Annotated in this window: 40 protein-coding genes; 21 read left to right on the top strand and 19 right to left on the bottom strand. The window is 63.7% G+C overall.

Annotated features, from left to right (window positions below):
• Positions 1-35: 35 nt before the first annotated feature.
• A complete protein-coding gene (locus tag N5D48_RS12155) occupies positions 36-1,325 on the bottom strand; it encodes an MFS transporter (protein ID WP_279884425.1) in 1,290 nt (429 codons plus the stop codon).
• A gap of 364 nt (positions 1,326-1,689) precedes the next feature.
• On the opposite strand from N5D48_RS12155, the gene N5D48_RS12160 reads away from it, so the two are divergent.
• Positions 1,690-2,088 (top strand): acyl-CoA thioesterase, encoded by a 399-nt coding sequence (locus N5D48_RS12160; RefSeq protein ID WP_003253317.1) that lies wholly within the window; start codon positions 1,690-1,692, stop codon positions 2,086-2,088.
• A gap of 73 nt (positions 2,089-2,161) precedes the next feature.
• On the top strand, positions 2,162-3,058 hold the full coding sequence (locus N5D48_RS12165; RefSeq protein ID WP_279884427.1) for a D-hexose-6-phosphate mutarotase: 897 nt from the start codon (positions 2,162-2,164) through the stop codon (positions 3,056-3,058).
• Positions 3,059-3,188: 130 nt separating this feature from the next.
• Here N5D48_RS12165 and N5D48_RS12170 read toward each other — a convergent pair whose 3' ends face one another.
• The 5 genes from N5D48_RS12170 to N5D48_RS12190 all read right to left on the bottom strand — a co-directional run bounded on the left by N5D48_RS12170 (position 3,189) and on the right by N5D48_RS12190 (position 6,800).
• Positions 3,189-3,722, bottom strand: a complete 534-nt coding sequence (locus N5D48_RS12170; protein ID WP_279884429.1) for a DUF3299 domain-containing protein — start codon at positions 3,720-3,722, stop codon at positions 3,189-3,191.
• 50 nt (positions 3,723-3,772) lie between these two features.
• Complete coding sequence (locus N5D48_RS12175; protein ID WP_050707557.1) at positions 3,773-4,018, bottom strand: GlsB/YeaQ/YmgE family stress response membrane protein; 246 nt, start codon at positions 4,016-4,018, stop codon at positions 3,773-3,775.
• Positions 4,019-4,114: 96 nt separating this feature from the next.
• Positions 4,115-5,197 (bottom strand): 5-(carboxyamino)imidazole ribonucleotide synthase, encoded by a 1,083-nt coding sequence (locus tag N5D48_RS12180; RefSeq protein WP_279884431.1) that lies wholly within the window; start codon positions 5,195-5,197, stop codon positions 4,115-4,117.
• A gap of 10 nt (positions 5,198-5,207) precedes the next feature.
• On the bottom strand, positions 5,208-5,699 hold the full coding sequence (gene purE / locus N5D48_RS12185) for a 5-(carboxyamino)imidazole ribonucleotide mutase (protein WP_050707559.1): 492 nt from the start codon (positions 5,697-5,699) through the stop codon (positions 5,208-5,210).
• Positions 5,700-5,870: 171 nt separating this feature from the next.
• Positions 5,871-6,800, bottom strand: a complete 930-nt coding sequence (locus N5D48_RS12190; protein ID WP_279884432.1) for a LysR substrate-binding domain-containing protein — start codon at positions 6,798-6,800, stop codon at positions 5,871-5,873.
• Positions 6,801-6,981: 181 nt separating this feature from the next.
• Between N5D48_RS12190 and aspA the strand changes: the two genes are divergently transcribed.
• The 4 genes from aspA to N5D48_RS12210 all read left to right on the top strand — a co-directional run bounded on the left by aspA (position 6,982) and on the right by N5D48_RS12210 (position 11,909).
• Positions 6,982-8,406, top strand: coding sequence for an aspartate ammonia-lyase (gene aspA, locus N5D48_RS12195; RefSeq protein WP_240064215.1), 1,425 nt, complete (start codon positions 6,982-6,984; stop codon positions 8,404-8,406).
• A 180-nt stretch (positions 8,407-8,586) separates the two neighbouring features.
• Entirely contained in the window at positions 8,587-9,579 is a 993-nt protein-coding gene (locus N5D48_RS12200) for an AraC family transcriptional regulator (RefSeq protein WP_279884434.1), read from the top strand.
• 183 nt (positions 9,580-9,762) lie between these two features.
• Positions 9,763-10,803: a histone deacetylase family protein gene (locus tag N5D48_RS12205; protein WP_279884436.1), complete on the top strand. Its 1,041-nt coding sequence runs from the start codon at positions 9,763-9,765 to the stop codon at positions 10,801-10,803.
• Between the two features lie 2 nt (positions 10,804-10,805).
• Positions 10,806-11,909 (top strand): extracellular solute-binding protein, encoded by a 1,104-nt coding sequence (locus N5D48_RS12210; protein ID WP_279884439.1) that lies wholly within the window; start codon positions 10,806-10,808, stop codon positions 11,907-11,909.
• A gap of 81 nt (positions 11,910-11,990) precedes the next feature.
• On the opposite strand, the gene N5D48_RS12215 is transcribed toward N5D48_RS12210, so the two are convergent.
• On the bottom strand, positions 11,991-13,529 hold the full coding sequence (locus tag N5D48_RS12215) for a PLP-dependent aminotransferase family protein (protein ID WP_279884441.1): 1,539 nt from the start codon (positions 13,527-13,529) through the stop codon (positions 11,991-11,993).
• A gap of 90 nt (positions 13,530-13,619) precedes the next feature.
• Here N5D48_RS12215 and N5D48_RS12220 point away from each other — a divergent pair, with 90 nt between their 5' ends.
• From N5D48_RS12220 to N5D48_RS12230, 3 genes are read left to right on the top strand one after another with little or no spacing between them, the layout of a single operon-like run.
• Positions 13,620-14,249 (top strand): FMN-binding negative transcriptional regulator, encoded by a 630-nt coding sequence (locus tag N5D48_RS12220; RefSeq protein ID WP_279884442.1) that lies wholly within the window; start codon positions 13,620-13,622, stop codon positions 14,247-14,249.
• Positions 14,250-14,261: 12 nt separating this feature from the next.
• The gene (locus N5D48_RS12225; RefSeq protein ID WP_279884444.1) at positions 14,262-14,708 is read left to right on the top strand and encodes a GNAT family N-acetyltransferase; all 447 of its coding nucleotides are present in this window, start codon (positions 14,262-14,264) and stop codon (positions 14,706-14,708) included.
• A gap of 7 nt (positions 14,709-14,715) precedes the next feature.
• Positions 14,716-15,387, top strand: coding sequence for a GNAT family protein (locus N5D48_RS12230; RefSeq protein ID WP_279884446.1), 672 nt, complete (start codon positions 14,716-14,718; stop codon positions 15,385-15,387).
• 116 nt (positions 15,388-15,503) lie between these two features.
• Here N5D48_RS12230 and oadA read toward each other — a convergent pair whose 3' ends face one another.
• Positions 15,504-17,312, bottom strand: a complete 1,809-nt coding sequence (gene oadA, locus N5D48_RS12235) for a sodium-extruding oxaloacetate decarboxylase subunit alpha (protein WP_279884448.1) — start codon at positions 17,310-17,312, stop codon at positions 15,504-15,506.
• A gap of 98 nt (positions 17,313-17,410) precedes the next feature.
• Positions 17,411-18,826 (bottom strand): acetyl-CoA carboxylase biotin carboxylase subunit, encoded by a 1,416-nt coding sequence (locus N5D48_RS12240; protein WP_279884450.1) that lies wholly within the window; start codon positions 18,824-18,826, stop codon positions 17,411-17,413.
• Between the two features lie 204 nt (positions 18,827-19,030).
• On the opposite strand from N5D48_RS12240, the gene N5D48_RS12245 reads away from it, so the two are divergent.
• A complete protein-coding gene (locus N5D48_RS12245) occupies positions 19,031-19,978 on the top strand; it encodes a LysR family transcriptional regulator (RefSeq protein ID WP_279884496.1) in 948 nt (315 codons plus the stop codon).
• On the opposite strand, the gene N5D48_RS12250 is transcribed toward N5D48_RS12245, so the two are convergent.
• Positions 19,920-20,138: a hypothetical protein gene (locus N5D48_RS12250; RefSeq protein ID WP_050707572.1), complete on the bottom strand. Its 219-nt coding sequence runs from the start codon at positions 20,136-20,138 to the stop codon at positions 19,920-19,922. The genes N5D48_RS12245 and N5D48_RS12250 overlap by 59 nt on opposite strands.
• Positions 20,139-20,337: 199 nt before the next feature.
• Positions 20,338-21,204: a transcriptional regulator HexR gene (hexR, locus tag N5D48_RS12255; protein WP_023630201.1), complete on the bottom strand. Its 867-nt coding sequence runs from the start codon at positions 21,202-21,204 to the stop codon at positions 20,338-20,340.
• 103 nt (positions 21,205-21,307) lie between these two features.
• Between hexR and zwf the strand changes: the two genes are divergently transcribed.
• Both zwf and N5D48_RS12265 read left to right on the top strand, forming a co-directional pair.
• A complete protein-coding gene (gene zwf, locus N5D48_RS12260) occupies positions 21,308-22,750 on the top strand; it encodes a glucose-6-phosphate dehydrogenase (RefSeq protein ID WP_279884455.1) in 1,443 nt (480 codons plus the stop codon).
• 93 nt (positions 22,751-22,843) lie between these two features.
• Positions 22,844-23,161, top strand: a complete 318-nt coding sequence (locus N5D48_RS12265) for a hypothetical protein (RefSeq protein ID WP_279884457.1) — start codon at positions 22,844-22,846, stop codon at positions 23,159-23,161.
• Between the two features lie 21 nt (positions 23,162-23,182).
• On the opposite strand, the gene N5D48_RS12270 is transcribed toward N5D48_RS12265, so the two are convergent.
• Positions 23,183-26,059 carry an EAL domain-containing protein gene (locus N5D48_RS12270; RefSeq protein WP_279884459.1) on the bottom strand — a complete coding sequence of 959 codons (2,877 nt, stop codon included), beginning with the start codon at positions 26,057-26,059 and terminating at the stop codon, positions 23,183-23,185.
• A 239-nt stretch (positions 26,060-26,298) separates the two neighbouring features.
• Between N5D48_RS12270 and uvrD the strand changes: the two genes are divergently transcribed.
• The 3 genes from uvrD to N5D48_RS12285 all read left to right on the top strand — a co-directional run bounded on the left by uvrD (position 26,299) and on the right by N5D48_RS12285 (position 30,084).
• Positions 26,299-28,482 (top strand): DNA helicase II, encoded by a 2,184-nt coding sequence (uvrD, locus tag N5D48_RS12275; RefSeq protein ID WP_279884461.1) that lies wholly within the window; start codon positions 26,299-26,301, stop codon positions 28,480-28,482.
• A gap of 232 nt (positions 28,483-28,714) precedes the next feature.
• Positions 28,715-29,563 carry a TIM44-like domain-containing protein gene (locus tag N5D48_RS12280; protein ID WP_279884463.1) on the top strand — a complete coding sequence of 283 codons (849 nt, stop codon included), beginning with the start codon at positions 28,715-28,717 and terminating at the stop codon, positions 29,561-29,563.
• A 113-nt stretch (positions 29,564-29,676) separates the two neighbouring features.
• Positions 29,677-30,084 (top strand): SMI1/KNR4 family protein, encoded by a 408-nt coding sequence (locus N5D48_RS12285; protein ID WP_279884465.1) that lies wholly within the window; start codon positions 29,677-29,679, stop codon positions 30,082-30,084.
• 143 nt (positions 30,085-30,227) lie between these two features.
• Here N5D48_RS12285 and N5D48_RS12290 read toward each other — a convergent pair whose 3' ends face one another.
• Complete coding sequence (locus N5D48_RS12290; protein ID WP_279884466.1) at positions 30,228-31,982, bottom strand: cation:proton antiporter; 1,755 nt, start codon at positions 31,980-31,982, stop codon at positions 30,228-30,230.
• 324 nt (positions 31,983-32,306) lie between these two features.
• Here N5D48_RS12290 and N5D48_RS12295 point away from each other — a divergent pair, with 324 nt between their 5' ends.
• Positions 32,307-32,792 carry an acyl-CoA thioesterase gene (locus tag N5D48_RS12295; RefSeq protein WP_279884469.1) on the top strand — a complete coding sequence of 162 codons (486 nt, stop codon included), beginning with the start codon at positions 32,307-32,309 and terminating at the stop codon, positions 32,790-32,792.
• Here the strand turns inward: N5D48_RS12295 and pdxY are convergent.
• A complete protein-coding gene (gene pdxY / locus N5D48_RS12300; RefSeq protein WP_279884472.1) occupies positions 32,789-33,661 on the bottom strand; it encodes a pyridoxal kinase PdxY in 873 nt (290 codons plus the stop codon). The genes N5D48_RS12295 and pdxY overlap by 4 nt on opposite strands.
• A gap of 120 nt (positions 33,662-33,781) precedes the next feature.
• On the opposite strand from pdxY, the gene N5D48_RS12305 reads away from it, so the two are divergent.
• Entirely contained in the window at positions 33,782-34,174 is a 393-nt protein-coding gene (locus N5D48_RS12305; RefSeq protein WP_279808233.1) for a DUF3301 domain-containing protein, read from the top strand.
• On the opposite strand, the gene N5D48_RS12310 is transcribed toward N5D48_RS12305, so the two are convergent.
• The 3 genes from N5D48_RS12310 to zigA all read right to left on the bottom strand — a co-directional run bounded on the left by N5D48_RS12310 (position 34,175) and on the right by zigA (position 37,036).
• Positions 34,175-35,149: a CobW family GTP-binding protein gene (locus N5D48_RS12310; protein WP_279884475.1), complete on the bottom strand. Its 975-nt coding sequence runs from the start codon at positions 35,147-35,149 to the stop codon at positions 34,175-34,177. It abuts the gene before it with no gap.
• A 64-nt stretch (positions 35,150-35,213) separates the two neighbouring features.
• Positions 35,214-35,831, bottom strand: a complete 618-nt coding sequence (locus tag N5D48_RS12315) for a DUF1826 domain-containing protein (protein ID WP_279884478.1) — start codon at positions 35,829-35,831, stop codon at positions 35,214-35,216.
• On the bottom strand, positions 35,828-37,036 hold the full coding sequence (gene zigA / locus N5D48_RS12320; RefSeq protein WP_279884480.1) for a zinc metallochaperone GTPase ZigA: 1,209 nt from the start codon (positions 37,034-37,036) through the stop codon (positions 35,828-35,830). Before zigA ends, N5D48_RS12315 begins: the two co-directional genes overlap by 4 nt.
• Before the next feature lie 110 nt (positions 37,037-37,146).
• Here zigA and N5D48_RS12325 point away from each other — a divergent pair, with 110 nt between their 5' ends.
• Entirely contained in the window at positions 37,147-37,524 is a 378-nt protein-coding gene (locus tag N5D48_RS12325) for a glutamine synthetase (protein WP_279884483.1), read from the top strand.
• 22 nt (positions 37,525-37,546) lie between these two features.
• The gene (folE2, locus tag N5D48_RS12330) at positions 37,547-38,428 is read left to right on the top strand and encodes a GTP cyclohydrolase FolE2 (RefSeq protein ID WP_279884485.1); all 882 of its coding nucleotides are present in this window, start codon (positions 37,547-37,549) and stop codon (positions 38,426-38,428) included.
• 21 nt (positions 38,429-38,449) lie between these two features.
• Here folE2 and N5D48_RS12335 read toward each other — a convergent pair whose 3' ends face one another.
• Positions 38,450-38,977: a DUF3617 domain-containing protein gene (locus tag N5D48_RS12335; RefSeq protein WP_279884487.1), complete on the bottom strand. Its 528-nt coding sequence runs from the start codon at positions 38,975-38,977 to the stop codon at positions 38,450-38,452.
• Positions 38,978-39,106: 129 nt separating this feature from the next.
• Between N5D48_RS12335 and cls the strand changes: the two genes are divergently transcribed.
• Positions 39,107-40,546, top strand: a complete 1,440-nt coding sequence (gene cls, locus N5D48_RS12340; protein ID WP_279884489.1) for a cardiolipin synthase — start codon at positions 39,107-39,109, stop codon at positions 40,544-40,546.
• A gap of 44 nt (positions 40,547-40,590) precedes the next feature.
• Here cls and cfaB read toward each other — a convergent pair whose 3' ends face one another.
• On the bottom strand, positions 40,591-41,775 hold the full coding sequence (gene cfaB / locus N5D48_RS12345; RefSeq protein WP_279884491.1) for a C17 cyclopropane fatty acid synthase CfaB: 1,185 nt from the start codon (positions 41,773-41,775) through the stop codon (positions 40,591-40,593).
• A gap of 213 nt (positions 41,776-41,988) precedes the next feature.
• Between cfaB and lpdA the strand changes: the two genes are divergently transcribed.
• Entirely contained in the window at positions 41,989-43,389 is a 1,401-nt protein-coding gene (lpdA, locus tag N5D48_RS12350) for a dihydrolipoyl dehydrogenase (protein WP_279884494.1), read from the top strand.
• Positions 43,390-43,413 lie beyond the last annotated feature (24 nt).

A 43,413-nucleotide genomic window follows, 5' to 3' on the forward strand; every position in this document is an offset into this window, starting at 1 on the left:
AGCCCTTTCGCGACACAAGGCCGCTCCTACATGGATCAGCGCTTGTTGACGAGCAGATAGGTACCGACCAGCAGACCAACGGCGCACAGGCACGCCACGTAATAGGCCGGCGCCATCGGGCTGAACTTGAGCAGCGCGGTGACCACCATCGGCGTCAGGCCGCCAAAGATCGCGTAGGCCAGGTTGTAGGAGAACGACAGCCCGCTGAAACGCACCACCGGCGGGAACGCCTTGACCATCACGTAGGGCACGGCCCCGACGATGCCGACGCACAGGCCAGTCAGGGCGTACAGCGGGAACAGCAGGTCCGGCCGGGTCGGCAGGCTGTGGTAGAAGGCCCACGACGACGCCAGCAGCGCCAGGCTGCCAATGATGAACACCCGCCCGGCGCCGAAGCGATCGGCCAGGCTGCCGGCCCCGATGCACCCCAGGCTGAGCAGCACGATGGCCAGGCTATTGGCCTTGAGCGAGTCGGTGGGGCTGATGTGGTACAGGCTCTGCAACAGCGCCGGGGTCATCAGGATCACCACCACGATGCCCGCCGAGAGCAGCCAGGTCAGCAGCATCGACAGGATGATCGCGCCGCGATGGTCACGCAGCACCGCGCGCAGCGGCAGCTCTTCGGCCAGGGCCTTGCGCGCCTGCATCTCGGCGAACACCGGGGTTTCATGCAACCAGCGGCGCAGGTAGACCGCGAAGAAGCCGAACACGCCACCGAGCAGGAATGGAATACGCCAGGCGTAGTCCGCCACTTCGTCCGGGGTGTAGAGGGTATTGATCAGGGTCGCCACCAGCGAGCCGAGCAGGATGCCCGAGGTCAGGCCTGCGGTCAGGGTGCCGCAGGCATAGCCGGTGTTGCGCGCCGGCACATGCTCGGAGACGAACACCCAGGCGCCCGGTACCTCGCCGCCGATGGCCGCGCCCTGGATCACGCGCATCAGCAGCAGCAGGATCGGCGCCCACAGGCCGATCTGCGCATAGGTCGGCAGCAGGCCCATGATCAGGGTCGGCACGGCCATCATGAAGATGCTCAGGGTGAACATCTTCTTGCGCCCGAGCAGGTCGCCGAAGTGGGCCATGACGATGCCGCCCAGCGGGCGCGCGAGGTAGCCGGCGGCGAAGATGCCGAAGGTCTGCATCAGGCGCAGCCATTCGGGCATGTCGGCAGGGAAGAACAGCTTGCCCACCACCGTGGCGAAGAACACGAAGATGATGAAGTCGTAGAACTCCAGGGCGCCACCCAGGGCGGACAAGGAGAGGGTCTTGTAGTCACTGCGGGACAACGGCCGGGACGGCTGCTCGATACTGCTCTGCGCGGAGGTCATCGCTGTTCGTTCTCTTCTTGTAGGTATGCAGGCCGCTTGGCATGCGGCTTCTGGAATGGTCAGGCAGCGAAGATAGCAAATTGCCGAACCGCGCTCATAGCGGTACAAAATCCATACAGATATTCATCAATGCACGGTCGTCGCTGGCTGTGTGGGTATATATACTGCCCGCTCGTAGGAAAAGGTTGCTCCGCCCAGCGGATATTGTGCGAAAACGTCGGGTCGAATCGTCAGACTGTTTCGCAGAATTTCCCTTTGGCCGCCCCCGAAGCGAAATCAGCGTAGTATGCGCGTTGCTGAATCGTTTTTACGGCGTCCGTTACCGCGCCACCAACGAAGCGTCACGGGTCAGAGGCCCCACGGCATGATTGAGCTCGAACAAGAAGATCCTATCCCGCAAGGCGACCTGGCCCTGCAGATCACCGCGCTGCCGCGCGAAACCAATGGTTTTGGCGATATCTTCGGCGGCTGGCTGGTCGCCCAGATGGACCTGGCCGGCACCGCCATGGCCAGTCGCGTCGCCGGTGGCCGGGTGGCCACGGTGGCCATCGACCGCATGGCCTTCCTGGTCCCGGTGGCGGTGGGCGCGCAACTGTCCTTCTATACCCAGACCCTGGAAATCGGTCGCAGCTCGATCCAGATGATGGTCGAGGTGTGGAGCGACGACCCGCTGTCCAGCGAATGGCGCAAGGTCACCGAGGCGGTGTTCGTGTTCGTCGCCATCGATGGCAGCGGTCGTACCCGCTCGGTGCCTCGTCGCTGAGCCGAGCGAGCGGTAAACTCATTGCAGGTCACCGGGTCCAACGGCCTGACAGACAATCAATGAGACGAGCGCAATGGCTAACTTCACGGTCGAGACCGAGCTTCACGGCGAACTCAATTGCTGGCGCATCACCAGCGAGCATGCCGAACTATTGATCGCCCAGCAGGGCGCGCAGGTCCTCAGCTACCAGCGGATCGGCGAACCGCCGCTGCTGTGGCTGAGCGACCAGGCCATCTTCCGCCAGGGCAAGTCGGTGCGCGCCGGCGCACCGGTGTGCTGGCCCTGGTTCGGTATTTTCGAGCGCAACCCCGACTCGGTCAAAGGCATGTTCCACGGCGAACAGGCACCCGCTCACGGCCTGGTGCGCGGTCGCGACTGGCAGCTATTGGGCGTCGAGGAAAACGGCGCCAACCTGCTGATCGAGTTCGAACTCCCCGAAGCCCAGGGCGACCTGCCGGGCTGGCCTCATGAGGTCCAGCTCAAGCTGCGGGCGGAACTGGGCGACCAGCTGAAGCTGACCCTCACCAGCTACAACCTCGGCAATACCGATGTCACCCTGAGCCAGGCCCTGCACAGCTACTTCGCCGTGAGCGACGTACGTCAGGTGCAGGTGGAAGGCGTGGACGGGTTGGCCTATATCGAAACCCTGGCCAACTGGGCGCAGCGCCAGCAGCAGGGCAACCTGGGCTTCGCGGGCGAGACCGACCGCATCTACCTGAACGCCCCCGAGCGCCTGGCCATCGTCGACCCGCACTGGAACCGGCGTATCACCCTGCAGGCCGGCGGCTCACGCACCGCGGTGATCTGGAACCCCTGGACCGAGCGCGCTCGCGACCTGCCGGACATGGCCGACGATGGCTGGCAGCGCATGCTGTGCATCGAGACGGCGAATGTGTGGGATGACGTGGTGGTGCTCAAGCCGGGGGCGAGTCATGCGATGAGCGTGGCGATCGGTAGCGAAGTGCTCTGATCCGTAATTTTCAGCGTCAGTTCCGGCCCTTTCGCGGGGAAACCCGCTCCCACAGGCACTCCACTGTTCTCAAGGTCAGTGAAATACCTGTGGGAGCGGGTTTACCCGCGAAGAGGCCGGCGCAGGCAACTCAAAGATCGGCATCCTCCACCACCCTCACCTGCCCCGCCTCCAGCGCATACGCCGCATCCGCAAGATCATTGCTGACCGTCTCCACCTTCAGCGTGCCGGTCACCCACAACGGCGTGTAGATGTCGTCGATTTTCAAGCCTTTCGCATAGCGCACCAGCACCAGCTGGTTCGGCGGTGGCGGCGGCACGTGAATGCAGGCGCCCGGGTATGGCACCAGGAAGAACAGCGTGCTGTTGCCCTTGGCATCGCTCTCCAACGGCACGGGATATCCGCCCAGGCGGATCTGCTTGCCGTTCATCGCTGCCACGGTCTTGGTCGAGTACATCACCGCAGGCAAGCCCTTGCTCTGCTTCAGGCCACCCTTGGCAGTGAAGGTCCCTTGGGCTTCCGGGGAGTTGTGGTCGATCTCGGGCATCTGCTCGAGGGCTTTCTGATCCGACTTGGGCATCAGCTCAAGCCAGTCGGTCTCGGGCAGTTCGGCATGAGCCAGGGCGCTGGCCAGCAGCAGGGGAACGAGGAATAACGCACGCATGGGAATGCTCGGCAACTCGGGATTGAATTGCCGGGCATTCTAGCCTGTGTTCAGTTCTTCTTGATGAAGCCGTAGATCACCAGAAGGATGATGGCGCCCACCAGGGCTCCGAAGAAGCCCGCCGCCTGCCCGGCCTGGTAGATGCCCAGGGCCTGCCCGCCATAGGTGGCGGCCAGAGAGCCGGCAATGCCGAGGAGGATGGTCATGATCCAGCCCATGCTGTCGTCACCCGGTTTCAGGAAACGCGCCAGCAGGCCGACGATCAGGCCGATGAAGATGGTTCCAATGATGCCCATGGCAATCCCTCTGAGATGAAAGTGGAACAAGCCAAAGCCTAGACAGCGCTTTGGCTTGTCGCCATTTCAGAGCGATGGTGCCCCGCGAAAGTTCGCTCAGCCGGCGATCAACGCCTCTACTTCGGCGATCTTGGCCTGCAGCGTGGCCATGTCGGCGCAACGCAGGGTAGCGTGGCCAACCTTGCGCCCGACCTTGAACGCCTTGCCATAATGGTGCAGATGGCAGTCGTCGATGGCCACGACCTTGTCCACCGCTGGCACTTCGCCGATGAAGTTGAGCATGGCGCTCTCGCCGACCTTGGCGGTCGACCCCAGCGGCAGGCCGGCGACGGCGCGCAGGTGGTTCTCGAACTGGCTGCATTCGCTGCCTTCGATGGTCCAGTGCCCGGAGTTGTGCACGCGCGGCGCGATCTCGTTAGCCTTGAGGCCACCGTCGACTTCGAAGAACTCGAATGCCATCACGCCGACATAGTCCAGCTTCTGCAGTACGCGGCCGACGTAGTCTTCGGCCAGGGCCTGCAGCGGGTGGGCAACGCTTGCCACCGACAGGCGCAGAATGCCGCTGTCGTGGGTGTTGTGCACCAACGGGTAGAAGCGGGTTTCGCCATCACGGGCGCGCACGGCCACCAGCGACACTTCGCCGGTGAACGGCACGAAGCCCTCCAGCAGGCACGGCACACTGCCCAGTTCGGCGAAGGTGCCCACCACGTCCTCGGGCTTGCGCAGGACCTTCTGACCCTTGCCGTCATAGCCCAGGGTGCGGGTCTTGAGCACGGCCGGCAGGCCGATGCTGGCGACGGCGGCATCCAGGTCTTGCTGCGAAAGGATGTCGGCGAAAGCCGGGGTCGGAATCCCCAGGTCGCGGAACATGCTCTTCTCGAACAGCCGGTCGCGGGCAATGCGCAGGGCCTCGGCGCTCGGGTAGACCGGCACGAACTGCGAGAGGAAGGCAACGGTCTCGGCCGGCACGCTCTCGAACTCGAAGGTCACCAGGTCGACTTCGTCGGCCAGCTGGCGCAGGTGGTCCTGGTCGCCGTAGTCGGCGCGCAGGTGCTCGCCCAGCGGCGCGGCGCAGGCGTCCGGGGCCGGGTCGAGGAAGGCGAAGTTCATGCCCAGCGGAGTGCCTGCCAGGGCCAGCATGCGGCCCAGCTGGCCACCACCGATTACACCGATTTTCATAGGGTCAGCCTCAAGCCTGGCGCGGGTCTGGATTGTCCAGCACGGTGTCGGTCTGCTCGGTGCGGAACTGCTTGAGCGCCGCGTGGAACTGCGGGTACTTGGCCCCCAGGATGCTCGCCGACAGCAGCGCGGCGTTGATCGCGCCGGCCTTGCCGATGGCCAGGGTGGCAACCGGCACGCCGGCCGGCATCTGCACGATCGACAGCAGCGAATCGACGCCCGACAGCATCGACGACTGCACCGGCACGCCCAGCACCGGCAGGTGAGTCTTGGCGGCGCACATGCCCGGCAGGTGGGCGGCGCCGCCGGCACCGGCGATGATCACCTCGATGCCGCGGCCTTCGGCCTCCTCGGCGTACTGGAACAGCAGGTCCGGGGTACGGTGGGCGGAAACCACCTTCACCTCGTAGGGAATGCCGAGTTTTTCCAGCATATCGGCGGTGTGGCTAAGGGTGGACCAATCGGACTTGGAGCCCATGATCACGCCAACCAGTGCACTCATCGTCGAGCCTCTTCGCTTGTGCGCCCGCGGGCGCGTCAAAAAACAACAAGCCACGCGGGACGACCGGCGTGGCTTGTTTGCTGATCATGACCGGATCTATCCGGTCGAGGGGCCGCGCAGTATAACGTAACGCGAGGCGATCACGGCACCCCCGGCGACCAACTGTCGCCCTTATTTTTCGGGGGTTTGGCTGACTTTCGGGTCAACTGAACCGCCCTCCAGCTTGCGCCACAGCAACCGCACGTTGGCCTTGCGCACCAGGGCGCAGCGGTACAGGCGGATTTCCAGCGGCACATGCCACTGGCTGCCGCCACAGATCGCCAGTTCGCCGCGCTCCAGCTCGCCGCGCATCGACAGCCTCGGCACCCAGGCGATACCCATGCCTTCGAGCGCCATGCTCTTGAGACTGTCGGCCATCGCGGTTTCATAGACAGTGGTATAGCGCAGGTTGCGCTGGCGCAGCAGCAGGTTGACCGAACGGCCGAGGAAGGCGCCGGCGCTGTAGGCCAGCAGCGGCACGCTGCCCTCGCCCTCCAGGTCGAACAGCGGCTTGCCGTCCGGGCCCACGGCGCACACCGGAAGCATTTCGGTGGTGCCCATGTGCAGCGAGGGGAAGATCTCGGCGTCCATCTGCAAGGCGGCGTCCGGATCATAGAAGGCCAGCATCAGGTCACAGCCGCCCTCGCGCAATGCATGAACGGCATCACCGACGTTGGTGGCCACCAGGCGCGTGGCGATGTTCAAGCCATCGTTGCGCAACTGCGCCACCCAGCGCGGGAAAAAGCCCGATGCCAGGGAGTGCGCGGCCGACACCTGGATCACCTCGCCCTGCCCGCCCTCCAGGTGATGCAAATGGCGGAGAACTTCGCTCAACTGGTCGACAACGGTACGCGCGGTGACGAGAAACAGCTGGCCGGCCTCGGTCAGTTCGATGGGCGTGCGGGAACGATTCACCAGGGTCAGCCCCAGCGCCGCTTCCAGGCTGCGTATGCGTCGACTGAACGCCGGCTGGGTGACGAATCGGCGCTCGGCCGCTTGCGAAAAACTGCGGGTGGAGGCCAGGGCACTGAAGTCCTCCAGCCATTTGCTTTCGAGGTTCATCGACTACTCCGCAACGCGTGCACCAAAATGGAACACGCTCGATTGTCAATCGGCGTCACATCAAACCGTATGCCGTTTGCGCATAGGTTAGCGTGCAACAGCATTGGCCGCAAAATCCGGGCAGCCCTAGCATTGGCGCCATTCCGGCAGGTGCCGGGTCAAAATCGAGATGATATCCATCATGTCCTCCGCTGCATCGTTCCGCGTCGAAAAAGATCTGCTTGGTACCCTTGAAGTCCCTGCCGATGCCTACTACGGCATCCAGACCCTGCGCGCTGCCAACAACTTCCACCTCTCCGGTGTTCCGCTGTCGCACTACCCGAAACTGGTAGTCGGCCTGGCGATGGTCAAGCAGGCTGCTGCTGACGCCAACCGTGAGCTGGGGCACCTGAGCGATGCCAAGCACGCTGCCATCAGCGCAGCCTGCGCCCGCCTGATCAAGGGTGACTTCCACGACCAGTTCGTGGTGGACATGATCCAGGGCGGTGCCGGCACCTCCACCAACATGAACGCCAACGAAGTCATCGCCAACGTCGCGCTGGAGCACATGGGCCACCAGAAAGGTGAGTACCAGTACCTGCACCCGAACAACGACGTGAACATGGCGCAGTCGACCAACGACGCCTATCCGACCGCGATCCGTCTGGGTCTGCTGCTGGGCCACGACGCCCTGCTGGCCAGCCTCGACAGCCTGATCCAGGCCTTCGCCGCCAAGGGTAAAGAGTTCGACCACGTACTGAAGATGGGTCGCACCCAGCTGCAGGACGCCGTACCGATGACCCTGGGCCAGGAATTCCGCGCCTTCGCCACCACCATGACCGAAGACCTGCAGCGCCTGCGCTCGCTGGCCCCGGAACTGCTGACCGAAATCAACCTGGGCGGTACCGCCATCGGTACCGGCATCAACGCCGACCCAGGCTACCAGATGCTGGCCGTTCAGCGCCTGGCGATCATCAGCGGCCAGCCGCTGGTCCCGGCCGCCGACCTGATCGAAGCCACCTCCGACATGGGCGCCTTCGTGCTGTTCTCCGGCATGCTCAAGCGCACCGCGGTCAAGCTGTCGAAGATCTGCAACGACCTGCGCCTGCTGTCCAGCGGCCCACGCACCGGCATCAACGAGATCAACCTGCCGGCGCGTCAGCCAGGCAGCTCGATCATGCCAGGCAAGGTCAACCCGGTGATCCCGGAAGCCGTCAACCAGGTGGCCTTCGCCATCATGGGCAACGACCTGGCCCTGACCGTCGCCGCCGAAGGTGGCCAGCTGCAGCTGAACGTGATGGAGCCGCTGATCGCCTACAAGATCTTCGACTCGATCCGCCTGCTGCAACGCGCCATGGACATGCTGCGCGAGCACTGCATCGTCGGCATCACCGCCAACGAACAGCGCTGCCGTGAACTGGTCGAGCACTCGATCGGCCTGGTCACCGCCCTGAACCCGTACATCGGCTACGAAAACGCCACCCGTATCGCCCGCGTCGCCCTGGAAACCGGCCGCGGCGTGCTGGAACTGGTGCGCGAGGAGAAGCTGCTGGACGAAGCGATGCTCAACGACATCCTGCGTCCGGAAAACATGATCGCTCCCCGTCTGGTTCCGCTGAAAGCGTAATCCAGACCGCTGCAAACAGTCTCACCAGGTCGAGGGACTAGACACCTCTCAACCTTTCAAGGGCCCGAGCGCACGCTCCGGGCCCTTTTTTTATGCCTGCGCTTCAAGCCGTGTGCCATCCCTGTAGGAGCGGCATACAACTTGCTCGCTAAAGCTTCTCAGCCCAATGGGACGCCGAGCATGCTGCACAGCCACCTCACCACCCTCAACGCGGTTTCGCTGATCCTCCAGGTATTCCAGGAGGCCGGCGTCGACCCGCGGCAGCTGCTCGCCGGCAGCGGCATAGGCCCGGCGGACCTGGGCCACGCCGATGCGCGCATCACCACCCAGCAGGAGCTGCAGGTGTGCGCCAACGCCGTGGCCCGGCGCGAGGACATCGGCCTGGAACTGGGCCAACGGATGCATGTGTCGTGCTACGGCATGCTCGGTTACGCCTTGCTCTCCAGTGCCACTTTGGGTGACGCCCTGCGCCTGGCGCTGAGTTACCCGGCACTGCTGGGAACAGTCTTCCGTCTGCGCCTGGTGGATGACGGCCAGCGGGCCTGGCTCAGCGCCAGCGACCATTACGACGCCCCCGGCCTTGCCGCTTTCAACGCCGAGTTCTGCCTGGTGTCGCTGAAAGTGATCTGCGATGACCTGCTCGGCCGCCCGCTGCCGCTGCTGGCGGCGCGCTTCGAACACTCGCGCCCCGACTACCACGCGCTCTACGACGGTGCATTCCAGTGCCCGCTCGGCTTCGAGGCCGGCGACAACGCCTTTGCCTTCGAGCGCCGCTGGCTGGACATGCCGCTGCCGCTGGCCGACCCGGTTACCCACAAGGCCATGAGCGAACGCTGCCGACGCCTGAACCTGGAGTTCACCGGGCGTCAGGCCTGGCTCGGACGCATTCGCCAACTACTGATCCAGCAGCTGGATGCCGCTCCTGGGCTGGAGGGCCTGGCACGGCAGATGAACTGCTCGTCACGCACCTTGCGTCGGCACCTGCAAGCGCTGGGCAGCAGTTATCAACAGCTGCTCGACGAACTGCGCTTCGAGCGCGCCAAGCAGCTGCTGGCCGAGGACCAGATGCCGATCTACCGTATCGCCGAAACGTTGGGGTTCAGCGAGACCGCCAGTTTCAGGCATGCCTTCCAACGCTGGAGCGGCGTGGCGCCCAGTCATTTTCGCGGGTAAACCCGCTCCCACAGACCTCAAGATCAACGCCGGCCCTGTGGGAACGGGTTTACCCGCGAAGAGACCGGAACAAGCAGCCTAGCGTTTGGCCACATCGATCCCCTTTTGGCCGTTTGCGTCGTTCTCCCGCGATTGGCCGCCCACCAGAATGGCCTCACGCCAGTCATAACCGGAGAACAACAAGTGCTGACGATCTATTCCGATGACCACCGCCTGCACCACGGCCGCTGCGAGCTGATCGACGGCCAGCTGATGCCCTGCTTCGAAATGCCCTCGCGCGCCGACCACGTCCTGGAGCAAGTGCAAAGGCGCAACCTCGGCCCCGTGCAAGGCCCCACCGATTTCGGTCGCGTCCCACTGCAACGCATCCACAGCGCCGACTACCTGAACTTCTTCGAAGGCGCCTGGGCCCGCTGGGCCGCGCTCGGCCAAGACGGCGACCTGCTGCCCTTCACCTGGCCGGCGCGCACACTGCGCCAGGTCAAGCCCACCGGTCTGCACGGAGAACTCGGCTACTACAGTTTCGATGCCGGCGCACCGATCACCGCCGGCACCTGGCAGGCCGCCTACAGCGCCGCGCAAGTGGCCCTGACCGCCCAGGCCGCGATCCAGAAAGGCGCCCACGCGGCCTTCGCCTTATGCCGCCCGCCAGGACACCACGCCGCCGCCGACGTGATGGGCGGTTACTGCTACCTGAACAACGCCGCCATCGCCGCCCAGGCATTCCTCGACCAGGGCCGACGCAAGGTGGCCATCCTCGATGTCGACTATCACCACGGCAACGGCACCCAGGACATCTTCTATGCCCGCGGCGATGTGTTCTTCGCCTCGATCCACGGCGACCCGCAAGACGAATTCCCGTTCTTCCTCGGCTATGCCGACGAAGTCGGCGAAGGCGCGGGCGAAGGCTGCAACATCAACTATCCGCTGCCCGCCGGCAGCGACTGGAAGGCCTGGAGCGCCGCGCTGGAAGATGCCTGCCAACGCATCGCCGCCTATGACGCCGAGGTCCTGGTGATCTCCCTCGGCGTGGATACTTTCAAGGACGACCCGATCTCGCAGTTCAAGCTGGACAGCCCGGATTACCTTGAGATGGGCAAGCGCATCGCCCAGCTCGGCAAGCCGACCCTGTTCGTGATGGAGGGCGGCTACGCCGTGGAAGAAATTGGCATCAACGCGGTCAACGTGCTGGAAGGCTTCCAGCGCGCCCAGCCAGGAGCCTGAACATGGTCCGACTCAAGCGTCTGCTCGCCCCGCTCCTCGCCACCGGCCTGTGCGTCGGTGCGCTCCAGGCTCACGCCGAACAGCGCACCCTGCGGGTGTACAACTGGTTCGACTACATCACCCCGCAGACCCTCACCGACTTCCAGAAGGACAGCGGTGTGAAGCTGGTCTACGACATCTTCGACACCAATGAGGCGCTGGAGGCCAAGCTGCTGACCGGCAACTCCGGCTACGACGTGGTGGTGCCGTCCAACGTGTTCCTCGCCAAGCAGATCGAGGCCGGCGTGTTCCAGCCACTGGACCGCGGCAAGCTGCCCAACTGGCAGCACCTGGATCCGGCGCTGATGAAGCTGATCGAGGCCAACGACCCAGGCAACAAGTTCGCCGTGCCGTACATGTATGGCACCGTGCTGATCGGCTTCAACCCAGCCAAGGTCAAGGCCGCGCTCGGTGACGACGCCCCGCTGGACAGCTGGGACCTGATCTTCAAGCCTGAGAACATCGCCAAGCTCAAGCAGTGCGGCGTGGCGCTGCTCGACTCGCCGTCGGAGATCCTGCCGCTGGCGCTGTCGTACCTGGGCCTGGACCCCAACAGCGGCAAGCCTGCCGACTACCAGAAGGCCCAGGACCTGCTGCTGAAGATCCGCCCGTACGTCACCTACTTCCACTCGTCGAAGTACATGGCCGACATCGCCAATGGCGATATCTGCGTGGCGGTGGGCTATTCGGGCAGCTTCTCCCAGGCCGCCAACCGCGCCCGCGAGGCGAAGAACGGCGTGGTGGTGGACATGCGCCTGCCCAAGGAGGGCGCGCCGATCTGGTTCGACATGCTGGCGATCCCGAAGAACGCGGCCAACCCGGAGGATGCCCATGCCTTCATCAACTACCTGTTGCGGCCCGAGGTGATCGCGCCGATCAGCGATTTCGTCGGCTACCCGAACCCCAACAAGGATGCGACCGCCAAGGTCAGCCCGGTGATCCGCAACAACCCGAACCTGTACCCGACGGCGGAGGCGATGGCCAAGCTGTATACCTTGAAGCCGTTGCCACGGGATGCCGAGCGGGCACGGACACGGGCCTGGACCAAGATCAAGTCGGGGACTTGAGTCGACTGCTTCGCGGGTAAACCCGCTCCCACAGGTATAGCCACTGCTCTCAGCGGCGGCGCAAACCCTGCGGGAGCGGGTTCACCCGCGAACAGGCCGCCAAGCCTTGCGCAGGCGCATCAACGCATCCGCGATCTGAGCTTCCGGCACCGCTGCAAATCCCAGCACCAGCCCTGCCCTTTTATCCACAGGCTCCTCGCTGTCCTCCAGCCAGTAGCTGCTCAGCGGATTGACTTCCACCCCCACCGCTTCAGCCCTGGCCACCAGTTCCTGCTCCCGCGCAAAGTTATCCACATCCACCTTCACGTGCAGCCCCGCCGCCACCTCCGGCATGACCCCCAGCCCCGGTACGTCCTGCGGCCAGCCGGCCTTGAGCACATTGCGCCGCGCCAGCGCCACCCGGCGCATACGGCGGATATGGCGCTGGAAATGCCCCAGGGCCATGAACTGCGCCATGACGCACTGGGTGCCCACCTCGGAATGTCGCACCGCCAGCGCCCTGCCCTGGCTGAACGGCTGCACCAGGCGCCGGGGCAAAACCAGATAGCCCAGTCGCAACGCCGGGAAGGCGATCTTGCCGAAGGTGCCGACGTACAGCACTCGCTCGTGCCGGTCCAACGCGGCCAGCGGCGCCAGGGGCGCGCCGCTGTAGCGGTACTCGCCGTCATAGTCGTCCTCGACGATCCATCCATCGTGACACTCGGCCCAGGCCAGCAACGACAGGCGCCGGTCCAGGCTCATGGTGACGCCGGTGGGGTACTGGTGGGCCGGTGTCACGTAGGCCATCCGGCAGCCGGGTATCCCGGCGAGCCTCGCGCAATCCATGCCCTCCTGGTCCACCGGCACACCGCACAACCTGGCGCCGGCCACCGCGAAGGCATGCCCGGCCGCACGATACCCCGGGTTTTCCACAGCCACACCATCGCCCGGCTGCAACAGCAACTGTGCACAAAGGCTGATTGCCTCCTGCGCGCCACTGGTGATCACAATTTGCTCAGCGGTGCAGGAGAGGCCCCGTGAACGGCGCAGGTAAGTGGCGATCAACTCGCGCAGTTGCGGCTCCCCCGCCGGGTCACCATAGCCGAGCCGCGTCGGGTCGGGATTTCGCCAGAAACCCGCTTGCAGCTTGGCCCAGACCTCGAACGGAAAGAGATCGAACGCCGGCACGCCGACACGAAATGCCCTTGGCGGTCCGCTCCGGGGCATTGGCAAATGGTGATTTTTCAGACGATCCAACAGCTCGCTGGAAGGGCTTGAACTGGATAAATCCTCAGTATCAACAGCCTGAAATGTGGATAACCCTGTTGATGACCTACGGGATAACCCTGTGGATAGTTGTGTGGATAGTTTCGCCAGCCGACTCACATAAGTGCCATCTCCGACCCGACTCTCGATAAAGCCTTCGGCATACAGCTGGTCATAGGCGCGCACTACACTATTGCGCGACAGCGACAGCATCGCAGCCAGGTCCCTGGTTGCCGGCAGACGGGTACCGCTGCCCAGCCTTCCATCGAGCACCCGCGCCCTCAACGCCTGATATAGCTGCTGGCTGAGCCCCCGTCGGCGGTCAAGGACGATACCGGCCGGGTCGAAAGGCAACGCGTGGCTACGCTCGCTCATGGTATTGGACCTATGAAAACTGCGCTGAATGGACCTTATGCAGAACCAATAGCCTGCCTACGATGGAGTCATCGCACAAGGAACTCTGGCATGTACAACAGCAAACCCCATCAGGACCATGACCTCGGCAGCCTGCATCGACACATGCTGCACACCCGCCTGGCCATGCTCGTCAGCCATGGCGAACAAGGTTTGCTGGCAACCCATCTGCCGGTGCTGGTGGCGACCGACGAAGGTGAGTTCGGCACCCTGTATGGGCACCTGGCCCGGGCCAATCGTCAATGGCAGGACCTGGAGCAAGGCGCCGAGGCGCTGCTGGTGTTCCCCGGCGCCGACGCCTATGTCAGCCCCTCGTACTACCCCAGCAAGACCGACAACCCCAAGGTGGTGCCCACCTGGAACTACACCGCCGTGCATGCCTACGGCGCGGTCGAGGTGATCCATGAACCGGGGCCCTTGCTGGACATCGTCAGCCGCCTGACCGACCGCCATGAGCAAGGCCGTGCCGAACCCTGGAAAGTGACGGACGCCCCTGGCGACTACCTGGACGGCATGCTCCGCGCCATCGTCGGCATCCGCCTGCCCATCACGCGCCTGCAAGGCGCGCGCAAGCTCAGCCAGAATCGCTCGGCCGAGGACATGGCCGGTGTGCGCGACGGCCTGGCCGCCAGTGCCGACCCTCAGGACAACCAACTCGCGGCGCACATGCGCCAGCTCTGAAGGAAAAGCCCCATGACCCACGTCACCCTGCGCCCGGTTGGCGCCAGCGACCACGCCGCCTGGCTACCCTTGTGGCAGGCCTACCTGCGCTTCTACCAGACCGAACTGCCCGAACATGTCAGCCTCAACACCTGGCAGCGTCTGCTCGACCCGAACGAGCCCACGCATTCGGCGCTGGCCTGGGTCGATGGCAAGGCGGTGGGGATGGTCAACTACATCTACCATCGTTCCAACTGGAGCATCGAGAACTCCTGCTACCTGCAAGACCTGTATGTCGACAGCGAGACACGCGGCCTGGGCATCGGCCGCCAACTGATCGAGCACGTCTACGCCACGGCCAAAGCCGCCGGCTGCATCAAGGTCCACTGGCTGACCCACGAGACCAACGCTACCGCCATCGGCCTGTACGAGCAGGTCGCCGAGCGTCCGGGTTTCATCCAATTTCGCAAAGCACTGTAGGCCGCCCATGACTGACGCATTGAACTGGAAACCCGCCGCCACGCCGAACGCAAAACCCCTGGAGGGCCGCTTCGTGCGCCTGGAAAAGCTTGACCCGACGCGCCATGGCGACGATCTCTGGGACGTGCTGCAGGGTCCGGGCTCGGATCCGTTGCTGTGGGACTACCTCCCTTATGGCCCGTTCAGCGAACGCGCCAGCTTCGAGCGCTGGCTGGAAGGCAACGCCGCGAGCCGCGACCCGCTGTTCTACAGCGTGATCCACCGCGCCAGCGGCCAGGTCCAGGGCATCCTCAGCTACATGTCGATCGTTCCCGAACAGGGCCGCTTCGAAATCGGGCATATCGCCTTCGGTGCCGCCATGCAGCGCACGCCGAAAGGCACCGAGGCGGTCTACCTGCTGGGCAAGCTGGGCTTCGAGTTGGGCAATCGCCGCCTTGAGTGGAAATGCAATGACGCCAATGCCCGCTCCAAACGCGCGGCCGAGCGGTTCGGCTTCGTCTTCGAGGGCGTGTTCCGCAACCATATGGTGGTCAAGGATCGCAATCGGGATACGGCGTGGTACTCGATCACCGATGCCGAGTGGCCGGCGGTGGCAACAGGGTTCGAGCGCTGGTTGAGCGTGGATAACCAGCAACCTGAAGGTCAGGTGAGGACGCTGGAGGCCTGTCGCCAGGGCTGACCTCATCGCGGGGCAAGCCCGCTCCCACAATGACCCGCGATAGGGTCCTGAAACCAGACAAAAAAAGGGGAGCATCCGCTCCCCAGAGGTTAACTGCTTGTAGATGAAGGCTTCTGTCAGCCTTCGATCTCGATCAGGATTTCGCCAGGCGTCACCCGGTCGCCCTTGGCCACGTGGATGGCCACGACCTTGCCGGCGATGGCCGCCTGGACTTCGGTCTCCATCTTCATCGCTTCGGTGATCAGCACCGCCTGGCCGGCCTTGACCACATCGCCTTCCTTGACCAGCACATCGACGATATTGCCCGGCATGCTGGTGCTGACATGCCCCGGCTCGCTGGCCTGCTTGCGCTTGCTGCCGCCACCGCCGACGAAGTCGTTGAGCGGCTCGAACACCACTTCCTCCGGCATGCCATCGATGGACAGGTAGAAGTGGCGCTTGCCCTCGGCCTTGACGCCCACGCCGGTGATGTCGACGCGATAGGTCTCGCCATGCACATCGATGACGAACTCGGTCGGCACCCCCTCACCGCCCACCGAGCCCACCGCACCGGCTTCCGGAATCGGCAGCAGGGCTTCGGGCTTGAGGGTACCGGCCTCGCGCTCCTCGAGGAACTTGCGGCCAATGTCGGGGAACATGGCGAAGGTCAGCACGTCTTCCTCGGAATGCGCGAGGCCGCCGATATCGGCGCGCAGCTTGGCCATCTCCGGCTTGAGCAGGTCGGCCGGGCGCACGTCGATCACTTCCTCGCTGCCGATCGCCTGGCGGCGCAGCTGCTCGTTGACCACGCCCGGGGCCTTGCCGTAACCGCCCTGCAGGTACAGCTTCACCTCGTTGGTGATGGTCTTGTAGCGCTCACCGGCCAGCACGTTGAAGAACGCCTGGGTGCCGACGATCTGCGAGGTTGGGGTCACCAGCGGCGGGAAGCCGAGGTCTTCGCGAACACGCGGGATCTCTGCCAGCACTTCGTTCATGCGGCTGAGCGCGCCCTGCTCCTTGAGCTGGTTGGCCAGGTTGGAAATCATCCCGCCCGGCACCTGGTTGACCTGCACGCGGGTGTCCACGGCGGTGAACTCGCTCTCGAACTGGTGGTACTTCTTGCGCACGGCGTAGAAGTACAGGCCGATCTCCTGCAGCAGCTCCAGGTCCAACCCGGTGTCGAACTCGCTGCCCTTGAGCGCGGCGACCATCGACTCGGTGCCCGGGTGGCTGGTGCCCCAGGCGAAGCTGGAGATCGCGGTGTCGATATGGTCGGCGCCGTTCTCCACCGCCTTGAGCTGGCACATGGCAGCCAGGCCGGCGGTGTCGTGGGAGTGGATGAACACCGGCAGCGACTGCTCGGCCTTCAGCGCCTTGACCAGCTCGCCGGTGGCGAACGGAGTCAGCAGGCCGGCCATGTCCTTGATCGCCACCGAGTCGCAGCCCATGGCTTCCATCTGCTTGGCCTGCTGCACGAAGGCGTCGATGGTGTGCACCGGGCTGGTGGTGTAGGCGATGGTGCCCTGGGCGTGCTTGCCGGCGGCCTTCACCGCCTCGATGGCCACGCGCAGGTTACGCACGTCGTTCATGGCGTCGAAGATGCGGAACACATCAATGCCGTTGACCGCCGCCTTGGCGACGAAGGCCTTGACCACGTCGTCGCTGTAGTGGCGGTAGCCCAGCAGGTTCTGCCCGCGCAGGAGCATCTGCAGGCGGGTGTTGGGCAATGCGGCGCGCAGCTTGCGCAGGCGCTCCCACGGGTCTTCCTTGAGGAAGCGCACGCAGGCGTCGAAAGTGGCGCCACCCCAGACTTCCAGCGACCAGTAGCCGACCTTGTCGAGCTTGTCGCAGATCGGCAGCATGTCTTCGGTGCGCATGCGGGTGGCCAGCAGGGACTGGTGGGCGTCGCGCAGGATCGTGTCGGTGACAAAGATTTTCTTGGACATTATTTTCTCCTTGTAGCGGCAAGCTTCAAGCTACAAGCCGCAAGAAAAAGCTGATGTGCTTTGACTTGCAGCTTGCCGCTGACAGCTTGCAGCTGCATTCAAAGGCCTGCGTGCGCGGCGATGGCGGCGGCGATGGCCAGGGCCAGCTCTTCGGGTTTGCGCTTGATCGAGTAGTTGGTCAGTTCAGGGTGGCTTTCGACGAAGCTGGTGTTGAACTGGCCGCTGCGGAATTCCGGGTTGCGCAGGATTTCCTGGTAGTACGCGGCGGTGGTCTTCACCCCTTGCACGCGCATGTCGTCCAGGGCCCGCAGGCCGCGATCCATGGCTTCTTCCCAGGTCAGCGCCCAGACCACCAGTTTCAGGCACATGGAGTCGTAGAACGGCGGGATGGTGTAGCCGGTGTAGATCGCCGTGTCGGTACGCACGCCGGGGCCGCCGGGGGCGTAGTAGCGGGTGATCTTGCCGAAGCTGGGCAGGAAGTTGTTCTTCGGATCTTCGGCGTTGATGCGGAACTGCAACGCGAAGCCACGGTGCTGGATGTCTTCCTGCTTGATCGACAGCGGCAGGCCGGAAGCAATGCGAATCTGCTCGCGGACGATGTCGATGCCGGTGATTTCCTCGGTGATGGTGTGCTCCACCTGCACCCGGGTGTTCATTTCCATGAAGTACACCTCGCCATCGGCGAGCAGGAACTCCACGGTACCGGCGTTCTCGTAGTTCACCGCCTTGGCCGCGCGCACCGCCAGGTCGCCGATATAGGCGCGCTGCTCAGGGGTCAGCTGCGGGCTCGGGGCAATCTCGATCAGCTTCTGGTTGCGGCGCTGGATCGAGCAGTCGCGCTCGAACAGGTGCACCACGTTGCCGAAGCTGTCACCGAGGATCTGCGCCTCGATGTGCTTGGGGTTGACGATGCACTTTTCCAGGAACACTTCCGCCGAGCCGAAAGCCTTGGTGGCCTCGGAGATGACACGGGGGAAGTTCTGCTCCAGCTCTTCGCGGCTGTTGCAGCGGCGGATGCCACGCCCACCGCCACCGGAGGTGGCCTTGAGCATCACCGGGTAACCGATGCGGTCGCCTTCGCGCAGGGCCTCATGGATATCGGCGACGTTGCCTTCGGTGCCGGGCGTGACCGGGACACCAGCCGCGATCATGGTACGGCGTGCCTCGGTCTTGTCGCCCATGCGCCGAATGACGTCGGCGGCCGGGCCGATGAACTTGATCCCGCGTTCGGCGCAGATCTCTGCCAGTTCGGCGTTTTCCGACAGGAAACCATAGCCTGGATGCAGGGCATCGCAGCCGGTCTCGACAGCAAGGTTTACCAGCTTGCGCGGGTTCAGGTAGCCGGCCAGGGGCTCGGCACCGATGCTGTAAGCCTCGTCGGCGCGCTTGACGTGCAGGGCGTGACGGTCGGCGTCGGCATAGATCGCGACGGAGCGAATGCCCATTTCGGCGCAGGCGCGCACGATCCGAACTGCGATTTCACCCCGGTTGGCGATCAGGATTTTTGTTATCACTGGAGTCTTCCCAAAGCCGTAGGAACAGACGATCCGGTTCTACCGGTCGGCGCGTGACCAGACGTCGCTGGCCAGTCGCATATTCACCCTAGCGCCGAAGGTGGATAAACAAAAATCAATATTTGTTAGGGGTAGTATTAGCAAAAGCTTATAGTTAGGTAACAAGGTTTTGCCGGAGCCCTGAAGAAAATGCGTAAGTCCTTGATGCGTATGACTTTGCGCCAACTGCAAGTGTTCAACGAAGTGTGTGACCTGCGCTCCTACAGCCGGGCGGCCGAGGAGATGGCGCTGACGCAACCCGCCGTTAGTCTACAGATCCGCCAGCTCGAGGAGCTGGTCGGCCAGCCGCTGTTCGAGTACGTCGGCAAGAAGCTCTACCTGACCGAGGCGGCAGAAGCGCTGCAACGCGCCAGCCGCGATATCTTCGGGCGCCTGGAGAACCTCGACATGCAGCTGTCGGACCTGCAGGGCTCATTGCAGGGGCAGTTGAAACTGGCGATCGAGTCCAGTGCCAAGTACTTCGTGCCACACCTGTTCGCCGCCTTCAAGCAGCGCCACCCGGAGGTCAACCTCACCCTGACGGTGGTCAACCGAGCCCAGGCGATCCGGCGCCTGTCGGACAACCGCGACGACCTGACCATCATGTCCATGGTGCCCCAGGACATGGGCCTGGAGTTCCTGCCGTTCCTCAACAACCCGATCGTTGCCGTGGCGCCGCCGGATCATCCGTTGTGCAAGCTCGAACAGCTGCGCCTGCAGGACCTCGAGCCTCATGCCCTGCTGGTCCGCGAGCAAGGGTCGGGCACGCGCAAGGCCTGCGAGGAGTTCTTCAAGGACAAGCGCGTGCATTTCACCCAGACCCTCGAGGTGGCCTCCACCGATGCCCAGCGCGAGTGCGTGGTGGCCGGCCTGGGCATCGCCCTGCTGACCCGCCACGCGGTCAACCTGGAGCTGGCCACCGGCGTGCTCAGGGAACTGCCGGTGGAGGAATTGCCGTTATACCGCAGCTGGTGCCTGGTGCAGTCCAAGAACAAGCGCCAGTCGCCGGTCGCCTTGGCGTTCCAGGCGTTCATCCGTGGCGAACGTGCGCAGATCAGCGGGCTTGTGCAGCGTTTCTCGGGGAAGTTGCCGCCGATACCTGCCACACCGTGATGTCCTGCAGCTCGGGGTAATCGGCCAGCTCGCGCAGCAGCTGGCGCTGGTCGCAGTAGCTTTCGATCGCGCGGCGGAACTCCATGCGGCGCTGGTCCTTTTCCTGCTGCTTGCGAGCCTTGGCGTTGGGTTGGTACACACCTGCGTGATCATGTGCCATTGCCTGTCTCCCAGATAGGATGCGGGGAGTTTCAGACTGGCAAGCTTGTTTTGCCGTTTCGCTGCCAAAGGGTGACAGATCGATGAATTCTGTCGGCCCATTCGCGGGTAAACCCGCTCCCACAGGTATTCCACTGTTATCAAGGTCAGTGGGGGACCTGTGGGAGCGGGTTTACCCGCGAAGAGGCCGGTACAGGCGATCAGTCGTCGGTGGCCTTGATCGACTTGGGCGACAAACGCAGGCTGCGCAAGCTGCGCTTCACGCTCTTGAGGTGGTTGACCAGGCTCGGTCCGCGGGCCATGGCCACGCCCATGGCCAGCACGTCGATCACTACCAGGTGAGCGATACGCGAGGTCAGCGGGGTGTAGATCTCGGTGTCTTCATGCACATCGATGGCCAGGTTGACCGTCGACAGTTCCGCCAGCGGCGTCTGGCTCGGGCACAGGGTGATCAGGTTGGCCCCGCTCTCGCGCACCAGGTTGGCGGTGATCAGCAGGTCCTTGGAGCGCCCCGACTGCGAGATGCACACCGCCACATCGCCCGGCTTCAGGGTAACTGCCGACATGGCCTGCATGTGCGGGTCGGAGTAGGCGGCGGCGCTGAGCAGCAGGCGGAAGAACTTGTGCTGGGCATCGGCCGCGACCGCGCCGGATGCGCCAAAGCCATAGAACTCCACACGCTGCGCCTGGGCCATGGCCGTCACCGCCTGCTGCAAGGCCTGGGGATCGAGGTGCTCGCGCACTTCCATCAACGTATGCAGGGTGGTGTCGAAGATCTTCAGGCTGTAGTCGGCGACCGAGTCGTCTTCATGGATGGCGAACTGGCCGAAGCTGGCCCCAGCGGCCAGGCTCTGCGCCAGCTTGAGCTTGAGATCCTGGAACCCCGAGCAACCGATCGCCCGGCAGAAACGCACGATGGTCGGCTCGCTGATCCCCACGCTGTGCGCCAGGTCGGCCATCGAGCTGTGCATGACGGCAGCCGGATCGAGCAGCACATGGTCGGCCACTTTGAGTTCCGATTTGCGCAGCAGGTGGCGCGATTGGTCGATATGTTGCAACAGATTCACGGGCTGGACTCGGTTATGATCGGCGTGCCGGGATGTAGCTTTCTTGTAGTTATACTACATGCTTGCCAACCCGCCCAGCTAAACGAACGTGGAGAGTGGTGGCTTGACGATTCCTTGCGACATCCTGGTCTTCGGCGGCACGGGCGACCTGGCCCTGCACAAACTGCTCCCGGCGCTCTACCACCTGTATCGCGAGGACCGCCTGCACAACGCCGTGCGCATCATCGCCCTGGCCCGGCGCAACCTGCCGCGCATCGACTACCTCAAGCTCGCCGAGCGCCACTGCCGGGCGCAGATCGCCCGTCAGGACTTCGAAGAGGACGTGTGGCAGCGTTTTTCCGCGCGCTTGGACTACTTCCCCATGGACGCCGCGCAAAGCGCCGACTTCGGCCGCCTGGCCCGCTACCTGGGCGAGCCCGGCGGGCTGACGCGCATCTACTATCTGGCCACCGCGCCCAAGCTGTTCGTGCCCATCGCCAACCACCTGCGCATCGCCGGCCTGGCAGACAGCGAGGCACGCATCGTGCTGGAAAAGCCCATCGGCCACTCGCTGGAATCGGCCCACGCGATCAACGAAGCGATCGGCGCGGTGTTCGACGAGTCCCAGGTCTTTCGCATCGACCACTACCTGGGCAAGGAAACCGTGCAGAACCTCATGGCCCTGCGCTTCGCCAACGCCCTGCTGGAGCCGGCATGGCGCAACGGCCAGGTCGACCATGTGCAGATCAGCGTCTGCGAAACCCTCGGCGTGGAGAATCGCGGCGCCTACTACGATCGAGCCGGCGCCACCCGCGACATGTTGCAGAACCACCTGCTGCAGTTGCTGTGCCTGGTGGCCATGGAGCCCCCGGCACAGTTCGAGGCCGAGGCGGTGCGCGACGAGAAGGTGAAGATCCTCCGCGCGCTCAAGCCCATCACCGGCCAGGACGTGCAGGACAAGACCGTGCGCGGCCAATACGGCGCCGGCAGGATCGGCGGCCAGGAAGTGCCGGCCTACTACTTCGAGAAGGACGTGGACAACGACAGCGACACCGAGACCTTCGTCGCGGTGCAGGCGCACATCGACAACTGGCGCTGGGCCGGGGTGCCCTTCTACCTGCGCACCGGCAAGCGCATGGCGCGGCGCTCGTCGCAGATCGTCATCCAGTTCAAGCCGGTGCCCCATGAGCTGTTCAGCGGCGGCCAGGTCAACCAACTGCTCATTCAGCTGCAGCCGGACGAGCACATCAGCCTGCGCATGATGACCAAAAGCCCGGGCAAGGGCATGCGCCTGGCACCGGTCGAGCTGGACCTGAACCTGGCCCAGGCTTTCGCCCAGACACGCCGCTGGGATGCCTACGAACGGCTGCTACTGGATGTGCTCGAGGGCGACTCGACGCTGTTCATGCGCCGTGACGAGGTCGAGGCGGCCTGGGCCTGGATCGACCCGATCCTGCAGGGCTGGGAAGAACACTTCCAGGCCCCGCGCCCCTATCCGGCCGGCAGCAACGGCCCGGAGCAGGCCAGCAGTCTGTTGGCGCGCCAGGGAAGACACTGGCACAGCTGAACATTTTCCTGCTGATTCAGGCATGGCATAGCGAACGAAAATTGGATCCACAGCGACGCATTCCGCGCCGCTCTGAACACAAGGATTCAAAACATGATCATCGAAACCAAAGGTTGGATTGCCCAGAACGACAAGATGCCGGGCGACCCAGGCTTCCGTGTCTACGGCACCGTGGTCACCCCTCACCCAGGCTTCGAAGTGACCCTGAAACCACGCGCCATCCAGGACAAGTCCCACGCCCTGGCGCTGGACCTGGAATCGAAGGCGCTGGCCGGCATCTTCCTGCAAGCCCTGGACCGCAAGTCGGTGAGCTTCGAAATGCCAGGCGACCACAGCCACATTCCGAAAGTGGATATCTTCCACGACGACCAGCTGATCGCCAGCATCACCGATATCATCGAAACCCACTGATCGCCGCAAGACGCCCCATGATCACTGCATAAGGTGCATCATGGGCCGCTCCAGCAAGGCCCGGAACGCGACCGCGTCTACCGGTCGGCTGATCAGGTAACCCTGGACTTCATCGCAGCCATGCTCACGCAGGAATGCCAGCTGCTCCAGGGTTTCCACCCCCTCGGCCACCACTTTCAACTGCAGGCTCTTGGCCATGGCGATGATCGCCCGGGTTATCGCGGCGTCCTGGCTGCCCTCGAGCAGGCCGCGGATGAACGCCTGGTCGATCTTCACGTAATCGACCGGGAAACGCTTCAGATAGCTCAGCGACGAGTACCCGGTGCCAAAATCGTCGATGGCCAGTTTTACCCCCAGTTCGTGTAACTGCTGGAACGTGGCGATGATGTGCTCGACGCTGTCCAGCAACCGGCTCTCGGTCAGTTCCAGCTCCAGCAGCTGAGGCGCCAGCCCCGACTCCTGCAACACCTGGCGAACCAGGCTGACCAGCTTGCCCTGGCGCAATTGATACACCGACAGGTTGACCGACACGCGTATCTGCACCCCCTGCCTCAACCACTCGCATGCCTGCCAGCAAGCCTGGCGCAGGACGAATTCGCCCATCGGCGCGATCAGCCCGGTCTCTTCCGCCAGGCCGATGAACTCGCTGGGCGGCACCATGCCCCACTGCGGATGCTGCCAGCGCACCAGGGCCTCGGCCGCCTGCAACCGGCCCGTGCGCAGGCACAACTTGGGCTGGTAATAGACCAGCAACTGGCCGTCGTCGATGGCCTTGCGCAGCTGGTTTTCCAGCTGCAGGCGCTCGAGGGTGCTGGCGCGCAGGCTTTCGGTGTAGAACTGGAAGTTGTCCCCTCCCAGATGCTTGGCGTGCTGCTTGGCCATGTCGGCCTGACTGACCAGCGCATTGAGATCGAAGGTGGCGTCAGACAGCACGCTGATGCCCACCGAAGCGCTGATCACCACCTCGTGCCCGCCGACCCGCTGCGGCACCCGTAGCTTGTCCAGCAGGCGCGTGGTCACCCGCACCAGGCTGGACAGGTTGCTGTAGCCGTCGAACAGCACGGCGAATTCGTCACCCGACAGCCGCGCCACGGTGTCGGCCTCCGGCACCGCATTGGCCAGGCGCTGGGCCATTTTCTTGAGCAACTGGTCGGCCAGTTCGTGGCCGAGGCTCTCGTTGAGCTGCTTGAAGCGATCCAGGTCCACATGCAGCAACGCCAGGCTGCGCCCGTTCAGGCGTACGCGCTGCGTGGCCTCGTGCAGGCGCAGGCGGAACAGCGCGCGGTTGGCCAACCCGGTCAGGTCGTCGTAATGAGCCAGATAGCGCAGACGTTCCTCCGACTCGCGGCGAGCCGACAGATCGGTGAAGAAGCCGACGATATTGACGATTCTGCCCCGTGCATCGCTCACGCTGTTCAGCTGTAGCCATTGTGGATACAGCTCGCCGTTCTTGCGCGCCTCCACCAGCTCACCCTGCCAGCGACCCTGCTGCTCCAGCGCCTGTTCGATGAACTGACTGTGACGTCGCGCGTCGCGACTGCAGGGCAGCTCGAGGGCATTGCGAGCGATCAGTTCGGCACGACCGTACCCCGTGACGTCGCAGAACGCCTGATTGACCGCCAGCAACTGGAAGTCGGCGTCAAGGATGGCGATACCCTCGCTGGCGGCCTCGAACACCGTGGCGGCCAGGCGCTGCTGCTCCTCCTGCTCCTTCTGCGCGGTGATGTCTCGGCGGGTACCGAGCATGCGCACGACCTTGCCATCGGCATCGGTCTCCACCGCCCGACCACGGTCCTCGATCCAGCACCAGTGGCCCTGGGCATGACGTACGCGGTATTCGACACGATAGTCCTCGGTCTGCCCTTTCAGGTGCTCGACCAGCGTGCGCCGTACCAGAGACAGGTCATCCGGGTGCAGCAGCGGCTTGAGATCGGCCCGCACGGAGCGAACCTGTTCGGCGTCGATGCCGAACAGCGCGTGCAACTGGGTGTGGTGGACCTCGTCGGTGAGCAGGTTCCAGTCCCATAACCCCAGTTCACTGGCATCGAGCGCCAAGGCCAGGCGTTGCTCGCTCTTGCTCAAGGCCTGGTTCGCCAGGTCCAGTTCGTGGCTGCGCTGGGCTACACGTTGCTCGAGGCCGGCCTGGGCCTGACGCAGTTCATCCTCGGCCCGGCGGCGCTGACGCACCTCGGCGCTGAGCTGGTGGTTGAGGTCTTCGGCATGCTGCTGGGCACTCTGCAGGTGCTCGATCAGCGCCTGGTTCTGAAAGCGCCGCAACAGGCCACGCTCGATCAGGCGGTTGACCTGCCAGGCGACCACCATCAACGCCCCCAGGAGAATCAGGCCCAGCCAGCCCCACCCGCGCTGCTGCCCGGCATCGTAGAAGAACAGAAAGGCGATCGGCGGCAGCAGGCAGGGCAAGGCGAAGCTGAGAAACGCCGTCAGGCTGACCGCATAGGCGACGCTGGCCGACAGCGCCGCCGCGCCGAGCAGGCCGAAAACCCATGCCTGCTGCACGAAGTCGTCAACCGGCGCCAGCGCGATCGCCGCGCAGGCCAGCGTGAAGCCACTGAACGCCGAGCCCAGCAGGAACATTCGTCGCCATGCCGGCCTGGCCTGTCGGACTGGCGTGGCCGCCTCGAATGCCGCCACCTGGATCACTCGCAGGGCCACAAGCGCCAGCAACCAGGCCATCCATACGCCAACCAGCAGATAGCGCGCAGGGCTCCACAGCAGCCATGCGCAGAGCAGGCCGTTGAGCAACATGAACAGGGTGGGCAGCAGAGAGCCCTGGTACAGCAGACGGGTGCGCTCGATCGAAAGCTGCGTGGCGAATTGCCTGCGAACGCTCCGTGATGTCTGCGGCGATGTGCCGATCGCCGTGAAATCCTGGGTCATATGGCTGGATTCTTATGGAGTTCTTGTTATGGCTGACCGCAAATGTGCAGGGAGCATACACAAGCGTCGCGTCGGACCAAACTGCTCCAGGTCAGGAATTCGAAAATGTCTCGTGCGTCGCAGTGCGACTGCTCAACCACGCCGCCTGGCCAATCTCACCGACGAATGGTCACAAGCGTCTTCGGCGATTTGCGACGCGCGCGTTTGCCCCTGCCTGCGCACAGCCATAGAATGCGCGGATGCACAATGACGACCTCTCTCTCCTGCTGAACTCCCTCAACGACGCCCAGCGCCAGGCCGTGGCGGCCTCTGTGGGGCGCCAACTGGTGCTGGCCGGCGCCGGCTCGGGCAAGACCCGCGTGCTGGTGCACCGTATCGCCTGGCTGATCCAGGTCGAACAGGCCTCGCCGCATTCGATCCTGTCGGTGACGTTCACCAACAAGGCCGCGGCGGAAATGCGCCAGCGTATCGAGCAACTGCTGGGCATCAACCCGGCCGGCATGTGGGTGGGCACCTTCCACGGCCTGGCCCACCGCCTGTTGCGCGCCCACTGGCAGGAAGCGGGGCTGGCGCAGAACTTCCAGATCCTCGACAGCGACGACCAGCAGCGCCTGATCAAGCGGGTGATCCGCGAGATGGGCCTGGACGAGCAGAAATGGCCCGCGCGCCAGGTCCAGTGGTTCATCAACGGCCAGAAGGACGAAGGTCTGCGCCCACGGCACATCCAGGCCAGCGGCGACCTGTTCCTGGCCACCATGCGCGACATCTACCTGGCCTACGAACAGGCCTGCGACCGCGCCGGGGTCATCGACTTCTCCGAGCTGCTGCTGCGCGCCCTGGACCTGTGGCGCGACCACCCGGACCTGCTCAAGCACTATCAGCGCCGCTTCCGCCACATTCTGGTGGACGAGTTCCAGGACACCAACGCCGTGCAGTACGCCTGGCTGCGCCTGCTGGCCAGCGGTGGCGACAGCCTGATGGCGGTGGGTGACGACGACCAGTCGATCTACGGCTGGCGTGGCGCCAAGATCGAGAACATTCACCAGTACACCGCCGACTTCCCGGATGCCGAACTGATCCGCCTGGAGCAGAACTACCGCTCCACCGGTGGCATCCTCAAGGCCGCCAACGCCCTGATCGCCAACAACAGTGGACGCCTGGGCAAGGAGCTGTGGACCGACATGGGCGAAGGCGAGCCGCTGACGCTCTATGCCGCGTACAACGAACATGACGAAGCGCGCTACGTGGTCGAGACCATCGAAAGCCTGGTCAAGCAGGGCAACGCGCGCAGCGAGATCGCCATCCTGTACCGCTCCAACGCCCAGTCGCGGGTGCTGGAAGAGGCCCTGCTGCGTGAACGCATTCCCTATCGCATCTATGGCGGCCAGCGCTTCTTCGAACGCGCCGAGATCAAGAACGCCATGGCCTACCTGCGTCTGCTCGAAGGCCGTGGCAACGACGCGGCCCTGGAGCGGGTGATCAACGTGCCACCACGGGGCATCGGCGAGAAGACCGTCGAGACCATCCGCGAACACGCCCGTCACAACCAGCTGTCCATGTGGGATGCCATGTGCCAGCTGTTGGCCGCCAAGGCCCTCAAGGGCCGCGCCGCCAGCGCCCTGGGCGCGTTCATCGAGCTGCTCGAGAATCTCGCCGCCAAGGTGCTGGACATGCCGCTGCACCTGATGACCCAGACCGTCATCGAGCAGTCCGGGCTGATCATCTATCACCAGGAAGAAAAAGGCGAAAAGGGCCAGGCCCGGGTAGAAAACCTCGAGGAACTGGTCAGCGCCGCGCGCAACTTCGAAGCCAGCGACGAAGATGCCGACCTCTCGCCATTGTCGGCGTTCCTCGGCCACGCCTCGCTGGAGGCCGGCGACACCCAGGCCGATGAGCATGAGGACAGCATCCAGCTGATGACCCTGCACAGTGCCAAGGGCCTGGAGTTCCCGTACGTGTTCCTGGTGGGCATGGAAGAAGGCCTGTTCCCGCACAAGATGAGCCTGGAAGAACCCGGTCGCCTGGAAGAGGAGCGCCGTCTGGCCTACGTGGGCATCACCCGCGCCATGCGCCAGCTGGTCATGACCTACGCCGAGACCCGCCGCCTGTATGGCAGCGAAACCTATAACAAGGTGTCGCGCTTCGTACGGGAGATTCCAGCCGGGCTGGTACAGGAAGTGCGCCTGTCGAACACCGTCAGCCGCCCGTTCGGCGGCGCGAAGGCGCCGGCAAGCAGCCTGTTCGCCAACGCCAGCATCCCGCAGACCGCCTTCAGCCTTGGCCAGCGAGTGCAGCATGCGGTATTTGGCGAAGGCGTGATCCTCAACTTCGAGGGCTCCGGCGCCCAGGCGCGGGTGCAGGTGAACTTCTCCGAGGGCAGCAAGTGGCTGATGCTGGGCTACGCCAAGCTCGAAGCTATCTGACTGTCGCTCCCACAGGCCTCGCGGATCCTGTGGGAGCGGGTTTACCCGCGAACACGGGCGAAGCCCGTGCCAGGCACCGCGTCACCTTCTTCGCGGGTAAACCCGCTCCCACACGACCCTGACCGTCCTTACGATCAGGCAAAAGCTCGAAACATCTTGTCGCTGGCTATGTCCTACAGTTCATGTGCAACATGACGCGCGTGCAATCCACACAAACGGGAACCCCCAACTTATGCAACGTTTTCTTAGCATCGCTCTGGCGCTCTGCGTCGGCCTGACGCTGAGCCTCGACGCCAACGCCAAGCGCTTCGGTGGTGGCAAGAGCTCGGGCTCCGCGCCAATCCACCAGACTCGCCAGGCAACCCCGACCACGCCTGCCGCCGCCCCGACCGCTCCAGGCCGCGCGCCTGCCGCCGCCAGCGGTGCTTCGCGCTGGCTGGGCCCATTGGCCGGCCTCGCCGCCGGTGGCCTGCTGGCTTCCATGTTCATGGGCGACGGCTTCCAGGGCATGCAGATCCTCGACTTCCTGATCATGGGCCTGATCGCCTTCCTGGTCTTCCGCTTCATCGCCGCGCGCCGCCGCCAGCAGCAACCGCAACACGCTGCCGCCGGCCACGCCCCGTACCAGCGCGAAGCCCAGCCACAGGCAGCTCCACAGTCGATCTTCGGTGGCTCCGCCGCGCCGGTCGCCTCGCCTGTGATCAACGCTCCGGCCTGGTTCAACGAAGCCAGCTTCCTGGCCGCCGCCCGTTCGCACTTCCAGTCGCTGCAGCAGCACTGGGACGCCAACGAGATGGACAAGATCGCCGAGTTCGTCACCCCGCAGATGCTCGAGTTCCTCAAGCGCGAGCGTGCAGAGCTGGGCGAAGGCTTCCAGTCGACCTACATCGATGACCTCGATGTGCAGCTGGACGGTGTCGACGATCGCGCCGACCAGACCGACGCCACCCTGACCTTCCGTGGCGTCTCGAAGACCTCGCGCTTCGACCAGGGCGAAGCCTTCAGCGAAAGCTGGCACATGGTGCGTGCCCACGGCGAGAACCAGCCTTGGCTGGTTGCCGGTATCCGTCAAAACGGTTAACCGCCGCACGTTGCACAAAAAACCCCGGGCCTGTCCCGGGGTTTTTGCTTTTGCCAGAGCGGCCTACTAGGGTATAACGCGCAGCGTTGTCATAAGGTCAGAGGATGTGAACCGTGGAAGAAGTGATCGAACAACTCCGTGAAGCCAACGAGCCGGTGCCGGTGCCGCTGGAACTGCCGGACGAGGATCAGCTGGTCGAGATCGAGGAAGAGCTGTTCATCAACATACCGTTCGTGTTCAAGGAATACCTGCTGACCGTCAGTGATGTGGTGTACGGCAGCCTGGAGCCGGTGACCGTCACCGACTCGCAATCCCATACCTACCTGCCGGAAGTGGCGGCCAATGCATGGGACGCAGGCGTTCCACGCGACCTGATCCCGATCTGCCAGGACGGCGACGATTATTACTGCGTCGAGGAAGACGGCACTGTCGTGCTCTGGTCCGGCGAAGAAGAGATTGTCACCGAGGAAAGCTGGGAGTCGGTCTGGCACTGGGCGAGGGATGTCTGGCTGGAAAGCTGAACGCAAAATGCCCGCACAAATTGATGGCCTATAGCCACCAATCACTCGTAGAATCGCCAGGCTTTCTGCGCCTGGCGACATTGCTACCGCTCCATCCCCTCGGACGACGATGAAGCCTCGCGCAGAAGGCTTCGCGCTCAGCGCTAATGATCGCGATTGTTCTCCAGCGTCTCCAGCAAGGCCACCTGCATGCGCGTATGCACGCGGATGAGCCAGCGCCACAACAGCGCCACCACCACCGCCGCCACCACCGCGATGATCAGCAACAGCTCACTGGTCGGCAGGATGCTCGCCGACAAGGCCGAGAGCAGCAGGAAGATCACCAGCAACGACAGCAGCGGGATCACCTCGGCAATCACCCGCCGCACGCGCTGGGTATGCCGCCCGGCCATTTCCGCCTTGACCCCCATCTCCGCCAGCAGCATCGACAGTGCCTTGAGCTTGCGATAGGCCGCAATCAGGAAGGGCAGCGACAGCAATAGCGCCGCGCCCCAGATCAGCGCCTTCTGCTGGCCGACATCGCCCACCCACTCGCTGAGCCAGGAGCCGATGCGCCCGGCGAAGTAGCCTCCGCTGAAGAAGATCGCGATCACCAATGCCAGGTTGACCCCGACCTGCAGCAGGATGCGCCGGATCATCGCCGCCAGCATGGCGCCTTCGCCCTGCGGCTGAATGCTGCGCAACCACTCGCCATACAACGACAACACCCGCGCCAGGCGGCTCGGCACCACCTTGCCCAGCTTGATCGACAGCGGGTCGGCGGCGCGAATCAGGTACGGCGTCAGCAAGGTGGTGATGGCCGATACGGCCACCGCCACCGGGTAGAGGAAGTCACTGGTGACCTGCAGGGTCATGCCCAGGGCAGCGATGATGAAAGAGAATTCGCCGATCTGCGAAAGCCCCATGCCTACGCGCAGCGAGGTACGCCCATCGTTCCCGGCAATGAACGCCCCCATGCCACAGGACAGCATCTTGCCCAGCACCACCGCCACGGTGATGACCACGATCGGCCAGGCATACTCGACGAGGATCTTAGGATCGATCATCAAGCCGATGGCGACGAAGAAAATCGCGCTGAACAGGTCGCGAACCGGCTCGATCAGGCGCTCGATCTTAAGCAACTGCCGCGACTCGGCCATGATCGCGCCGATCAGGAAGGCGCCGAGCACCATGCTGTACTCGAGCTTGACCACCAGCAGGCAGAAGCCGAAACACAGGCCCAGCACGGTGATCAGCAGCATCTCGTTGCTTTCGAATTTCGCCACGTAGGCCAGCAGCCGAGGCACCAGCAGGATGCCAATGACCAGCGCGACGATCATGAACAGCGACAACTTGCCCACGGTGGAAAACACCTCGCCGGAACTCACCGAGCCGCTGACGGCGATCCCCGACAGCAGCGCGATGATGCCGATGCCGAGGATGTCCTCGACGATCAGCACGCCGAAGATCAGCTGGGCGAAACGCTCGTTCTTCATCTTCAGGTCGTTGAGCGCCTTGACGATGATGGTGGTCGAGGAGATCGCCAGGATCGCCCCGAGGAACAGCGAATCCATGGTGTTCCAGCCGAACCAGCGACCGATCTCGAAACCGATCCAGATCATCAGGACGATTTCCAGGAACGCGGCGATGAAGGCCGTGGCGCCGACCTTGAACAACTTGCGCAGGCTGAACTCCAGGCCCAGGCAGAACATCAGGAAGATCACCCCAAGTTCGGCCAGGGTCTTGATGGTGTCTTCGTCGTGGATCAGGCCGAACGGCGGCGTGTGCGGGCCGATGATGAAGCCGGCGACGATATAGCCCAGTACCACTGGCTGCTTGAAACGGTGAAAGAGAATGGTGACCACCCCGGCGACCAGCATGATCACCGCCAGATCCTGGATGAAACTGATGGCATGCATGGCGTGATACTCCTTGTTTTCAATGCACGGGGCGGACCGTTCCTCTGCCGGAAAACCCTGACCGAGGTGCGGGCACATACTGTCTTGGTAAACGGAAAAGCCCACGTTGCATGGGCGCCGTCAGGTTAACATCGCGTCTTGCCGCATTTTGCCAATGCAATATGCAGAAACAGATCGGCAGATTCGACACCGCCGATGGCAAGATTGGCGTGACGATGGAGCGTCAGCCGACGTCCCGTACCAGGATGGGAAACCTCAAAGAGGGGAACAGAAGTGTCTGCAGATACCCGCCCCGATTCAGCGCAAACTCACCGTGAGCTCTCTATGGAACCTGGAAACGCCCAGCTGACCATGACCGTCCTGATGACACCGGACATGGCCAACTTCTCTGGCAACGTACATGGCGGCACCCTGCTCAAGTACCTCGACGAAGTCGCCTACGCCTGTGCCAGCCGCTATGCCGGCAGCTACGTGGTGACCCTGTCGGTGGACCAGGTGATCTTCCGCGAACCGGTGCATGTCGGCGAGCTGGTGACCTTCCTGGCCTCGGTCAACTACACCGGCAATACCTCGATGGAGGTGGGCATCAAGGTGGTCACCGAGAACATCCGCGAGCGCTCGGTGCGCCACTCCAATAGCTGCTTCTTCACCATGGTCGCGGTGGACGATGACCGTCGCCCGGTGAAGGTGCCGCCGCGCCAGCCGCAGAGCAGCGAGGAGAAACGCCGCTTCCTGCAGGGGCAGCAGCGCCGCCAGATCCGCCAGGAGCTGGAGCAGCGCTACCAGAACCTCAAGACCGACGCCATTTAGTACAGCAGGCGCTGCGCCTCGAAGCGTACGCGTGGATGGGCGATGCGATCCTGGGCCCGCACCAGTTGCAGTTCATAGCTGGCGCAGGCCTGGGTCTCCAGCAGCACTTCATGCACCGCGGCAGCGGTGAACTCGAAGGCCTGCAGCCAGCTGTCGCCCAGCAGCACGCGGGCGAGGAACAGCCCCGACGTCAGGTCGCCCACGCCCACCGGCTGACGCGGGAAGGCCAGCAAGGGCCGGCGCAGATGCCAGCTGCCCTCGCGGGTCACCAGCAGCATCTCGAACGCGTCATCGGCTCGCCCTGGATAGTTCAGGTGCTTGACCAGCACCACCTGCGGACCACGTTCCAGCAACCCGCGCGCCATGCCCACGCAATCCTCCAGGGACTGCGCGCGACGACCGCAGAAGCTGTCCAGTTCCAGCTGGTTGGGACACAGGATGTCAGCCTTGGCGGCGGCCTGTTCGAGCAGGAACTCACTGACTTCGGCCGGCACGATGCAGCCTTTCTCTGCATGGCCCATGACCGGATCGCACAGGTACAGGGCCTTGGGGTTCACCGCCTTGATCCGCTCGACGCCAGCAAGGATGGCCCGCCCCTGTTCGGCAATGCCCAGGTAGCCCGACAGCACCGCATCGCAGTGACCCAGCTCGCCGATGTTGGAAATGCCTTCCACCAACGCAGGAATTTGCGCTGGGGCAAGCACTTCCCCGGCCCACTGGCCATACTGAGTGTGGTTGGAGAACTGCACGGTGTTCAGCGGCCAGACATTGACCCCGACCCGCTGCATCGGAAACACCGCAGCGCTGTTGCCAGCGTGTCCGAAGACCACATGGGACTGAATGGCGAGCAGGTGTGGTGTACGTTTCATGCAGGGCGATTCCGAAACTGTGTGAATAAATGTGCGGCCCGCAGTATGAACCCGATTGCCATCTGTACGACAGGCCAGAGACGCAGTTAAGCTGGATCTACCTGTCTGGAGCTTACGTAGATGCTGACCCTGGAAAACCTTTTCGTCCTGATGCTGGTGGCGACCGCCGGCGCCTGGCTGTGGCACAACCACGGGCTGCGCGAAAAGGCCCTGGCGCGGGTCAAGCAGCATTGCGCCAAGCTCGACCTGGAACTGCTCGACGATGCCGTGGCGCTCAAGCGCATCGCCTTCGTGCGTGACGCCAATGGCCGCAAACGCCTGGCCCGCATCTACAACTTCGAGTTCACCGTCACTGGCGAGCAGCGCCACCCTGGCACGGTCACGCAGTTCGGCGCGCACACCATGCAGATCGAGCTGGCCCCCTATCCGTTCGAGATCAAGACCCCGCCGCGAAGCGACAACGTCATCGAAATGCAGCAATGGCGCCAGGAACATAACCGCTGGCGCAATTGATCACCCGCTGACGAGACAATTCGCGACGGCCGCCTGCAGGGCCGACAACGGCTGCGGCCGATCGAAGATCAGCTCGATGCGTGAATCCTTGCGCCAATCACTGGGGCGCCATGCCAATGCCTCGCCTTCGAGGCCGTTGAACGACTGCCACGCATCCCGGCTGTGGATAACACCCTTGGCCCGACGCCACGGCCATCGTTCGAGCAATGCATGCAGACGCTCCACGTCGAAACGCTGGCTCGGATGCCAACGCCAGCCAATGCTCCAACCGCCCTCGCCCTGCTGGAACAGGCAAATCGGCTGACGCGGGTCTGTCCACAGCGCCGGGGGAGCGATCGGCGTGCTATCCACAGGTGACTCGGCTGCCCTGGCAGCGTTTGCCAGCGTACCTGAAGACCTTGGAAGATCGGCGAGAGCCAAGGCCCCCTGCTCCGTCCAGGCCACCGGCACATCCGCTAACGATGAAGTTATCAACAGCCGTTTTTTTTCATCCACAGCACTCGACTTGTTCAACACCAGCAATCCCGCCTGTTCCATGGCCTGCTGCTGCGCTGCAGGCACAAGCTCTCCGCGGGCCAGGGCCGCGCAATCGAGGACCATCAGCAACGGCTGCACCGCCAGCACACCGGTCCAAGGCGCCTGGCCCAATTGCTCCAGCAATTGCAGCGGGTGACCGAGCCCGGAGGGCTCGATGAACAAGCGGTCCGGGCGCGCCTTGCGCAGCAGGCGACCGAGACCTACCCGAAATGGCGCGCCATTGACGCAACACAGGCAACCACCCGCCACTTCGCCAATGGCAATGCCCGTCTCGTCACTGTGGAGCAAGGCGGCGTCGATGCCGATCTGGCCGAATTCGTTGACCAGCACGGCCCAGCGTTCATCGGTCGGACGTTGACTGAGCAGATGACGGATCAGGCTGGTCTTGCCAGCGCCGAGTGGGCCGGCGATCACATGGGTGGGAATGTTCTGCAGCATGGCTCAGCGTCAGCATGGATTCATGGCAGTCTATACCGGCCTGATCATGGGGCAAGCCCGTGGATCAGGCCAACCAGTCCAGACTCAGCAACAAGCGCCGTTCACCCGCTGGCGTCGAAGGCGAACGATGCACCAGGCCCGCGCCTTCGTTGCCCAACCACCTCTCACCCTTGAGCAATGCCACATCACCCGCCACCAGCCGACGAAGGTTATCCACAGACGGTTGATCGTGCTGCAACCTCGAACGATCGATCGCCCCCTCCTCCAGCCATTCACTGCCGGCACCGGCGTAGGTGCTGAGCAAGCGCAACGGCACATGATCCACATGCATGCGCGGACACATCGCCCCCTCCAGCACGCGCAGGCGCACACCGATCCGCCGGGCGCCCAGCAGGCAGGTATACGCCGCCACCAGCCAGCGCACATCGGCGACGAAACCCTCGTAACCGTGTAGATCAGCGGTTTCCCTGAGCAAATCCACAAGCACCGGTGGCTGGCGCTCATCCACCTCGATCACCCGCTCATCGGACAGCGTCTGGCCGAGGCTGAGCACCAGGCTGGCGAAGTCCTCCACCTGTGCGGGCAAGCGGCGCTGCCACACTGCCAGATTGACGCCGTCCTGGAGAATGTCAGTCATCACCTGGGGCGATGTACCGAAGACCTGGCGGATATCCACAGTCATGCCGCGACGTCCTCATGCCAGGCCCCGAATGGATCGGGCAGCCGCAACCAGCCCATTGGCCCGAGCTCCATTTCTTCGTCATCCAGCAGGCAGGCCTCGAGTTCTGTGGATAACTGTGCAAAATCGATGTTCTGCCCAATAAAGACCAGCTCCTGCCGGCAGTCACCACTTTCCACCGACCAGTGCTCGAGGATCGCCGCGGTGCTTTCTTCATCCTGGGGCCATTGCTCGCGGGGCACGAAACGCCACCAGCGCCCCGCCAGCCCATGGCGCATCATGCCGCCGGCCTGGGACCAGCTACCGGCCTCGCGAAACTTGCTGGCCAGCCAGAAGAAACCTTTGGAGCGCAGCAGCCGGCCATTGCTCCAGGGCTTGTGGACAAAGTCGAAGAAACGCTGCGGATGGAACGGCCGACGCGCCTGCCAGGTGGTGGCGGCAATGCCGTACTCTTCGGTTTCCGGCACATGCTCGCCCCGCAGCTCCTGCAACCAGCCCGGCGCCTGGGCGGCCTGGTCGAAATCGAACAGACCGGTATCGAGTATGCGCGACAGCGCCACCTGGCCCATGACCATCGGCACGATCTGCGCCCGAGCATTGAGACTGCGCAGGATGGCGATCAACTCTTCGCGTTGGTGCTGGCTGATCAGGTCGATCTTGCTCAACAGCAGCACATCGGCGAACTCGACCTGTTCGATCAGCAGGTCGCTGATCGAGCGCTCGTCTGCTTCGCCCAAGGTCTCACCACGGCTGGCAAGACTGTCGGCAGCCTGGTAGTCGTGCAGGAAGTTCAAGCCATCGACCACGGTGACCATGGTATCCAGACGCGCCATGTCGGACAGGCTGCGGCCCTGTTCATCGCGGAACGTGAATGTCTCGGCGACCGGCAGCGGCTCGGAGATCCCGGTGGACTCGATCAACAGGTAATCGAAGCGGCCCTCGCCAGCCAGTCGCGCCACCTCTTCCAGCAGGTCCTCACGCAGCGTGCAGCAGATGCAGCCGTTGCTCATCTCCACCAGTTTTTCTTCCGCGCGATTGAGGCTGACATTGCGCTGAACCTCACTGGCATCGATATTGATTTCACTCATGTCGTTGACGATCACGGCGACGCGCAGATTGTCGCGGTTGCGCAGGACATGGTTGAGCAGCGTGCTCTTGCCGGCGCCGAGAAAGCCGGACAGCACAGTGACAGGAAGGCGGTTGGACATGACAGACCTCATCGGGCAGGCGCATTCGAAACGATGCATTGCGCAATGTTATATTATAACAATACAATTTCGCCAAGCCGTGTTGACCGAACGGTTGTCTGGAGAGCCACATGAAAGTCACTGCCTGGGTTGCGCTGCTGTTGTTCGTGCTGCCCTCACAGCTGTTCGCCATGCCGCGTACCGACCTTGCGCTATGCACACGCAGTGCGACCTTGCTGGCGTGCCAGGACAGCAAGGGCAACTACTACAGCGTGCGTACCGAGGGCAGCACCTTCTACCTGCGCGGGTTTGAAGTGGCGAGCAAGCGCCTGTGGGCACAAACCAACAGCCGCTATGGATCGCTGATGTTCTTCACCGGCCTGGCCAGTGACGGTGAAGCCTGGGTCGGCTACAGCCGACGCATTGGCTGGACCACCCTCAACCGCGTCTCCAGCTCCAGCGGTCAGCGTTTCGATCTGCATTGCAGCCTGGTCGGCGGTTGCCGCTGACCATCATTCCAGGATTCCAGCCATGACCAGCCTCACCCTCCCCGACATCGCCGCACAAGACAGCCAGCAGGCCCTGCCGCTGGATTGGGTCGGCATGTGCGGCATTGCCCTGCCGCTGCATATCGACGGCCGCAGCCTGAGCGCACACGCCGATGCTGGCGTGAGTCTGGACGATGGCGCAGCTCGGGGAATACACATGTCTCGGCTGTACCTGGCGCTGGAGGCGTTGGAACAGCAGGCACTGAGCCCACAGCTGATTCGCCGGACACTCGAACGCTTTCTCGCCAGCCATGAAGGGCTCTCGGACGCGGCCTACCTGCGCTTGTCGTTCGGCTATCTGCTCAAGCGTCCGGCCCTGGTCAGCCCGCTCGCAGGCTGGAAAAGCTACCCAGTGAGCATCGACGCACAGCTGAAAAAGCAAATGTTCCACGTGGAACTATCCGTGGATATTCCTTATTCCTCGACCTGCCCCTGCTCCGCAGCATTGGCTCGCCAGCTGATCCAGGAGCGCTTCGATCAGAACTTTGCTGGCCAGACAGTCGAGCGGGAAAGGGTTCGCCAATGGCTGGGCAGCAGCGACGGCATCGTCGCCACACCCCATAGCCAACGGAGCATGGCCAAGCTCAAGGTCAGGCTGGAAGGCAGCGAGATCCAGCTGACCGAGTTGATCGACATTGCCGAGCAGGCGTTGGGGACGGCGGTCCAGACAGCGGTCAAGCGTGCCGACGAACAGGCCTTTGCCTTGGCCAATGGGCAGAATCTGATGTTCTGCGAGGATGCCGCCAGGCGCCTGCATGGGGCGTTACGGCAGCTAGAGGGCGTGGGCGGATTCAGCGTGCGCGTGGAACACGCAGAAAGCCTGCACGCCCACGACGCGGTGGCGGTCAGTCGGCATCGCTGGTAGATCTTGCCAACCGGAACAGGCTCAGGTACGCGGTTTCACTGTTCCGCAATCGGCCCCCAACCAGACCGCCCGAGTGTCCATGGCGCCTTGCTGCTGGACACCCGATGCATTGAACGTGCCGTTGACCTTGGTCAGAAACTCGCGGTCGCTGAGGAAAGTCGCCTGACCTTGTCCCTGCGCCTTCGGGCAGCTGAACTGGAACTTCCAGACATTGCCGTTGCGCTCGGTGATCTTCTGCGTACAGCCCGACTGCGGATCCTGCAGGGGAATGTCATTGGTCTTGACCTGTTCCGGAGTCAGGCACGAGCGCACACCCTTGCCACCCACCGTGATGCCCTGCTTGGCCAGAGCGCCCTCCATCATCGCCCGTTGCTCGGGTGGCAGGTTCTTCAACTGGCCAAGCATGAATGCCATGTCTGGCAGCGGCTTGCCGTCGACCTGCATATTGCTGGTGGTCAGTTCCCATAAGCCAGGTTGCAGCATCTGCGCGTGAACCAGCGGGCTGCCCAGCCCCAGGACCAGGGCGAGCAATGGCAGACGAATCTTCATGGATGAAAGCTCCTCGAAATACCGGCTCCGGCCGGACTGAGCCTTTAGACGGCAAAATCGCCTGCAGGTTGCAGGCGACCCCTTGAACGTGGTCTGTTAGCGGCAGTGCTATTGGCAAGCAGGATGCGTATGGATTACCACAGCCCCTACTTCTTCGGTTACTTGCTCGGCGTCATTCATTTGCTCGGTTTCATCGCCGCCCTGCATGCGGTGTTCACCGTGCGTACCGCCCAAGGCGCGATTGCCTGGGCGATGTCGCTGTTGTTCATTCCTTACCTCACCCTCATCCCATACCTGGTGTTCGGCGCCCGCTCCTTCTATGCCTACATCCAGGCCAGGCGCCAGGCCAACCAGGAGATGCACGTGGCCATGGCCAACCTGAACTGGCGCCCCTGGGTCGAGGAGGCGCTCACGGCGCGGGAGTCGGACAGCTATGCCGCCCTGCGTGCCATGCCCAAGCTGGGGCGCATGCCATGCCTGGCCAACAACGAGGTGAAGCTGCTGATCGACGGCGAAGCCACTTTCGAAGCGATCTTCGCGGCCATCCGCGCGGCACGGGATACCGTGCTGGTGCAGTTCTTCATCATTCACGACGACGCCCTGGGCAAAGAGCTGCAACAACTGCTGCTGCACAAGGCCGCCGAAGGGGTACGTATTTTCGTGCTCTACGACCGGGTCGGCAGCCATGCCCTGCCTGCCAGCTACAGCCAGGTGCTGCGTGACGGTGGCGTGCAGATCGAAGCCTTCGCCACACGACGTGGCTGGTTCAACCGCTTCCAGGTCAACTTCCGCAACCACCGCAAGATCGTGGTGGTCGATGGCGTGCAAGGCTTTCTCGGGGGCCACAACGTAGGCGACGAATACCTGGGCGCTCACCCCCGGCTCTCGCCCTGGCGCGATACTCATGTCCAGATCAGCGGCCCGGTGCTGGCCTGCCTGCAGGAATCCTTCGCCGAGGACTGGTACTGGGCCACGCGCCAGCTGCCACCGCTGATCCTGCCCGATGCCTACCCCGAAGACGGTGTGCTGTGTCAGGCCCTGGCCAGCGGCCCGGCCGATCCCCAGGAAACCTGTGCGCTGTTCTTCCTCGAAGCGATCCACTCGGCCACCCGCCGGGTGTGGATCACCAGCCCCTACTTCATTCCCGACGAAGCCATCTTCGCGGCCTTGCGCCTGGCGGTACTGCGCGGTGTCGACGTGCGCATCCTGATCCCTTCGCGACCCGACCATCGCATCGTCTATGCCGCCTCCAGCCTGTTCGCCTTCGAGGCGGTTCGGGCGGGAGTGCGCATGTTCCGCTACCAGCCTGGTTTCCTGCATCAGAAGGTGGTGCTGGTGGACGACGAGGTCAGCGCCATCGGCAGTGCCAATCTCGACAACCGATCGTTCCGGCTGAACTTCGAGATCACCTTGCTCACGGTGGATCGCGCCTTCGCCGATCAGGTCGAGCAGATGCTGGAAAATGATTTCGCCCAGGCCAGGGAGATCACCGCGGAAGACAGCCGCGACACCCATCGCCTGCAGCAACTGGGGATGCGCATTGCGCGCTTGATCTCGCCTATCCTCTGAACGCGCCGGCGTGCCCAGGCAGGGCAGGCACGCCGGGCTGAAGGTCAGCGATAGAGGTCCTCACGGGTCCATGGCAGGTCGTGATGACCATCGGCGTAAGGCTTCGCCGCGAGAATCTGGTGCAGGTTGATCCAGCCCTTGGAGAAGGCGTAGGCGCAACCGGCCAGGTACAGGCGCCAGATACGCAAGGTCTTCTCCGGCACCAGCGCGGCGGCGCGGTGCAACTGGTTCTCCAGGTTCTCGCTCCAGTGGTTGAGCGTCTTGGCGTAGTGCAGGCGCAGGCTCTCGATATCCACCACCTCCAGGCCCGCTTCGCAGATCCGCGCGGTGATCATCGAGATATGCGGCAGCTCGCCATGGGGGAAGACATAGCGGTCGATGAAATCGCCCGCGCCACGCCCCACCGGGCGGCCATCGACATGCTTGGCGGTGATGCCATGGTTCATTACCAGGCCGCCTTCGCGCACCGCGGCGAACAGTCTCTGGCAATACAGCTCCAGGTTGGCATGGCCAACGTGTTCGAACATGCCGACGCTCACCACCTTGTCGAAACGACCGTCCTGGGGCAGGTCGCGATAGTCGAGAATCTGCAGGTCGACCTTGTCGGCCAGCCCCTCGTCCTTGACCCGTTGCCTGCCCAGCTTCAGCTGCTCTTTGCTCAGGGTGATACCGAACACCTTCGCGCCGTACTCACGAGCAGCGAAGCGCGCCAGCCCGCCCCAACCGCAGCCGACATCCAGCAGATACTCGCCGGCCTGCAGGCGCAGCTTGCGGCACAGATGGTCGAACTTGTCCTGCTGGGCCTGGGCCAGCGTGTTGTCCGGTTCCTTGAAGTAGGCGCAGGAGTAGGCCATGTCCGGATCGAGCCACAGTTGGTAGAACTCGTTGGACAGGTCGTAGTGATAGGAAATCGCTTCGGCGTCGGTCGTCTTGTCGTGGGCGGTACGTACCGGCACGCTCTCTTCTTCATCCTTGAGCAGCGCTTCGCTGAGCTCGTCGCAGACCCGGATGACTTCGCCGATATCACCCTCCAGCTCCAGCTTGCCTTCGACGAAGGCCGCGCCCAATTCGTCGAGGTTCGGGTGAGTGAGCTGAGTGATCAGCTGAGGTTCCTTGACCAGGATGGTGACCTGCGGACTCGGTCCCAGATCGAACTGGTTACCGTCCCAGAGCTTGACGCGCAAAGGCAAGTGCAGGCTCTGCAACGCAGGTGGAAGTTGCGCAAGCATTCATGACCCTCCCCTTCATAGATACGGGACGTCACGTCTCAACTTGTCGGACGTCACCGGATCAGGGTAGTTCATCCGTGCGAAGTTTCCGTTAATCGCGACCATAGTCTAGAGCTATCTGATCAGCTTACGGCCAACGGATTGTATACAATTTTCCGCGCCGGGATTAACCTTGTGCCCCTCTCGCTTCCTCACACTCTCGGAGTAAAACCCATGAAATCCTATGACGTGGTGATCATTGGCGGCGGCCCCGGCGGCTACAACGCGGCGATTCGCGCGGGTCAGCTGGGCCTGAGCGTGGCCTGTGTCGAAGGGCGTGCGACCCTCGGCGGTACCTGCCTCAATGTAGGCTGCATGCCCTCCAAGGCATTGCTACATGCTTCCGAACTGTACGAGGCGGCCAGTGGAGAAGAATTCGCCCACCTGGGCATCGAGGTCAAACCGACCTTGAACCTGGCCCAGATGATGAAGCAGAAAGATGAAAGCGTGACCGGCCTGACCAAGGGCATCGAGTACCTGTTCCGCAAGAACAGGGTCGACTGGATCAAGGGTTGGGGGCGCCTGGACGGTGTCGGCAAGGTGATCGTCAAGGCCGAGGACGGCAGCGAAACCACCCTGCAGGCCAAGGACATCGTCATCGCCACCGGCTCCGAGCCCACGCCGCTGCCCGGCGTGACCATCGACAACCAGCGCATCATCGATTCCACTGGCGCCCTGTCGCTGCCCCAGGTGCCCAAGCACCTGATCGTGATCGGCGCCGGGGTGATCGGCTTGGAGCTGGGTTCGGTGTGGCGCCGCCTGGGCGCCGAAGTGACGGTGATCGAATACCTTGATCGCATCTGCCCTGGCACCGATGAGGAAACCGCCAAGACCTTGCAGAAGGCCCTGGCCAAGCAAGGCATGACCTTCAAGCTCGGCAGCAAGGTGACCCAGGCCACATCCAGCGCCGACGGCGTCAGCCTGACCCTGGAGCCCGCCGCCGGTGGCAACGCCGAAACCCTGCAGGCCGACTACGTGCTGGTGGCCATCGGTCGCCGCCCTTACACCAAGGGCCTGAACCTGGAAAGCGTGGGGCTGGAAACCGACAAGCGCGGCATGCTCGCCCACGACCATCACCGCAGTGCGGTCCCGGGCATCTGGGTGATCGGCGACGTCACCTCTGGCCCGATGCTGGCGCACAAGGCCGAGGACGAAGCGGTGTCGTGTATCGAGCGCATCGCGGGCAAGGCCCATGAGGTCAATTACAACCTCATCCCCGGCGTCATCTACACCCGACCGGAACTGGCCAGCGTTGACAAAACCGAAGAACAGCTCAAGGCCGAAGGCCGCGCCTACAAGGTTGGCAAGTTCCCCTTCACCGCCAACAGCCGGGCCAAGATCAACCATGAGACCGAAGGCTTCGCCAAGGTCATCGCCGACGCCGTCACCGACGAGGTGCTGGGCGTACACCTGGTGGGCCCGAGCGTGAGCGAGATGATCGGCGAATTCTGCGTGGCCATGGAATTCTCGGCCTCGGCCGAGGACATCGCCCTCACCTGCCACCCGCACCCGACCCGCTCCGAGGCCCTGCGCCAGGCGGCGATGAATGTGGATGGGAAAGCGATGCAGATCTGATGCAAAGCCTTGCGTTAAGCTGCT

Source organism: Pseudomonas sp. GD03858 (assembly GCF_029840925.1).
Taxonomy (GTDB): Bacteria; Pseudomonadota; Gammaproteobacteria; order Pseudomonadales; family Pseudomonadaceae; genus Aquipseudomonas.

Coding starts and splice junctions, on each gene's coding strand:
- cls (WP_279884489.1), top strand. CDS start 39,107: ATGGATTACCACAGCCCCTACTTCTTCGGTTACTTGCTCGGCGTCATT.
- N5D48_RS12225 (WP_279884444.1), top strand. CDS start 14,262: ATGACCCACGTCACCCTGCGCCCGGTTGGCGCCAGCGACCACGCCGCC.
- N5D48_RS12280 (WP_279884463.1), top strand. CDS start 28,715: ATGCAACGTTTTCTTAGCATCGCTCTGGCGCTCTGCGTCGGCCTGACG.
- N5D48_RS12155 (WP_279884425.1), bottom strand. CDS start 1,325: ATGACCTCCGCGCAGAGCAGTATCGAGCAGCCGTCCCGGCCGTTGTCC.
- folE2 (WP_279884485.1), top strand. CDS start 37,547: ATGACCAGCCTCACCCTCCCCGACATCGCCGCACAAGACAGCCAGCAG.
- N5D48_RS12165 (WP_279884427.1), top strand. CDS start 2,162: ATGGCTAACTTCACGGTCGAGACCGAGCTTCACGGCGAACTCAATTGC.
- N5D48_RS12160 (WP_003253317.1), top strand. CDS start 1,690: ATGATTGAGCTCGAACAAGAAGATCCTATCCCGCAAGGCGACCTGGCC.
- zigA (WP_279884480.1), bottom strand. CDS start 37,036: ATGTCCAACCGCCTTCCTGTCACTGTGCTGTCCGGCTTTCTCGGCGCC.
- N5D48_RS12220 (WP_279884442.1), top strand. CDS start 13,620: ATGTACAACAGCAAACCCCATCAGGACCATGACCTCGGCAGCCTGCAT.
- N5D48_RS12200 (WP_279884434.1), top strand. CDS start 8,587: ATGCTGCACAGCCACCTCACCACCCTCAACGCGGTTTCGCTGATCCTC.
- uvrD (WP_279884461.1), top strand. CDS start 26,299: ATGCACAATGACGACCTCTCTCTCCTGCTGAACTCCCTCAACGACGCC.
- N5D48_RS12215 (WP_279884441.1), bottom strand. CDS start 13,529: ATGAGCGAGCGTAGCCACGCGTTGCCTTTCGACCCGGCCGGTATCGTC.
- N5D48_RS12245 (WP_279884496.1), top strand. CDS start 19,031: ATGCGTATGACTTTGCGCCAACTGCAAGTGTTCAACGAAGTGTGTGAC.
- N5D48_RS12210 (WP_279884439.1), top strand. CDS start 10,806: ATGGTCCGACTCAAGCGTCTGCTCGCCCCGCTCCTCGCCACCGGCCTG.
- lpdA (WP_279884494.1), top strand. CDS start 41,989: ATGAAATCCTATGACGTGGTGATCATTGGCGGCGGCCCCGGCGGCTAC.
- purE (WP_050707559.1), bottom strand. CDS start 5,699: ATGAGTGCACTGGTTGGCGTGATCATGGGCTCCAAGTCCGATTGGTCC.
- N5D48_RS12180 (WP_279884431.1), bottom strand. CDS start 5,197: ATGAAAATCGGTGTAATCGGTGGTGGCCAGCTGGGCCGCATGCTGGCC.
- N5D48_RS12335 (WP_279884487.1), bottom strand. CDS start 38,977: ATGAAGATTCGTCTGCCATTGCTCGCCCTGGTCCTGGGGCTGGGCAGC.
- N5D48_RS12230 (WP_279884446.1), top strand. CDS start 14,716: ATGACTGACGCATTGAACTGGAAACCCGCCGCCACGCCGAACGCAAAA.
- N5D48_RS12175 (WP_050707557.1), bottom strand. CDS start 4,018: ATGGGCATCATTGGAACCATCTTCATCGGCCTGATCGTCGGCCTGCTG.
- N5D48_RS12270 (WP_279884459.1), bottom strand. CDS start 26,059: ATGACCCAGGATTTCACGGCGATCGGCACATCGCCGCAGACATCACGG.
- N5D48_RS12325 (WP_279884483.1), top strand. CDS start 37,147: ATGAAAGTCACTGCCTGGGTTGCGCTGCTGTTGTTCGTGCTGCCCTCA.
- pdxY (WP_279884472.1), bottom strand. CDS start 33,661: ATGAAACGTACACCACACCTGCTCGCCATTCAGTCCCATGTGGTCTTC.
- N5D48_RS12250 (WP_050707572.1), bottom strand. CDS start 20,138: ATGGCACATGATCACGCAGGTGTGTACCAACCCAACGCCAAGGCTCGC.
- N5D48_RS12315 (WP_279884478.1), bottom strand. CDS start 35,831: ATGACTGTGGATATCCGCCAGGTCTTCGGTACATCGCCCCAGGTGATG.
- N5D48_RS12170 (WP_279884429.1), bottom strand. CDS start 3,722: ATGCGTGCGTTATTCCTCGTTCCCCTGCTGCTGGCCAGCGCCCTGGCT.
- N5D48_RS12265 (WP_279884457.1), top strand. CDS start 22,844: ATGATCATCGAAACCAAAGGTTGGATTGCCCAGAACGACAAGATGCCG.
- N5D48_RS12305 (WP_279808233.1), top strand. CDS start 33,782: ATGCTGACCCTGGAAAACCTTTTCGTCCTGATGCTGGTGGCGACCGCC.
- N5D48_RS12290 (WP_279884466.1), bottom strand. CDS start 31,982: ATGCATGCCATCAGTTTCATCCAGGATCTGGCGGTGATCATGCTGGTC.
- cfaB (WP_279884491.1), bottom strand. CDS start 41,775: ATGCTTGCGCAACTTCCACCTGCGTTGCAGAGCCTGCACTTGCCTTTG.
- N5D48_RS12310 (WP_279884475.1), bottom strand. CDS start 35,149: ATGCTGCAGAACATTCCCACCCATGTGATCGCCGGCCCACTCGGCGCT.
- aspA (WP_240064215.1), top strand. CDS start 6,982: ATGTCCTCCGCTGCATCGTTCCGCGTCGAAAAAGATCTGCTTGGTACC.
- N5D48_RS12190 (WP_279884432.1), bottom strand. CDS start 6,800: ATGAACCTCGAAAGCAAATGGCTGGAGGACTTCAGTGCCCTGGCCTCC.
- N5D48_RS12295 (WP_279884469.1), top strand. CDS start 32,307: ATGGAACCTGGAAACGCCCAGCTGACCATGACCGTCCTGATGACACCG.
- oadA (WP_279884448.1), bottom strand. CDS start 17,312: ATGTCCAAGAAAATCTTTGTCACCGACACGATCCTGCGCGACGCCCAC.